The organism is Burkholderia sp. S171, from assembly GCF_009766085.1.
In the GTDB taxonomy this organism is placed as follows: Bacteria; Pseudomonadota; Gammaproteobacteria; order Burkholderiales; family Burkholderiaceae; genus Caballeronia.
Map to the genome: position 1 here is coordinate 57,672 of NZ_LMUF01000062.1, position 51,732 is coordinate 109,403.

Below are 51,732 nucleotides of genomic sequence, written 5' to 3' on the forward strand. Positions count from 1 at the left end.
TGATCCATGAATATGGATGGGCGTTTCGGGGAACTCTTCCGATGGATGTGAGGGCCGAACGTCCTAGAATGCAGATCCTGGAAGGGTGTACGCTAATTGCTGCCTTGAGGTAGTAGCCTGGTGGCAAGTAACTGGCCTTCTCGTGCAGTGACGGAGTCACCATAACTCGGTATTGTTCAGTCATATCCGGTTTGAAGAGTAGTGGTACGAATGGTGAATGTCCCTCGTTTGTCGAGTCTCCAAAAACTTGCTAACCACCAAGCGTAACGAATTTCCGGAAGCGCAAACACCGTTGACGCTGTTGTTGGAGCGGTCAACATTGGCCGCCGAATCGATAAAAAGTTCATCATGGCGTTAACCTTGCTAATTGCTGTCGTAGGCACCTTGATTGTCGCCGGTAGCTTCTAGATGGTTTCAAACCAAATCGAGGATGAGAAGGCTAGGTGTGCCGAGCGGGATAACGAGGCAGTCCAATCGGGCTCGAAAACTCAATACCCGAGTTCTTGGTAAATGTGCGCGCCTCAACCTTGCCCTTGCGCAGCGCCTCGAGCAGACTGACATCCCCTAGGTAGCTGGCGGCGTCGTGAAAAGTCGCACTTAGTCCACCTGTCAGTTGTCCCGGCACCTTCAGACAATTTCGAAGCCGCTCCCGCAGGCGACTCCCGACCTTCCGTTTGAAGACGTCCCCGAGCTCCGCATCCGGCACACGCATAGCCGGGAGACAACACAAGCTTTCCTAGGTCACTGAACACGTCCGCCTCGCTCCGAGACTTTCGATTCCCCGCTGAGCCCCGCCCGCTCTAGCGTGACAGACTATATTCCACAGTCACTTTCGAAGTTCCTTAGTTCTGCGTGTCATGACAGACTTTGGAAGAGTCTATTTGATAAAAAATTTATCTGTCGAATCAATGGCTTAAAAAATCACCGCGTGACAGACTTTATTCTCTTGGATCACTGGGACAGTTGAAAGTCAGATATCCTCGTCGAGATTGTCGCGATACCCGCGGAACCCAGCTTTAATGCAGTCTGCAATGGTGTTATGAAATTGAAATTGATAGCCGCGCGAAAGGGATGGCGGGCTCGTCCGAAGTGCCCACGAGCAGGGCCCTCGACAAAGGCAAACAATTAAGGCCGGTGCATCGTTCTCGTTTTTCGACGCAACCTGTCCGTCAGCATGCGGCCCGAGCGTCATTGTAATGGCGGCCCACATGCAATTCACCCGCCCTAACCCCATGACGGAGGCTCAAATGCAATATCTATTGATGATCTACTCGGAAGAAAACGGCTGGAACCAGATGACCGACAGCGAGCGGCAGCAAGGAGTTGCCGCTTATCAGGCGTACACCGAATCGTTGAAAAAGGCGGAGGTGCTCCTGGGTGTCAACCGGCTGCAGCACACGAACACGGCCACCACGGTGCGGCTCATCGACGGCAAGCCGCAGGTGCTCGACGGGCCGTATTCCGATTCGAAGGAGCAACTCGGCGGTTACTACCTGATCGACGCGCCCAACCTGGACGCAGCGATCGCGTGGGCGGCGCGTTGTCCCGGCGCAGCGCACGGCCTCATGGAAGTGCGCCCGGTCTGGACTGCCCCCTACGACGCGCCATCTGCTGCATGAGTCCGTCCGGCGACGAACGCGACGCTGACAGGGCCGCGCATTCGATTGCCGAGGCGGTCGCTCGCCGCAGCTACGGCAAGCTCGTCGCGCTGCTGGCGATGCGCACCCGCGACGTCGCCGCGGCCGAGGACGCGCTGGCCGACGCGTTTGCAGCCGCGCTCGCCGAGTGGCCGAAGCGTGGCTGCCCAGCGAATCCTGAAGCGTGGCTGATGACGGTTGCGCGCCGCCGGGCGATCGACGGCGCGCGTCATCGCCGTGTAGGCGACGAAGTGACGAACCAGCTCGCGATCCTCGCCGGCGAGATCGACGAGCGTGAAGCAGGCATGTTGCCGGACCGGCGACTTGCGCTACTGTTTGCATGCACGCACCCTGCGCTCGAGGCCGCGATCCGCACTCCGCTGATGCTGCAGGTGGTCCTCGGGCTCGAAGCAAAGACGATTGCGTCCGCGTTCCTGATGTCGCCCGCAGCAATGAGCAAGCGCCTCGTGCGGGCGAAGAACAAGATCCGCGAAGCGGGAATTCCATTCAGCGTACCTGAGCGCGAGGAGTTGCCCGGGCGGCTTGCTGCGGTGCTGGAAGCGGTCTATGCGGCGTATGCGGAGGGGTGGGCCGATCCGGTCGGCGGCGATACCGTGCGGCGCGATCTCGCCGGCGAGGCGCTGTTCCTTGCACACCTGCTGGTCGAGCTACTGCCCGAGGAGCCAGAGACGCTTGGTCTGCTCGCGCTGATGCTGTATGCGCAGGCGCGGCGCGATGCCCGACGCGATGCCGCCGGCGAGTACGTGCCGCTATCGGCTCAGGATCCGGAAACATGGAACACGCCCATGATCGACGCCGCTAACGCGCTGCTGCGGCGCGCAAGCGCGTGCAACGCAATCGGACGCTTTCAGCTTGAGGCCGCGCTGCAGTCGGCACACGTGCATCGCTGCCGGACGCATTGCCCGAACTGGGACGAGATCGTGCAGCTCTACGATGCGCTGTTCGCGATTGCAGCGTCGCCCGTGGTCGCCGTGAACCGCGCTCTCGCGCTGGCGGAACGGGACGGCCCGCAAGCGGCGCTGGACGCGCTCGCGCCATATGCCGACGATCCGCAACTGTCCGACTACCAGCCGTACTGGGCCGCGCGCGCCAATCTGCTCGCGCGTGCTGGCGTGACGGCCGAAGCCTTGTGCGCGTACGATCTCGCGATAGGACTTGAGCGCGATCCGGCCGTGCGCCGGTTCCTGCAGCGCAAGCGCATGGCGCTGTCATCGGCGAGCAGCTAGAAAGGCGCCTTGCGTTTGCCACGCGAGGTTGTTAGCCGCGACGCTGGCGCTTTGCCGCACCGCACCGCTACTCTCGAATCGAGATCGGGCTGTCTAGCCGTGTGTTTCGCGTAGGTGCCACGGCGTGTGCTTTGAAAACGGGCAATTGCACGTCCTTGTAGCTGCCCACTTCTTACGACATCAAGCGAGCATGCGTCGCCTGTCGGCGGTGCTATTCCTGCTAACCAAGGAGCGGTGACTAGCTCGAAAAGCCGCCACAAGCCCAAGACATGCAGGCATGTCCTGGGCGATGAGTCGAGAGCGTGATTCCTCCGCTAGCGTACAGCGGATAGCGCGACCATTACGCGCCGAATGACACATCGCTTCTCGCGACAAAAGGCGATTGCTCACGCGTAAGGCGTGCCTGCCATTGCAGCATTTAGGCCGAGGGTTCCCTTATCAACAATCGCGAGAAAGACGACTTTCGCTTCTTCCGTATCTCGACTCTGTCGAAAGGTCCGGTGAGCCTGGATTAAGGCCACAGTCCACGTCGCCAAGAGCAGATCGGCCGCCAGATGGGCGTCGGGATCGCCAGGTTCTCGCCCTACGCATTCACCTAGGGCAACCGCGATGACTTGCGCGAGTTCATCACGTATCGCCCTGGCCCGAGCCTTGAGGGTTTCGCTGCGCTCGATTGTCTCAATGAAGCCTTGGCTCTCAACAGTAAATTCGATAAGAGGACTCTGTTCCGCCACCAGCCGATGAGCGAGCAGTCGTAACGTCTCGATCGGAGCGACGCGGGGATCGCGCTGCCGCAAAGCCTCGCGCAGGATCTCGCGACCTTCTTCGTCACGATCAAAAAACATGTCCTCCTTGCGCGGAAAGTGATTGAACACGGTCATCCGTCCGACGTCCGCAGCTTCTGCAATCTCGTCCACCGTGACCTGATCGAAGCCGCGCTCCAGGAACAGGCGCGTGGCGGCATTGGAGATGCCTTCTCGCGTGGCGAGGCGTTTGCGAGATCGGCGGTCGGTTGGCATTGACATGGTGCTCCTAATAGAACAGTATATCTATACTGAGTACACATTTGGATGCAGTATATTATGAAGCACGTTGATGTAATAATCGTGGGCGCCGGACCGGTCGGACTTTTGACCGCCATCGAGCTGACTTTGGGTGGCGTCCGCGTCCTCGTGCTGGAGCGCCTGGCCGCCGCAAGCATGGCCATGAAGGCAATGTCGATCGGCCCTCTTGCCAGTGAAGCGTTACAGCGTCGCGGAATGGCCGCGGCCATTGTCGCCGAAGAGGCGCGCAGCATCGCGACGATGCAGAAGTTCGCAGAGCAGACGGGAGCGGACCTGCGCGGTCGAGCGGCCAAGTTCAGTGGCCATTTTGCTGGCCTGCTTATCCGGAAGGGCGCGCAGAAAGAACCGGAACGGCGTGCCCGCACAGTGGATCAGCCGGGCCTCGAAAGCATGCTGGCCGACCGCGCACGCGCTCTTGGAATCGAGGTGCGCCGCGAGTGTGAGGTCACTCGTTTCGTGCAGCAGGTAGATGGTATCGACGTAGAGTGGGCCTCTCCGGCAGGCGAAGACGGTATCCGCTGCTCCTACCTTGTTGGTTGCGACGGGGGACGCAGCCTCATCCGCAAGATGGCCGGCTTTGATTTTCCCGGCACGGCACCCACGTCGACGTTCTATCAAGTTATCGCCGAGATCGACCATCCGGAACATCTGTCGCCCGTTGGATGGCGTCGCACATCGGGCGGTGTGTTTTCCTATGGGCCTGTCCCCGGTCGATTGTTCATGCTGGACTTCACCGGTCCGCCTGAAGATCGGCAGGCTCCTGTCACACGTGAAGAAGTCGAAGCCGTACTGCGCCGCATCAGCGGCGCGGACGTGCGTGTGACCACGCTGACACACGGTAGCCGATGGGGAGACAACACGCGGCTTGTCGATACCTACCGCCAAGGCCGCGTGCTGCTTGCCGGTGATGCGGCGCATGTTCATTCGCCGTTCGGTGGTCAGGGCCTGAGCCTCGGGCTCGTGGACGCTGCGAACCTCGGTTGGAAGCTTGCTGCGGTCGTTCGCGGCGAGATGCCCGAGAGTTTGCTCGACACCTACACGGCGGAGCGGCGACCCGTGGCCGAAGGCGTTCTGGCGAACACCCTTGCCCAAGCCGCCATCCTCCGGCCAGATCCGCAATCGGGTGCGATGCGGGACCTCTTGGCAAACCTCATGCAAATCGATGACGTCAACCGGCTCATCAGCGAGATCATGCGCGGCCTTTCCACCCGTTACGATCTCGGGTCGGATCTGGATGACGTCGGACGGCTGATTGGCGACAAGCCGGTCAGCCACGGCAACGTCGACGCCTCGCTCTACGATGTCATGCAAGATGGCACGGGTGTTCTTCTCGACGCCTCGACGGATGGAAAGCCTTCCAAACTCGTTGCGACCAGCACGCAGAAGATACGTTGCGTCGCAATCGAGACAGGGCCTTCAATGCTGATCCGTCCCGATGCCTGCATTGCCTGGGCCGGTGAGGAGAACAGCACAGACGGATTGGAGGAAGCACTTCGTCGCTGGTTCAATCCAACATCTGATGACAGGTCTAGGGTGCGATCCGAACGGTAATTACGTGTGCCTCGGCCCGCGGTTCGAGCCGGGCAAATTGCCGGCTGCCTTCTGAACCAGACCAACCTACCCCGGCGACAAAAGTATTTCGCGGCGGTGAATCTCAGCCCAATGAGGAACGTGGTCGCGGCCGGTTATCGATTGACGCATTGAGTGCCGCATCGTCGACAGTTTCAATAAGCTCTACTGCTTGGTTTCCGCTGCGCCAGCGCCCGGCTTCACGCTGCCGTCGGGCTGCGGAACTGCAATTGGCTTGACTTCAACGGGAGCCGTGCCATTTTCTTTCAATCCGAGCTTATCGGCGGTCGTCGGTGACACATCGACAATTCGACCCTTGACGTAGGGGCCGCGATCTCTGATGTCGACCACTGCGTTATTGCCGTTTTCCAGATTCGTGACCCGGGCCTTGGTGCCAAGCGGCAGCGTTTTACTCGCGGCGACATTCGACTGCGGATTCATGGGCGTACCGTCGGCCATCTTTTTTGAGTAAAACTCGCGACCGTAGTAAGAGGCTTTGCCCTTGCGTGGCTTACCGGAGCGGTCAAGACCGGTGTGCGGAGCCGCCTGTGCGCTCGCCTGGGTGGCATCGGTGGATGCCGGCTTCTGCTCCGCAAGCGCCGTGCTCACGCAGCACGACAAAGCCAGGAGCAGAAGTGGTCGAAGCCCACGTCTTTTATGCGTTTTCCGGCGCACCCGTTCCAATCCGGGGAGAAGGGCCGGCAGCCGATTCTCCGTGGTATGAAGATCATCTTTCATTGACCACTCCTCTTCAGCCTGTCAAACGCAGTCGGCACCTGATTCAGCAACAGTAACACCTGAATGACGGGTGCATGCGAGTGGTGAAAAGACTCTCACGCCACGCCGGGATGTCTGTACGGTATCGAACCCAGCGCCATCACCTGACCCCTGACAGCTATCGCCCTTACGCTGCTACCGCCTCCTCCTTGCGATAGAACGGATAGTCCGTATACCCGATGTTCGTACCGCCAAAGAACGTGGGGCGGTCATACGGATTCAGTGGCAACTGGCGGCGCAGGCGTTCAGGCAGATCCGGATTCGCGATGAAGTCGCGGCCAAATGCAACCAGGTCGGCATCGCCCGCCTGCAAGATCGCTTCGGCTGTGTGGCCCTTGAAGCCGCCAGCGGCAATGATCGTCCCCTTGTAGTGCTTGCGAATCAGTTGCGCGGCAACCGGGTTCTGGTCCTTGCTGTCGTCATCGACATTGCCAAGTACACGCGGCTCGATCAGGTGCAGATAGGCCAGATTCAATTTCTCCAGCGCTTGCGCTACGTAAGCGAAAAGACCTTCCGGATTGCTGTCCGACATATCACCCCAGGTGCCGCTCGGGCCGAGGCGTACAGCCACACGTTCGCTGCCCCACACCGAGATGACCGCTTGCGTCGCTTCAATCAGGAAGCGCGCACGGTTTTCGAACGAGCCGCCGTAGATGTCGGTGCGCCTGTTGCTGCCGTCCTGCAGGAACTGGTCGAACAGGTAACCGTTGGCGGCGTGCAGTTCAACGCCGTCGAAGCCGGCTTCCTTGCCGCGAATGGCGGCTGTGCGGAAGCTTTCGACCAGATCGGCAATCTCAGGAATAGTCAACACACGGCTCGGTGTGTTCGGGACCCAACCCGCTTCGGTGTAGGCAACGCCGCCATGCGGCACGGCGGAAGGTGCCACTGGCTGGGCGCCATCCGGCTGCAACTGGCTGTTGGACTGACGTCCGGCGTGATACAGCTGCAGGAAGATGCGGCCACCCTTGGCGTGCACGGCTTCCGTTACCTGCTTCCAACCCGCAATCTGACTGTCGTTATACAGGCCGGGCGCACCCAGGTAGCCGTTGCCGTTGGGCGCAGCGATGGTGGCTTCGCCGATCAGGAAGCCGCCTTCTGACGCGCGTTGTGCGTAGTACTCGGCCATCAACGGGCCGGGCCGGTCGCCTTCTTCGGCGCGCATGCGGGTGAGCGGCGCGAGCACCACCCGATGGGAAAATTCGTAGGGACCGACTTTGACGCTGGAATGAAGTGTGGACATGATTTCCTCAAATTTCGGTGGCTGGTGAATGTGTATCAACAGCGGGTTTTTGACCTTGAATACAGTGTATGGAGAGAACGAGAAAAGAAAAATAGGCTAAGGTTCCGAATATATCGGACACATAAGTCCTTAATCGATTCCGGGACGCGCCAATGGATAGCCTCAGCGGTATTTCAATCTTCGTGCAGGTCGCAGAGACCCGCAGCTTTACTGAGGCGGGACGGTTGCTCGGTGTTTCGTCTTCGGCGGTCGGCAAAAGCATCGCGCGCATTGAGGATCGCCTGGGCGTGCGGCTCTTTCACCGCAGCACGCGGAGCATCACGCTAACGGCCGAAGGTGCCTTGTTTCTCGAACGGTGCCGGCGCATCCTGGGCGAGGTTGAAGCGGCGGAAGCCGAACTATCCGGTGCCGTCGGCAGCCCTCGCGGAAGGTTGCGGATCAGTACGCCGCAACTGTCCGGGCTGATCATGCCGGCGCTGGACAGCTTCATGACGCAATACCCGGAGATCGAAATTGATGTCGACTTTTCCGATCGCATGGTGGACATCATCGAGGAAGGTTTCGATGCAGTCATTCGCACCGGCGAGCAGCACGATTCACGGCTGGTATCGCGACGCCTGGGTTCTTGCGGGCAAGTCCTGGTCGCCTCAAGCGGATATCTCAAGCAACAAGGTGTTCCTACGCATCCTTCCGAACTCGTTCAGCACGCCTGCCTGCTGCATAAGTTTCCCGTCACCGGCAAGCTGGAACGTTGGCCGTTCAAGCTTGCTGCATCGGAGGCGGAGCCGGAGTTGCCGCAAACCTTCGTTAGCAACACGGTTGAAGTCCTGGCCTATCTCGCGCTTCACGATAAAGGCCTTGCCCTCCTGCCAACCTTCCTCGTGCGGGATGCCCTGAAGAGCGGTGCGTTGCAGACCGTCCTGGATGACTTCCTCGACCAGACCGTCACCTTCTGGATCTTGTGGCCGGCAAGCCGTTATGCCTCGCCCAAGCTGCGTGTTTTCATCGACTATGTCAGCGAGCACCTGAAAATCTAGATCGAGCAAGGTGTAGTGCAGTGGGACGCATGGCTGCCCAAACGATAAAGTCCGATCAGGATGACGATAAGGATACCTACCCTTAAACAACACCGGGCATTCTTCGTTCAGGTTCACTTTGGCCGCGAGAATCAACCTCCAAACATTGCCTTCGCCTGCGTATTGAAACTATTGACGAAGTCGTGCTCGCCCGGCCCGGGGTTCGCGCGCATCGGCTTGGCGGCTTCGACCAGAATCTCGTTCGCATCCGTGCCCAGGACCTTGAGCGTTTCGTCGATGAACTGCTCGAGCGGCATCGCCATTTCGGCTTCCTCGCTGTTCATCAGTTCCGTACGTACCCATGGCGGTGCGATCTCAAGCACGCGAACGGTTGTGTCCTGCAGCATGAAACGCTGTGACAATGCGTAGGAGTGCAGCGCTGCCTTCGTCGATGAGTAGACAGCCGTCACCGCCATTGGCACGAAGCCTAAGACCGACGTGGTGTAAGCCACGACGGCGCCTCTCCTGGTCTTGAGATGGTCGATCAGCGCGGATGTCATCCGGATCGGACCCAGCAGGTTGGTCGTTACATGGGCCGCCATCAGTGCGTCGTCGATCCTTCCGTCAACTGCATCAGGTTGCATGATGCCCGCGTTATTGATCAACACATTGAGCTCAGGATGATCGGCGATCAGCTTCGCTGCGACTCGTTCAATACTCGCGGGGTCTGAGATGTCGAGTTCGACCGCCTCCATCCCCTGGTTGGCCGCGATTACCGCGTCGAGATGACTGCGCCGCCGGCCCGCAATGATGACCTTGTTGCCAAGCTTGTGCAGCGCCTCGGCGAGGCCTCGGCCAATGCCCGAACCGCCGCCTGTGATGAAGATAGTATTGCCTGTGAGTTTCATGGAACGTGTCCTCGATTAACTGCGTGATGGAGCGTTCAGGCGGGAAATTGGTCGCCGAACATGGGCAGGCCGCTGACCGAACTGGCTTGAGTGGCTTCGTCCTCTATAACGTCCCAGTGCTCGGCCAATTTGCCGTCCTTGAAGCGGATGATGTCGGCGACGATCCAGGCGGCGGGAAGACCGTGGCCGGAGAAGCGGCCGTGAGCGATGACATAGTCGCCATCGGCCACGATCACGTGGTTTTCATAACGCAGCGTCTCGGGAAGCGAGCGGATCAGGTCGAACAGGCCATCGCGCCCCGCTGCAATATGAGCGCTGTGCTGGATGTAGGTATCCGACCAAAAACGCTTGGCGGCATCGTAGTCACGCTGGTTGAAAAGCGCGTCGAACGCTTCGAGAACGGTCTCTTTGTTCTGCTGAGGGGTGGTCGTGGTCATGTCGATCTCCTTGGGAGAGTGATTCGGTTCATGAACGCAAAGGTAGACCGTTACCGCACAGGGCGGTAGCCCCTGATTCCCGCTATCTTTTATGTATCGAATGCATTAATTGGCAGTGACATGACCCGTTGCAGGTCAAATTGGCAGGCCATTCGAGTTTTCCTGAGTGCTGGCCAAGCGGTGAGGGCATGCGGAAAACCGCTTCAGCGCAGCAGTATTTCTCATGACACGCACGGATAGGGCAATGCGCTAAGCGTTGGATCAACGATCAGACTAATGCGAAAAATACATAGCGCGAGCAAAAGAAACCAGCACGCGAAAAAGTGACGAAACGAAGCAATCAACGAAGCCGGCAACACGGCGGTTCGTCGACAGCTTCGTTCCTCTTGCCGCCTTTGATACTACGATGCGTAGCGCACTTGTTCGAGATCGGCGATGAGTTCCGGACCCGTTGGTTGCCATCCCAATCGTTCCCGTGTCAGCGCACTGGATGCGGACATGTCAGTGCAGACGAATGCGCCGAGCCAACCGAAGTGCGCGGCTGCATCCGCAGCGGCAATGCTCTTTACCGGTACGTTCAGACCGCGACCGATAACTTCGGCAATGGTGCGCAACGCTATGCCCTCTTCGGCAACCGCATGGTATCGGCTGCCCGCCACGCCCTTCTCTAACGCGAGCACGTAGACACGGGCTGCGTCACTGAGATGCACGGCGGCCCAGCGGTTAAGTCCATCGTCGATATAGGCAGAAACGCCTTTCTCCCGAGCCAGTTCAATCAGGGGAGTGATGAGCCCCTGCTTAACAGGACTATGGACTTGCGGAAGGCGCACCACCGAGACATTGACACCACGCTGCACTAAGGCAGCACCGGCCAATTCCGCGGCATTGCGCGGGTTCGGGTGGTCGGGATTGTAGTGGTCTTCCGTCGCGGGCTTGCCGCGTGCAGGGGTACCCAACACGGCAACGGAAGTAATGATGAAAGGACGGTCCGACCCCTGCAGCGCGGAACCCATTGCTTCAATGGCTTGCCGGTCTGCTTGGCTGTTCGCCACGAACTTCGAAAAGTCGTGATTGAAGGCCGTGTGGATGACGCCGTCCACCAGGCTCGCGCCAAGACGCAGGCCTTCGAGATCCGAAAGTTCGCCACGATGCACGTCGGCTCCCATGGCGGCGAGAGATTGAGCGCCCGCCTCGGACCGTGTCAGCCCGAGTACCTGATGGCCGGTATTGATAAGTTCTTGAACAATTTCCGTACCGATAAAACCGGTCGCGCCAGTAACAAAAATACGCATAGTGAACTTCCCTTTTGATGGGCTAACGTTGAGCAACGTTGATTGAGGTGGGCCGTGAGGGTGAGAGGGTATGAGCCCAGTCGAAGACCCGTGGCACCCATGGTAGATTCCGTTGACGATACGATCAATGCTATATAGTCCGTATTTTTGGCTCAATCGTCCGGGAATTTTATGGACCTACTCTCAGATGTGTTGTCTCTACTGAAGCCTCGGATCCTTGTATCGGGCGGGGTCGGGATGAGTCGCGACATGGCGATTCAATGGCCCCAGCATGACGGCATCAAATGCTATGCCGTGGTCTCCGGTCAATGCTGGCTATCGGTGGAAGGCATTGCCGATCCCGTGCTTCTCACGGCTGGCGACTGCTATTTGTTGCCGCCAGGGCCGCCGTTTTGCCTGGCCGTTGACCTGTCGATAAAGCCTGTTGACTTCAGGCCGTTGCGTATAGCGGGCGGATTGGGTACTGATCTCGCCGGCAGCGAAGACGGTGGTTGTTATCTCGTCGGCGGCCACTTTCTACTTACCGGTGGCCACGCCGACATGCTGTTGGGCGCGCTGCCGCCCATCGTGCATATTCGCAAGGAGTCCGATAAGGCTGCGATGCGTTGGTCACTCGAGCGCATGACCGTAGAGGTGCGCAACCCGCAACCGGGAGGGTCTTTGATCACACAGCAACTCGCCTACATGTTGCTGGTTCAAGCACTGCGACTGCACTTGGCCGATGCAGCGAGTGCAAGCGTGGGTTGGCTCTTCGCATTGGCAGATAAACAGCTAAGCGCAGCGCTCACGTGCATGCACGATGACCCGGGACATGCGTGGACGCTACAGAAACTGGCCGTGCGCATTGGCATGTCACGCTCAACGTTCGCCCTTCGTTTCAAGCAGACGGTTGGAACTACACCCATGGAATACCTGACGCGCTGGCGGATGCTGTTGGCATGCGATCGGCTAAAAAATTCAGGCGACACAATTCCGGGTATTGCCACGTCGTTGGGCTACGAGTCCGAAAGCGCATTCAGCAAGGCGTTCAAACGTGTCATAGGCTGTTCGCCGAGGCAGCATAGTCGGCAGGCCACGCCCGCTGCGTCGCTGCCAGCAGTCAAGGCTGGATCTGAAGCAAGTGAGGCAAGAGTTCCAGTTCTTGTCACTCTGGAAGGTTCGATCCGCTGAACGGCTTTGGGCATGACCGCCGAAGTCAGCTTAGCAGGAGGCTTTTCAGCAAACACACCAGGCGTGTCACTAGTTTCAAGCTGGAAATGACGCTCATTTTGCGGTGAGTTGCTGGATTGCATCGACCCAGTTTTCCAGATGATAAGAGCGGACCATCTTTCCATCCTTGATCGTGTGGATATCGATCGACATGATCCTGAAGCTTTTGCCGGTTGGCTTGACACCCGCGAATACCTCGCTGGGTGTGCCGGTAAACTCGCCGCGAACCACAACGTCATTGCCCGAAACAATCACGTCTTGAAGCTGCCACTTCAGATCCGGAACAGATCGGCCTAACTGCGAGAAACTGGCGATCGTCTTCTCCTGTCCGCGACAGTCTTCCGGACCTCCGCACGAAATCCAGTCCTTGGCAGTCGCCTTCCTCACCAGCGCGCGGGTATCTTTTTTTGCTGGATCATTGAGGGCGTCGTAGAACGGCGCGATAACTAGCTTCGCCTGATCGACCGTCATTGCCGATTGAGCACTCGCGGTGCCGCACAATCCGACGCAAGCTACGAAGACAAAGGCCACAAGCGACTTGCCGAATTGATCGATCTTCATGGTTGACTCATAAGTTAAATTAAAATTTTTGAACGGGAAAGTGCGATTTTTTTCAATATCTATAAAACTATGGATACCGAATTAAATGCCAACCACTGCAACTAAACGCGTAAGGCAGTGAACGCCCTTTCAAGGAGTCGTCCCAATCAGGCGGACAGGCGCGCCAGTGTCAGCGTGACGAACAACCGTACCCCGAGCGGCAAGACGTCGTCGTTGAAATCGAATTCGGGGTGGTGGATACACACACCGCCCTGCCCCAGCAGCATGTAGGCTCCCGGGCATCGCAGCAAAAACTCCGAGAAATCTTCCGAGACGTTCAGCGGAGGGAACTCGCGCAAGACATTGCTTGCACCAAACACCTCGACGGCCGCTTCCGCCGCTGCTTCGGCCTGCTCGCGATGGTTGACCGTTGCCGGCGAGCTACTGAAATAGCCCACCGACATAGCGCACTCCGTGGCGAGCGCGACACCGGCGCAAATTGTTTCGATCCGCGCTTTCGCAAGCGATCGTACGTTCTCGTCGAAGGTCCGCAACGTCCCGGTCAACTCAGCGTGGCTTGGAATGACGTTCGACGCCGTTCCTGCATGGATGCTGCCAATGCTCAGCACCGCCATCGAACTCGGATCGGTTGAGCGACTGACGACAGTTTGCAGCGCGCAGACCAGTTGCGCCGCCGCGACGATCGGATCCTTTGTTTTGTCCGGTGTCGAACCGTGTCCGCCGACGCCGGCAATCGAGATCCGAAACTCATCACAGGAAGCGAGCATCGCGCCGTCGCGCACGCCGAATGTGCCTGGCGGAAATTGCGGCGCATTGTGTATCGCGTAGATCTCGTCAAATTGAAAACGAGTGTCGATGCCGTCCGCGAGCATCGCATTCGCGCCATCGCCGGATTCTTCGGCAGGCTGAAACACCAGCACAACGGTTCCTGCAAAATCGCGGTTGTTGCAGAAGTGACGCGCTGCGCCAAGAAGCATTGCCGTGTGTCCATCGTGTCCGCAGCCGTGAAACACGCCTTGCCGCAACGAGCGATGAAACGGCCGGCCCTCCTCTTCCATTGGCAACGCGTCCATGTCGGCGCGTAAGGCAATGGTGCGACCCGCACCGCGCTGCCCCCGGATTACGCCGACCACCCCGGTCCTGCCAATACCGGTATGTGTTTCGATGTCCCACGCCCTTAGCTTGGCGGCGACGAGTTCACTTGTCCGCACCTCTTCGAAGGCGATTTCCGGGTTTGCATGAATGTCGCGCCGAAGCGCGATGAGTTCATCCATGTCATCTGCAATAAACTTCGTGTCCAATTTCGCTCCTTGTATACTTCAACGGGCCAGTTGGCGTCGAGGTACCCATGCTAGCCAAGGTAGCGGCGAGTCAATTTCCAATTTCTCATGCTCATAGCGAGCGCTTATGCCCAACGCATGAAAACGACTCAATTGCGAACTCTCGTGGCTATCGCCGAGCACGGCACGCTGATGGCCGCTGCGGAAGCGCTCAGCCTGTCGCAGCCGGCGGTGTCGAAAGGGATCAAGGAACTCGAGGCGCGCCTGGGCGTTCAGCTATTGGTGCGCAGTGGCGCAGGCGTACGCCTGACGCCCTACGGCGAAGCGTTGCTTCGGCGGGCGCGAACGGTCGTGGCGGAAATCGCGCGCGCGGAGCAGGAATTGAAGGAGATGAAGTCTTCGTCCGATCGCAAGCTGTCTGTGGGCGTGTCGCGTCTCGCTGCGTTGCTCGCCATGCCGGATGCGATCCGTGCGTTCCGCCGCAGATTGCCTGATGTGCAACTGAGCGTGGAGGAATATCAGGCGAGGCAGCTCATCGACGGTCTGCGCGACGGCACCTTTGAACTTTGTGTCGCCGTGATCGCCGACAGTGACGTGATGGCTGAACTTTGCGTTGTGCCGTTGCGCGTTGCATCGCAGTCTTTGGCGGTCAAGCGAGGCGATCCGCTCGAAGCAGAGCACCGGCTGGCGCGTCTGCGCGATGCGCATTGGCTGTACAACTACACGCGTGAGAGCGTGCCGGCGTTCTGGTCCGAACTAACCGCAAAGGAGTCGATGGATTGCCCAGAACACGTGAGCGTCTGTACTTCGCCGCGGCTCTATGTAGAACTCGCGCAGGAACCGGGCACGGTGAGCGTATGGCCGGACTTTCTGCTCAACGAGCAGGTGGAACGCGGAATCCTGACGCGCATCGAAACTGATGCCAAGCTGCCTCAACTCACGCTGGGTCTCATGTACCGGAAGGATCTCGTGTTCGGTTCAGCGGCGGAGTATTTCGTTGAATGCGTCAGGAACACATCGTCGGACAAAGCCATTGCCTCGTCCATGGATGCGTTTTGAAACGATCACGGCATTCTCCCCGAAGAACAAACAAGCCATCACGAGAAGAAGCGCTTCCCCTTAGCAGACTTCCTCAGCCTGGCGCACGCGCGGCAGCATGCGGTCGAACTCGCGCTTGACGATGCCGTAGCATTCGCACGCACGCGCTTCCAGACCGGCGCGATCGAGCACCTTGATGCAACCACGGCTGTGATGGATCAGACCGGCGTCATGCAGCTTTCCTGCCGCTTCCGTGACCCCTTCACGACGCACGCCCAGCATGTCGGCGATCATCTGTTGCGTCACCTGGAATTCATTCGACGGCGTACGGTCAATCTCGATCAGCAACCAACGGCACAACTGCTTGCTCAGCGAATGGTGACGGTTGCATGCAGCGGTCTGCGCAATCTGCGTCAGCAGCGCTTGCATATACAGCATCATCAGGCGGCGCAGGAAATCCGAACGATTGAACCCCTCACGCAAGGCAGAAGCGCTCATGCGATAAGCAAAGCCCGGGCATTGAACCTGAACGCGCGTTGGCATGGTGTCGCCGCCGGTCAGGATAGGAACACCGGTCATGCCTTCACGTCCGATGGCGGCGATTTCCGCCGAGCTGCCGTCTTCCATCGAGTGAAGCAAAGAGATGATGGCGGTCGTCGGAAAATACACGTGATGAATGCGTTGTCCTGAATCGCAAAGCAATTGGCCTGTACGAAGCTGAACGAGTTCCAGGTGAGGTGTAAGCGCTTGCCATTCGTGCGCCGGAAGTGCGCCCAACAGATGATTGCCGTGCAGGTCTGATTGAAGATTCAACATGATGTTTTTCTCTCGTGTGCGCTGTGCGCCTTACTTTTTTATTCCGGCCACTCCGCGTCTCGTGATGCATCTGATGGCATCTATCTAAGACACGGAGTGAGCGGCCCCGTAAGCAGCGCTGTCCAAAGTCGTTTGCTTGATATCGAATGGCGACCTTGGCTAGTGCTGCACCCCACATATAGCGAGGACCGTGCCAGCGGGCGCAAACCCAATACCATCATGGAACGTCAGAGGATATGCAGTAGCGCACACTGGGGATGAAAACGTTTTTGATTCACTCTTGAACACTGCACGATCAAATCAGCCCTATCCGTCCGATTAATCGCGCAAACGCTTTCGTCCTCCCAATCCCTTGCTGGTGCAGCATCCGAGTTTTTGTAACACCACTTCAAACCACTGTTTTGCGAGCGCCAAACCCGGGTTGCATAAGCGTTTGTCGGCCGTTTTAAAAGTGATACAGAAATGTTCTGTCGATTTGGTAAGGCCAGGGTGAGGTTTGCCTCTTGCATGGTCTGGAAGTAGCCGAGGAGCGGTGCCGACTCATGACTCTATGACCGCTTTACGCTTACCAGACGACCGTATCATTCGACGCGGCGCCGGTATGTTCGGCGGGCGATTGCCGCCACCGGGCGTCAGATCGAGCGCCCGCGCGCAAACAACTTCATTCGCCACCTCAGGTTTCGCGCCACCGCGGCGTGCGTTTCTGAATGAACGCCTCCGTCCCCTCGAGCGCAGCGTCATCCATCATGTTGCGCGCCATCGTGTCGCCGGCCAGTTGATACGCCGTCGCAATGCCGGCCTCCAGTTGCCGATAGAAGAGGCTCTTGCCCGCGGTTATCGCTGCACGCGGCTTTTCACTGATACTCGCCACGAGTGCACGAATCGCATCGTCCAGCCGTTCAGGCGTAGCGACTCGATTCACAAGGCCGCGGTCGCACGCAGTTTGTGCATCGATATAGTCGCCGGTCACAAGCATTTCGAATGCCGCCTTGCGAGACAGATTGCGCGATAGCGGCACGCTGGGCGTCGAGCAGAACAATCCCAAGTTGACCCCGGACACCGCGAAGCGCGCATCGCTTGCGGCCACCGCCAGATCGCACATCGCGACCAGTTGGCAGCCCGCCGCAGTCGCGACTCCGTGCACGCGCGCAATCACGGGCTGCGGCATACGCTGGATGGTCAACATCATCTGAGAGCAGCGCGCGAACAACGCCTGGTAGTACTCGATCGATGGTTGGGCGCGCATCTCCTTCAGATCATGGCCCGCGCAAAACGCCCGGCCCGCGCCCGCCAGCACAACGACGCGCGCATCCGACGCGGCCACTTCATCCAGGCTGCGTTGCAGCGCATCGATCAATGCTTCGGATAACGCATTAAATGCGCCGGGCCGGTTTAGCGTTATCCGCACCGCACCGGATATTCCGTAGACGTCTTGATCGATGACCACCAGCGGCTCTGGACTTGCGCTTTCGTTCATGTTCGTCTCCGTCATACGTCGATAGCCGCGACCGACCCGGCGCGCTTACGCAGCTCGAACTTTTGTATCTTGCCGGTCGATGTCTTCGGCAGTTCGCAGAACTCGATTGAGCGCGGCACCTTGAAACCCGCGAGATGGGCTTTGCAATGCGCGACTAATTCCGCGGCGCTTACCGTTGCACCTACCTTCAACTCGACGAAAGCGCAAGGTGTCTCACCCCAACGAGGGTCCGGCTTCGCAACAACAGCGGCCGCGAGGACCGCCGGATGTCGATACAGCACATCCTCAATTTCGATGCTCGAAATATTCTCGCCGCCCGAAATGATGATGTCCTTGCTGCGGTCCTTGATCCGGACATAACCGTCCGAACTAACAACTCCCAGGTCGCCAGTGTGAAACCAGCCATCGCGCAACGCCTCCTGTGTGGCGGCCGGGTTCTTAAGGTAACCCTTCATCATGATGTTGCCGCGAAACATGATCTCGCCGATTGTCTCTCCATCTGCCGGCACTTCCTGCATTGTCTGAGGATCGCGTACCGTCACAGCATCCTGCAAGTGATAGCGCACGCCCTGCCGCGCATTCAGGCGCGCGCGTTCACCGATGTCGAGCGTGCTCCATTGAGCTTGCTGCGCACAGACGGTCGCGGGGCCATAGACCTCAGTCAAGCCGTACACATGCGTTAACTCGAAGCCGAGCCGCTCCATTCCTTCGATCATTGCCGCGGGCGGCGCCGCACCGGCGACCATTGCGTGAACACGGTGCGCAATGCCGGCCTTCATCTCGTCGGGAGCATTGACCAGCAGGTTCTGTACGATCGGCGCGCCGCAATAGTGCGTCACTCGCTCTCGGCGAATCAGATCGAAGATCGTTTTCGCATCGACCTTGCGCAAGCATACGTTGACGCCCGCTCGCGCGGCCACAGTCCAGGGAAAGCACCAGCCGTTGCAGTGGAACATCGGCAGCGTCCACAGGTAGACGGCGTGCTTTGGCATATCCCATTCGAGGATGTTGCTGACCGCATTGGTGTACGCCCCGCGATGGTGGTAGACGACGCCCTTCGGATACCCCGTTGTCCCCGATGTGTAGTTCAGGCAGATTGCATTCCACTCATCGGATGGAGGTGCCCATTCGAATGCAGGATCGCCGCTTGCCAGCAGCGCTTCATAATCGAGTTCACCCATACACTCGCCCGGTCCGGCATATTCGGAATCGTCGACGTCGATGACGAGAATCGGGTGGTCTACATTCGCGAGCGCCTCGCGCATCACGGCGGAGAATTCGCGGTCGACCAGCACCACCTTTGCCTCGCCATGATTCAGCATGAACGCCAGCGTGTTTGCATCGAGTCGCGTGTTGAGCGTATTGAGGACTGCGCCAATCATTGGGACACCGAAATGTGCTTCTATCATCTCGGGAATATTGGGCAACATTACAGCGACCGTATCGCCCACGCCGATACCTCTGGCGCTCAACGCGGAGGCCAGACGCCGTGTGCGCGCATAGGTCTGCGCCCAATCGCGTTGCACCGCGCCGTGTGAAATGGCGAGCATCGTCGGATAGACCGACGCCGCTCGTTCGATGAACGTCAACGGTGTCAGGGCTGCGAAGTTGGCAGCGGTTTTGTTCAATCCCTCTTCGTACATGTCGTTGCTCATCGCGTCTCCCTTATCCTTTTTTATCCTTCGGTTTTCATCTTCTCGCAGGGCTGTTCGAATGGCGAAGTTCTCCCCCCACCTTTAGCACTCGATATTACGCGCGATTGACGCAGACATTAGCACAGCCGTCCCTTGCTATGAGGGAGGTCGAAACCCTATTGCGCGGCCCCTGAACCTCGCGAACCTTCAAACCATCGGGCGATGCTCGAGGCGCATGATTTCGTCTGCGACCCGTTGCGCCTCGATTCCGATATCGTGCAACATGCCGGTCGGCGAGACGATAAACCCACAGTAATGCAGCCCGGATTTTGTCGCCCCGACACCCGGCGGCCGCGGTTGCCGTTGCGGTTGCTCCACGTCGGGGATATCGCTCTGCAGCTCCAGGAAACAATCGGTTCGTGGGCGAAACCCTGTCGCGGCAACGATTGCGTCAAAGTCCCGCGAATGCCCATCCTCAAAGGTCACGTCGCCCTCGCCCATCTCGCGGATGTCTCCGAGCACCGCAATGTGGCCCTCGCGGACCAGTTTGACTGTACCGATGTCGATGAGCGGGATTCGTGTCCTCGCCTTGATTTGCGTGAAGGGACCCATCGGGAGCTTGCGGAAACCCAGCCTGGTGATGTCTCCGATAGTGAGCCGCACGAGGGGTGCCGCCAGCGCGTCTGCGAATCGAGCGGGAAGGCGGCTCAACGCAATAGAGATAGCGAGTACGGGGATGCCGAGGATCTCGCGAGGAATAATATTCACCGGCCCGCGCACCGACATTGCCACGCGCGCACCGTGTTCGTGGAGATCGATCGCAATCTCCCCGCCGCTGTTGCCCAAGCCGACGACCAGAACCCTCTGGCCTCGGAATGACTCGCCATTACGGTACTCGCTGCTGTGCAGGACGCGGCCGCCGAAGCGCTCCTGGCCGGGCCACCGTGGCAAGTAGGGAACGGCGTTGTGGCCGGTGGCCACGACCACCTGCCGCGCATGATAGACACGGGCTGTGGTGGTCGCAATCCATCCCGGGTTGCGTGGCCGTACAGTCCTGAGCTCCTCGTTGAAATGCGGTACCAGTTCGAAATGCCGTGCATATAGGTCGAGATACGCAATCATCTGCTCGCGCGACGGATAACGTGGCGTTCCAGCGGGAAAGGAAAGATAAGGCAGGGCCGAACGGTTCCGGTCGGAGTGAAGGTGCAGCCGGTCATAGTGACGGCGCCAGCTGGAACCGACCTCGGTCGCCCGGTCCACTATGATGCAAGATGCTCCCCGCTTCTTCAGACACGCAGCAACCGCGAGGCCTGCAGGCCCAGCACCTATCACGAGCGTATCTACCTGCTGTTCCATCTGCGCCCCACGCGGTCTGATGTTCGCAACGCAATGAACCGGACGTACGAAACCAAGCGTATCAGCGCGCAGACGAAAACGAAAACGAGGGCGCACTGCGCGAGCCAGGGCTCGTTGCTGTCAAGCGCCCGCCTTGAATGGGGGGACGTCCTTCAGCCAGTCCACGAGTTCAGCGCGTACCGTATAACGAGGTGCAGCCATCCACGCAATCAAATCCGCATACAGTCGATTGAATGTTCGCTCGTCGAAGTCGAAATCTCCGTCTAGCCGGACACTTTCGTCTTGCCGCAAGTGCATGCCCCTGACCTCGTAGCCATCCCAGTATGCAACCGTCTGCTTGTTAATGTCGGCGGTCGTACCGGGCGGCCGATTGCGCAGCAAGGTGGTCAATGCGGGTTGCATCGATGCGTAGTCCATTTCCATATTCCGTTCGCTACACCTTAGAGGTGTGCAGCGCGGAAAAATTCTCATCAGATGATTGTGTGGCTAATAGAAAATTCCGCCGGGCGTGAGATGAGCGAAGCATTTATCAGAATCTACGCTTTCGATCAAAAAACGCTAGCGAGGGTCAGAGCCAATGCGCTCGCTTCTTCGGTGGACCTGACGTTGGTGAATCCAGTCAACAGTCCGCGTTGTGATGTTGCTCCGGCATACCAGGCCGACAGCGCCTGCACCGATAATCCAACGCTTCGCGCGCGCAACGCAATCGCAACATCGTCCGATCCCTCTTCGAGCATCGCAAGAAGATGCATGCCGCCGGCTTGCAGACGAATTTGTGCGCGCGTACCCAATGCGGCACCTAATGCATCCGCAAGCATCGCGCGGCGATCCGCGTAGACGCTTCGCATCTTGGTGATATGCCGCGCGAAATATCCGTCTTCTATGAACCTTGTCAGCGTCGCCTGAAGCAACCGCGGACACTGATTCTGCATCCGATCAGCGGTTTCAACGAACCGGGCTACCTGCTCCTGCGGCACCACCAAATACGATAAACGCAATCCCGGCGCAAGCACCTTGCTAAAGGTGCCCGTGTACAGCACTCTTCCTGACCCGCCTGTATCAAGGCTTTTCAACGCAGGAAGCGGCCGCCCTCGATACCGGTATTCACTGTCGTAATCGTCTTCAATGATCCAGCGGTCGCCCGCTCTTGCCCAATCCAGCAACGCGTATCTGCGAGAAAGGGATAACGACACGCCCAGCGGACTTTGGTGACTCGGGGTGACCAGCGCAAAACGCGCATTGGCGTCCAACTTGATCCCTGCTTCGACATCCAGGCCGTCTTGATCGACTGGAACCGCCAGCAATTTCATTCCCGCATTGCTCAGGAAGCGCCGCGCCATCAGATAGCCCGGATCTTCAAACCAGCATGCGTCTCCGCTGCGCAATACGCTGCGACAAATCAGATCCAGACTGGCGCGATATCCTGCAGAAATGAAAACCTGATCCGGCGAGCAGGCAACGCCGCGCGATACGCCCAGGTACCCGGCAATGGCCGCCCGCAGCGGCGCATGCCCCTGGGGATCGGGGTAAATCAGATCCTGAAGACCACTTTGGCGCATCTCACGCGCCGCCAGGCGATTCCAGACCTTGCTTGGGAAAGCGTCCAGCGCAGGAAGGCCCATCTGGAAAGGCAGCGGTATTGAGCCGGTATGTTCCGACCACGCCGAGGCCGCCGGCACCGCGCTGGCCTGCCCGGCCGACTCGCACGGTTTGATCTGTGGTGAGACCACCGTTCCGGCCGGACCACGGGCAATCAGATAGCCCTCGCCGATCAAAAGCTGATAAGCCAATTCAACAGTACCCCGCGCCAGATTCAATTCCGACGCCAGTCCCCGTACCGATGGCACGCGGTCTCCCGGCCGCAACACCCCGTCCGCAATGGATTGGCGAATACGCAGGTAAATCTGCCGATAAATCGGGCCGTCCGTTGCGGCATGGATGGGGCTGAATGGCAGCGTCATGTCTTGCTCGTCATGTCCTAGTCGAATTTACATTTCTTGGCTCTGTAGTGTATGACATCAATCGCTTAAAGTTCGTCAACGATGACAAACCAAGAGGTAGAGCGATGGCGCCGACCATAAAACTTCGGGAATTGAACAACCCTGTGCTGCAGCGGGCAGGCTTCGCGCTGATGCGCGAACTGCGCCCCCACCTGACCGACGAGACCGCGTTCTCCGAACAGATCACGCGCCAGTACACGCACGGATATCGGCTGCTTGGCGCCCATATGGGTGAGCGGATCGTGGGCCTGATCGGTTATCGCCAAACGGAAAATACGCTGTACGGCCGCTTTGTCTATGTCGACGATCTGGTCGTCGACGCAGGCGAGCGTCAACATGGTCTGGGTGCAATCCTGATCACGGCGGTGCGCGACGAAGCAACGCGCCTGGGATGTCAGCATCTTGTCCTGGATACCGGCCTGCATATGGCATTGGCACAGCGCTTTTATTTCCGTCAGGGCTTATTGGCGCGTGGCATGCATTTCGTCCAACCGTTGACCCAACACCAACCGGATGCAAGATGAACGACTTTTTATTCCTGAGCGCGAGCCCGAACCAACAAGCTTCGCACGCGTACCGGTTTGCCGACGCGCTGCTCAAAACGCTTGGCGAACGAGATCCGGCAATGAGCGTGAATCGACGCGACCTCTCGGCGAACCCGCTGCCGCCACTGAGTCCCGCATACGGGATGGCGCTGACCAAACGCACTCCCGCCGATGACCCCGCGTTTCGGCAATCGGAGCAGTTGATTAATGAATTGGAGCGCAGTCGCCACCTGCTGATCGCCACGCCGATGCATAACTTCAGTGTGCCGGCAGCGCTGAAGTTGTGGATCGATCACGTGCTTCGGATTGGACGCTCTTTTTCGTCAGGGCCCGAAGGCAAAGTTGGCCTCTTAGCCGACCGCCCTACCTACATCGTCGTAAGCTCTGGCGGATTTCACCAAGGGCCGCAAGCGCGACAACCCGACTTCCTGTCCGACTACTTGAGACTTGTACTGCGGACAATCGGCATCAGTAACAGTCACTTCATTTATCTGCAGGGAATGGTCGGAGGTGAAGAAGCGGTGAGCGCCGCATTCTCCAGCGCGCGCCAGCAGTTATCGCAAACACCGCTCTTTGCCAGTATCGAAACAGAGTCGACCAACTCTGTGCCGTCAGCATGAATTTTTCTAACGCTTTTTCTACTTTCTTCAACTGTTCAGGAGTCCGATCATGAGCCAACTTCGCCTGCCTTTCTCGACATTATCTCCCGCCGCTTACCACGGTCTTCTCGCTACAAACAAGGCACTGTCCGACAGTAGCCTCGGCCTGCCCATGGTCGAATTGATCTATCTCCGCATCTCGCAGATCAATGGTTGCGCATTTTGTCTCGACAAACATTCGTCGACACTCCGTGATTCCGGTGTCGCGCAACGCAAGCTCGATCAACTCGCGGGTTGGCGTGTCAGCGAGCTGTTTGACGCACGGGAACGCGCCGCACTCGCATGGGCAGAAACGTTGACGCACGTCGATGAGCAAGGTGCACCCGACGAACGCTACGCCCCGCTGAAAGCGCTTTTCTCCGATACGGAAATCTCGGATCTGACCATGGCCATCGCGCTGATGAATGCGTTCAATCGTCTCGCTATCGGCATGCTGCTGTAGGCATTGCGATTGTTCCCGTAGCAGTTTCGAACGGCTCCGCTGGGCAAATGTGCCGCGGAGCCACTGCGCCTCACTCCTCCTGGGCGGTCAACTTGTCCTGTGTCCGGGTTTCGAAATCGGCGGCATCATGGCGTTCGTGGAGTTGACTGGAAAGGTCGCCAAAAGCCCGGTTGACCATCCGGCCGCGCCGCACGGCCGGGCGTTCGCCAATCGCATCGGCCCAGCGTTGAACATGCTTATAGTCCTGTACGGCCAGGAACTCGGCGCCCTCATATAGCCAACCCTTTACCAAACCGCCATACCAAGGCCAGATCGCCATGTCGGCTATCGTGTACTCGCTGCCAGCGATGAATTCGTTGCCCGCGAGCTGCTTGTCGAGCACATCGAGCTGACGCTTCGTTTCCATCGCGAACCGGTCGATTGCATATTCGATCTTCGTCGGCGCGTAGGCATAGAAATGGCCGAAGCCTCCTCCCAGATAAGGCGCGCTTCCCATTTGCCAGAATAGCCATGACAGGCATTCGGCGCGCGCGCTCGCTTGCGTCGGCAGGAACGCTCCGAATTTTTCGGCGAGGTACAGCAAAATCGCACCGGATTCGAACACCCGGATTGGCTTCGGGCCGCTTCGATCCACCAGCGCGGGGATCTTGGAGTTCGGATTCGCTTCCACAAAGCCGCTACCGAACTGATCACCTTCGCCAATCTTGATTAGCCAGGCGTCGTATTCCGCACCGCTATGGCCCAGCGCCAACAATTCCTCCAGCATCGTCGTGACCTTTACGCCGTTCGGTGTCGCCAGTGAGTAGAGCTGGAGAGGATGGCGGCCGACCGGCAGATCCTTGTCGTGGGTCGCTCCCGATATCGGGCGGTTGATGTTCGCGAAGCGGCCACCGCTGGATTTATTCCAGGTCCAAACCTTCGGCGGCACGTAATCAACAGAATCGGTCATGCTCAAAGCTCCTTGTGTTTCATGGAATAGGCATCACGAAGCGAGAGTAACAAATCGACGCAAAGCATGCTGGGACGGCCCTCTTCCGCGAGGTTCTGTCGCGACAAGGGTTGTCGCTGCGAAAATTCAACGGGTTGTTTATGGCAGCTTCCGCACGTGCCGCGTGACGGACTTTCCTCTTTCGAACACGCGATAAAAGCGCATGACACGTGTGTGTCACTGCAACTGTGCTAAGCGCCAAGGCTAAGGTTAGGACCGAAGCCGAGGCTATCCGCTAAGAAAAATCCACTCCGCGATTAGGGTCGGTCTTTACAGCAACATTATTCAATTACGCCGCGTCACAAGCTGCCATGGAAATCAGCACTTATCGTACAATTCGCCGCCACCAGATCGTTTATCAAACTCCGGAATCGCAATGATTAACCTGAGATTGCAATCTCGGGCCGGGGAAGCCCTGTCCGCTGTATGCGCAGTGCTGTTATTCGTGGGGATGTTCGACCATATGACAGCTATCAAATACATTGGCATCGGCCTTCTGATCGCGATTGTCATTTCATTTGCTATTAAGTCTCTACTAACCCGCGCCCCCGATCACGCATTTCCCGCATCTTCCTTGCTAATAGCGCTTGGCGTCTGGTCCCTTTGGACCTTGATGTCCGCAACATGGTCAGTCAACCCAGGCGCGACCTTGCATGCATGGCTTGACGAAGTGGCTTATCCGCTAGCGGCGTTCTATGCGTTCTGGCTCGTGGGGCAATCACCGGCTAAGCAACAGCGCCTGTTGCAGAACGTGGCGTGGGTCACTTGCCTGATCCTGGCGGTGATTAGTGTCGTCTACTTCAACTATCTTGACCCGGCCGAACCCAAGCCGGGGCTGATGCATTTCTATGCGCGGGTTGGGCATTCCAGCACCCTCGCGCTCATGGTCATCCCCCTCTTCGCGACCATGGCCGCCAAGACTGAAACAAGACTACGTGGCCTGACGGGCGCGCTATTTTGCGTGGTGATTGGTGGCGCCACGTTGAACCGCTTCTTCTGGATTGCGCTAGCGGTGGTTGCCGTGGTGCTGTTATGGCCCCGCTCGTCACGCGAGCGCGTGCGGGCATGGACCGCGCTGGGTGCATTGCTTCTAGTGACGCTGGTGGCCGTGGGGTCCAGCAACAAGCTGAGGCTCATGAGCCGCGCCGCTAGCAGTGTGACCGTTCCAGTCGCGCAAGCGGCCAGCGCAGCACCAGGCATTTTACGTGTCGTTGCTCACGGAGCCGATACCCCTGATACCTCCGATACGCAACTTGCCGCGATAGAAAGTGCACCGGCGCCCAGGCCCGCAACATTGATTGAGCGGCTACGCGTGATCAGCGGCGTGAGCCACGCAATGAGCTCGGATGCGCGGCCAAGAATTTGGGCCTTCTATGGAAGCCAGGTCGCCAAGCATCCCTGGATAGGCATTGGCTTTGGCAAACCTTTACCCTCGCTGGCTTACGGAAGCCTTGTTCCAGATGACTTGGTCAAGCTGGACGGTAATGTGCGCACGCATGCGCACAACCTCTTTCTCAATACCCTGCTGCAGGTCGGGAGTGTTGGGCTGATCCTTCAGCTTGCCGCGTTGAGTTGCCTCGCTTATCAGTTTTTCGCGATGCGCCTGATTTATCCACAGTTGTGTCGCGCAGGCATTGCGTTGATCCTGGGCATGCTCGCCAAGAATCTGACCGATGACTTCATGTGGCAGTCGACCATGCTGATGTTCTGGTCTTATTGCGGCTGGTTGTTAGGTCAATCCGCCATGCGCTTGAATACGCTAGGCGCGGCTACGGGTGGATATCGCGCGGCCTCGCATTCTGTCGATAGCAAGCCGGCAGAGCGCGAGTTGGAAACTATCGGCTAGCGGTCAGCGGTTAGGCTGTGTTCGCAGCTTGGGGAATGTGATGCTCTCCGAGGCGCCCTGAACGTATCGATCCAGTCCTTCAGCCAAGGCTGCAAATGCGACCTTGCAACTCGGGTTGTCGCGCAGGTCTTCATGCATGGCGAGCCAGGTATCCAATCGAAGCGATATCTTTCCAGGGAAAAGCCGGATCAGGTCAGGGTCGCGGCGAGCAAGCCCCACCTGACACATCCCAATACCAAAACCCGCTCGTAACATCGCAAGTGAAGCGAGGTCGCTGTCGGTACGTAGCGCCATCAGCTCCCGGCGCAGTTCGGGTAGCTGAGACTTCACGCTGCGAATAAAAGCGGTTTCCTTGTCGAAGCCTATGAGCGCATGGTTAGCCAATTCGTCGATATTCGCCGGCTTGCCGCGACGCTCCAAATAACGCTTATGCGCATGGAGTCCAAGCTCGACATTTCCAATCCGGCGCGCTATTAACACGCCTTGGCTTGGTCTCTGCATCCGCACTGCGATGTCCGCTTCGCGCTGCAAGAGGTCTTCAATCCGGTTGGACGGCATCAGTTCGATGATCAGATCGGGGTAAGCGGCGTGCAGCGCAGTGATGATAGGCGGCAACACTTCCACGCTAATAACGTCGCTGGCAGTAATACGGATCGTGCCGCGCACTCCCACGCCTTGACTCGACGCGGCCCGCAACAGCGCAGCACTATTCGATTCCAGCGCTTCGGCAAAAGGTTTTAGTGCCAGCGCTTCCTGCGTAGCGCTAAGTCCCTGTTGCGTGCGGATAAAGAGCGCATAGCCCATGACTTGTTCAAGCGCATCCACATGACGTCCCACCGTAGGCTGCGTCAGTCCTAGCGCACGTGCCGCTCCCGAGAGCGAACCCTCGCGCAAGACGCCCAAGAAAGTCCGGTAGAGATCCCAACTGGGTTCAGTGTCAGTCATACAAAAATGTATATCAGCTCTATTGATATCAATAATTCCATTTAACTGTCGCGTGCGCAAGAATAATCATCATTACTTCAGGAGGCAGGGATGACAAACACTCGCACGGCATTGGTTCTGGGGGCGACCGGCAGCATTGGTGGCGAAGTGGCGCGGCAACTTATTGCGCGTGGCTGGAAGGTGCGCGCATTGCAACGGGACCCCGCTGCGTTGACTGATCGCGACGATCGATTCGAATGGATCAAGGGCGACGCAATGAACCGACAGGACGTGATTGCAGCTGCAAACGGCGCCCAGATCATTCTCCATGCGGTCAATCCACCCGGATATCGCAACTGGGCCGGACTGGTGCTTCCCATGATCGAGAACACCATTGCCGCGGCACGCGCTTCAGGCGCACGGATCGTGCTGCCCGGCACCGTCTATAACTACGGCCCGAACGCGTTCCCTGTCTTGCGCGAATCATCGTCTCAAGAACCGCTCACGCATAAAGGTGCGATTCGCGTCGAGTTGGAGCGCCGCCTGCAAGCGGCAAGCGCGGACGGCGTACGCAGTCTTGTCGTTCGGGCAGGTGATTTCTTCGGCCCCGGCGGGACCGGCAACAACTGGTTTTCAGGCGGCCTCGTCAAACCGGGCAAACCTGTTCGCGCCATGTTTTATCCGGGCAAAGCGGGTATTGGGCATCAGTGGGCTTATGTGCCGGACGTAGCCCAAACCATGGTGCGTCTGATCGAACAGGAACGTGTGCTCCCCGTGTTCGCGACCTTTCACATGAGAGGCCACTGGGACGCCGACGGCACGCAAATGATTGATGCAATCAAACGCTCGGTCGACCAACCCACAGTCAAGGTGCGAGCGTTCCCGTGGTGGGTGCTTCCGCTGATGTCGCCATTCTCCGAGATGTTCCGTGAGATGCGGGAGATGCGCTATTTGTGGAAGAAGCCCATCCGCATGGAGAATGCTCCGTTGCTGGCTACGCTGGGCGAAGAGCCGCATACGCCTTGGGATGAGGCGGTAAAGACTACGTTGAGTTCAATGCGTTGCATCTGAGCGTCAAGGGTTCACCGGGAACAAGCGGCAGTGTTTCCGCAACTTACGCAGCGGTCTGTATTGCAAACGAAAAACAACCGATTGTGGTTGATCGAGCCTATGAACACCACGGTCAATATCATCACGCTGACCACGGAAAGCAGCCCGGCCATGAAAGAGCGCGGCAAGGCCGTCGGCGTCGAGGGTTGGATCGTCAAGCCCTTCAAAGGCGACGTAGTACTGGAAACCTTCAGGAAGCTGGCAAGCTAGGCCAGCCTTAAAACTCGGCATCCAGCTCGTCGATCTCCTCAACCTCCTGCTGCGCATCCGCAATCCACTGCTGCATCTCCGGCAACGCAAGAATGCGCTGCGCATACTCGACAATCTCCGGCTCGAGCTTGACGTCGTACGTGACAAAGCGCGTGACGACCGGTGCGAACATTGCATCGGCAGCGCTCAGGGTGCCGAACAGGTATGGGCCATCGTATTGCTTGAGGCATTCGAGCCAGATCGCCGTTACTCGCTCGATGTCCGTCTGTGCGCGTGCCCAGATCGTGAAGTTCGGGAAGTGCGCTTTTATATTCATGGGCAATGCCGAGCGCAACGAAGCGAAACCCGAATGCATTTCTCCGCAAATAGAGCGACAGTGCGCGCGCAAGCGCCGGTCAGCGGGCAACAACCCTGCTTTCGGCCGCACCTCGTTCAGGTACTCCGCAATCGCGAGCGTGTCCCATACCTTGATGCCATCATGGACCAGACACGGGACGAGAATGGACGGCGAGAGCAGCAGCAGTTCGGCACGCGCGCCGGGATCGTCTACCGGCATCACGAACTCGTCGAACGGCAGCCCACTGAACTTGGTCAGCAACCAGCCTCGCAACGACCACGACGAATAGTTCTTGCTGCTGATAGTGAGCGTGGCGTTCGTCATCTGAAGCTCCTCGGCGATTCAAGCGAAACACGCACGCCCAAGTGCGCGGCGCAGTGCACATACGCACCAAAAGACAGCATATTCAGTGCGCGTTCAGGAATGCTGCAAGGGATGTGCCACTTTGAACCGCCCTTATGCTGTCGCTATACGCCCGCATTCGGTTGGCATACGTATTGCGTTGTTTTGCATTACTCGACAATACGCGCTCAAGCGAAAGGCGATGAACCCATTCGCATACTCCGGCTATCAGGCGATGGCAGACCTCTCGCTGCCGGTGCGCCACGGCGCGGCACTGGTCAATCACGCGCTGGACGCCTGGCCTTTTCTCGCCGATACACCTCAAGGCCGGTCACTGCGAGCCACATGCGATCTGGTCGCGCTGTCAGCACTCACGCATAGCCGGCGTCCATTTGCTATCGACTCGGTGGCGATGGACGGCAAAAGCGTCCCCGTGGTCGAGGAGATAACGCTCGCCACGCCGTTCTGTTCGTTGCTGCATTTGGCGAAGGAAGGCGGACCTAAACAGCCGCGCGTGCTGGTGATCGCGCCCATGTCCGGCCACTTCGCCACGCTCCTGCGCGGCACGGTGCGCACCCTGCTTCCTGACCACGACGTCTACATCACCGACTGGATCAACCCGCGCGACGTTTCGCTGTCGCAAGGCCGTTTCGGTTTCGATGAATACGTCCAGCATGTCATCGATTTTATCGTTGCGCTGGGACCGAATACGCACTTGCTGGCGGTCTGCCAGCCGACCGTCGCCGCCCTTGCAGCCGTGTCCCTGATGGCCGCAGACGATCATCCCCTGCAACCCGCCAGCATGACGCTAATGGCCGGGCCTATCGACACGCGTATCAATCCGACGTCGGTGAACGTGCTGGCAAAGAGCAAGCCGATAGAATGGTTCGAGCGGAATTTGATCAGCGCCGTGCCGTGGGGTTTCGCGGGCGCAGGCCGTCGCGTTTATCCGGGCCACACACAACTGATGGCATTCATGTCGATGAATCCGGCACGTCATTTCGATGCGTTCGAAGACATGGTGTATCAGCGCGCCAAGGGTGACCCTGCGAAGGCCGAGGCCATTCGCGTATTCTATGAAGAATACTTCGCGACGATGGATTTAACCGCTGAGTTTTATCTCGAGACCATCGACACGGTCTTTCAACAACACGCGTTGCCGCTGCATGAACTCGAAGTACGCGGACGCAGGGTGGATCCGTCATTGATCCGGCGAACCGCGCTGCTGACCGTTGAAGGCGAGCGCGACGACATCTGCGCGGTCGGCCAGACGCTTGCCGCGCAGGAACTGTGCAGCAAATTGCGCCCCTACATGAAGACCCACCATGTGCAAACAGGGGTCGGCCATTATGGTGTGTTCAATGGCAAGCGCTGGGAGCGCCATATTTATCCGCGCGTGCGCGCAATGATCCACGACAACGAGCCAAGCCCGATTGTCATCAACGCGCGCGCCCAGCCTTTGCAATCATTGGCGCCGCTCGCACGCCCTGCCGCACCGCGCATGGATGTGAATGTGCAGTCCGAAGGGCCTTGATACGCTTTGCTAAGAACGCCGTCTCAAGTTCGTTTCAAGCAGGTTGCTGGCTCTTCCATGGCGTGAAAGCAGGAACGTCGCACGGCCCCTTTGCGTCGATGGAAGTGAAGTCGGCAGGGCCGACTATCTCCAGATACTCCATGTCCTCGGAATAATCGAAGAGGTAGTGCACGATTCCTGGCGCTTGATGAACGCAGTCGCCCGTTGCCACCAGTGTCTCCTTGTCGCCATACATGAAACGCGCCCAGCCCTTGAGCATGATCACAATGTGGAATTCGGCTTCATGACGGTGCCAACCTGTGCCTTGCTCTGGTGCATTGTTAGCTTTGACGAGTTGCGCGATCACCTTGCCGCCGGTCGCGTCTGCAATGCCTAAATCACGATAAAGAAAAAAATCGCGCAACCCTTGATCCTCATAAGGGGTGTCTTGTGGCCGGATATGCGAAAAGCGAGTGGCAAGTTCGAACGTTTCAGATGACATGGGCACGCTCCGGTTAGGCAGCAAAACTGTCGAATGAAAAGGGCTAGCCACTTTGCTATGCATCAAGCGTTCCAACTTGAATGGCCTTAACGGAAAAGTAATTGGTCGGCTGCTTGCAGTCGCCCTTGGACAAAAGTTAGGGCATGCGGTCGATTAAAAGTGGCATTTTAAAAACACGTTCACTCGTTGACGTTTTGCGCTCAAACTCCGCTAAAGACATTGCACACGAACGAGCGTGTGCTGCTAAATCAGGTTATAGCGCGAGCGCGAGCCATCCCGGGTACGTTCACTGGAGAGATCGACACCATGTCCTACATCAGCGTCGAGATCAGAGCCTACGATGAAACGCGAAAAGTCGTGACCGTCGCGTTCAGTGAAAAATGGCCCGTCAAACTGTCCTCCGCCGTCATAGCGGAGCTGACCCTGGACGACTGCGACACCATTGGGCGCGATGGGGAATTGATCGAAGCAGGCCTGACCGATGACGAAGCATGCGTCCTCAAGATGCTGTTCGAGGACGAGGGCACCATTGAAGACTTCCTCGCTGATCCTTCCAGGCTAATTGGTTGCATGAGCGAGCTCGACGATTAAGCCGACTAAGCCGGCCAAGCCGCCAGCGCTGACGAAGAGCAAGCCTTATTTCATCACACGCAATTTACCTTACCCATCCTCCACTACGTTTTGCACGTTCAGGCAAGAACGCGCGAGGATCGGTCTATCGTGCGGGCATCGCATCATGGTTCCATAAAGGCTCAATCAGCAAAGGAGCCAATGATGCAGAAAACATGGTTTATCACGGGTGCAAGCCGTGGCCTAGGCGCGCTTATCGCTAAGGCCGCGATCCAGGCAGGTGATCGAGTCGTCGCCACGGGACGCAAGCGGGAAGATATCGCCAAGAACCTGGGGCCAGACAGCGACCAACTGCTTGGTGTCGCGCTGGACGTGACCGACGCGGCTCAGGCGCACGCCGCGGTTGAAGCCGCCGTGTCACGATTCGGTGGGATCGATGTACTCGTGAACAACGCGGGATACGGCCATCTGGGTTTCTTCGAAGAGAACACCAGCGAGGACGTGCAGGCTCAGTTCGCCACTAATCTGTTCGGTGTTTTCAACGTGACGTGGGCTGCATTGCCTGTCATGCGCTCCGCTCGCCACGGACGCATCTTCAACCTCTCGTCGCTTGCCGGCATCCTCGGCGTGGAAGTGTGCTCGCTTTACAGCGCAAGCAAGTTTGCGCTTGAAGGTTTCTCCGAGTCCCTGGCCAAGGAAATTGCACCGTTCGGTCTCTTCGTCACGATTGTCGAGCCCGGTCCTTTCCGCACCGACTTCCTTACCAGCGGATCGCTTCGCTTCGGGCAAACCACGGTGGCCGACTACGATGACCGGCGCGAGCGGCTGCGTGCGTCGTTCGAACAACGCAACGGTCAGCAACCGGGTGATCCAGTGAAGCTCGCCAAAGCACTCGTGGAGTTGGCAAACGAGGCCGCGCCGCCGATGCGTTTTATCGCTGGATCGGTTGCAGTGAATGCCGCCGACGCGAAACTCGCTGGCATGCAGGCCGAGCTCAATCGCTGGCGCGCCCGTTCGGTCGCCACTGACGGTGACTACGCCGCCTAACGGTTTTGTCTGGTTTCATCTGCCTTGATCACGTAGGCGCCCATCGAGCGGGCGCTGACGGCGTCGCCTTCGGGTAAATTCGGAAATACCAGCCGGGAAACCGGCACTGCCGCACACCTCTGCAGGCCCTTCTCCAACCTGCGTCAAACATGCGATCAACCGCCGCGCACAAAATCGTGGTCTCCTGTGAATTCGCGTTGCACGCGCTTGGCGTGTGCGTCGAACACGCCCGTCGCGGCTTTTTTCCTGCCAGCCACAATATTCCCGATCGTGAAACGTCTTCACCTGTATGGAACAGCCGCCGCCCACGAACCCGATGATCGATAGAGACAGCGACATCACCGCGACCGTCTTGCGTGAGCGTACGAAACTCGGAAACTTCATCCGGCGTCGCGTGCGTGATCCAAGCGACGCCGAAGACATCCTGCAAGACGTGCTTCACGAGTTCGTGCAGGCGTACCGGCTTCCCGAACCTATTGAACAAGTCAGCGCATGGCTGTTTCGCGTGGCGCGTAATCGCATCATCGACCGCTTTCGCAAGAAGAAAGAGCAGCCTCTGAGCGAGACAGCCGGGACCGGCGACAACGCGGATACCGCCGACGACGAATACCGGCTGGATCTGGCGCTTCCTGCCCACGATGCCGGGCCGGAAGCCGCCTATGCCCGGTCGGTGCTCCTGGCGGCCCTGCAACACGCGCTCGATGAACTGCCGGAAAACCAGCGCGATATTTTCGTGGCCCACGAGATCGAGGGCCGCAGCTTCAAGGAACTGGCTTCAGAGAGTGGCGTGGCGCTGAACACCCTGCTGGCACGCAAGCGTTATGCGGTGCTGCATCTGCGCGTCCGCTTGCAAACCGTCTATGACGAACTGGATATTTAAAGGAGAAGTTAGATGAGATTCAGAATGAGATTCCTCGGCAAAGCGCTGCTGGTGATCGTGGGCATTGCGGTGCTGGGATGGATGGTGATGACCTTATGGAACTGGGTGGCGCCGGCGCTGTTCGTCGGGGCTCGCGCGATCGATTTTGCGCATGCGCTGGGCCTCTTGATTCTGAGCCGGATCTTGTTCGGCGGATTCCGGGGCCATGGGGGCTGGCGTGGACGCCAGCAGTGGCGCCGGTGGGAACAGATGACACCGGAGGAGCGCGAGAAGTTTCAGAAGGGCATGCGCTGCGGCCGCGGCAAGCCGCAAGAGGATGCGGTATGAGCAATATGTCGGCATCCGCGTGCAAACAGGCACCGGGCGTGATCGTGCCCGTTGTGAACTTCAACCGGTGCGAGGGCAAGGCTGATTGCGCCGTCGTGTGTCCCGAGAACGTCTTCGATATCCGCCGGATCGACACCGTCGACTATCAACGCCTGGGTACGTTGCAGAAATTCAAGCTGCGTGTGCACGGCATGAAGGTCGCCTACACGCCAAATGCTGATGCGTGCCGGGCATGCGGCTTATGCGTAACCGCGTGTCCCGAACGCGCTATTACCTTGGCCCGGATGAGTTGACATCACGCCGCTGAAGCGGTTTAAACCAACAGCTTGATACGGTCCGTGAGAAGCTCGTATTTCTGCGCAGAGGTATCTGCCAGCGCAACCATGCGAGAGGAAGGAGTATCGTCATACGGGATGGGTTCAGCGAACTGGCTAACGGTCAGATCCCACTTCTTTCCGTCGATTAGATTGTAGAAGTGCGTTCCCCCCGACGTCCTGGTGGAAAGAATCTCTCCGCCAAAATGATCCTGCACAACGAGCGCGGTAATGCTGCAATGATTCTGCGCCGGATTGGACGAAGACCAGGCGTCGGTCGGGCTTGAAGTGTCTCCCGACCACACGCGCGAAATCGCCCTGTATAAGTCGAGCGGAGTCGCAAAAATTTTCGACGCAGACGGCATCTGATCTTCTCGGTTCATTGCACTCATCCCCTATTTCGGTGCCGGTAAAGACGCTTGAAATCTACGGTCAGTCGTTACTATGCAAGCTCGTATTCAGCCCGCCCCAGCGGGAAGAATTGGTCGGTAGAACTTCGACTGCACCGGTCTGACTGTTTCGACGAAACAGCAGGCCAGATTGACCCGACAGCTCTCTTGCTGAAACGACCTTACCGTCGGGCATCTTCACCTTCGTACCCGCCGTGACGTAAAGACCCGCTTCGACAATGCACTCGTCTCCGAGTGAAATGCCGATGCCAGCGTTCGCTCCAAGCAGGCTGCGCTCGCCAATGGCGTTCTTGGTTTTACCGCCGCCCGACAGCGTTCCCATGATGGATGAGCCCGCGCCGACATCGGAGTTTTTGCCGACGGTCACACCCGGCGTCACGCGGCCTTCGACCATCGACTCGCCGAGCGTACCCGCGTTGAAGTTCACGAAACCCTCATGCATGACGGTTGTGCCGGCAGCTAGATGAGCGCCCAGTCTGACGCGATCCGCATCGGCAACCCGTACGCCGTCGGGCACGATGTAGTCCGTCATGCGGGGAAATTTATCGACCGACGACACCGTGAGATGGTGGTACTCAGACGCTACCCGCTCGCGCAGATCATCGACATTGCCGGGCAGCACGGGACCAGCGGATGTCCACGCAACATTGGGCAACAAGCCAAAAATTCCGTCGAGATTGAGTTCGTTGGGCTTGACGGTTCTGTCGGAAAGCAGATGCAAGCGCAGATAGGCATCTTCCGTCGAAACGGGAGGGGCCTCGAGCGATTCCAGCACGACGTCAACGAAATCACCGGAAATGAGGCCCACTTTCTCGGCGAGGCAACTGCGCTTTTTGCTGGCACCCGAAGCCGGAAACCAGACGTCAATCGTCTTGCCTGTACCGGTGTCACGGTACCTGTGACCGGTTCGTTGAATAGCCATCGAATGCTCCTCTCTCTAATGCGACGATTGATCTAAACACGCCGGTGTGAAGGCAATAGCGTGGAACGGGTGGCTCGGGGAATCATAGCGGAACGTCTGCCGATGCCGGTAGCGGACGCAGTGCGAAAGCGTGTTTTGGCTCGCCCTGTCGGTCCGTATCGAGTCCCTTGGACGGTATGAAGCCATGGTCAGGGACGTTGATCCGAGTTAAGTAATCCGCCGGTTCAGCCTTAAATAAACATCGGTAAGCGCCGAGCATTTTCCGGCCGGGCGGACTTGTCACCCAGGCGGCCCCACGTTTTTCGCTGTTTTCGTCGCGCGTGCCGCCATTAGCGGGTTAAGGCAACGCAAACGGCAGCTCAAGGAATCCGCGTAGCAATTTAGTCTTTAAATTTAGGCGCTTACGCGCATTAGCGGTCGACCCGGAACGCCCCGCAGCCGCTCGCGAAAGCAATAAAAACCCTCGATTTGCGGGTTGTAATGCGAAACGCCGGACCGGTTCAGCCCTCTTGAAAGCAAAATCAGGCAAAATTCGATGGTTAACCCCGGTCGTTGACGCAGCCGGCGGCGTCCCCAACCCATTTTTCTTGAGATAAGCGATGAGTACCGAGCAACCTACGATCATCTACACCCTCACCGACGAGGCCCCGCTGCTGGCGACCAGCGCCTTCCTGCCCATCATCCGCACGTTCACCGCGCCGGCCGGAATCCGCGTCACCACCAGCGACATTTCGGTCGCTGGCCGTATCCTGGGCGAATTCCCGGAATTCCTGACTGAAGAGCAACGGGTGCCGGACAACCTGGCCGAACTCGGCCGCCTGACGCTGCTGCCTGAAACCAACATCATCAAGCTGCCCAACATCAGCGCATCCCAGCACCAGTTGATCGGCGCGATCAAGGAACTGCAGGGCAAGGGCTACAAGGTCCCGGATTTCCCTGAGGAACCGAAGACCGACGCCGAGAAGGCAATCCGCCAGCGTTATTCCAAGTGCCTGGGCAGCGCCGTGAACCCGGTGCTCCGCGAAGGCAACTCGGATCGCCGCGCGCCCGCAGCCGTCAAGAACTACGCTCGCAAGAACCCGCATAGCATGGGCGAGTGGAGCATGGCTTCGCGCACGCACGTGGCCCACATGAAGCATGGCGACTTCTATCATGGCGAAAAGTCCATGACCGTTGCGAAGGCTCGCGACGTGAAGATGGAACTGGTCACGCAAAGCGGCAAGACCATCGTGCTGAAACCGAAGGTGTCGCTGCTGGACGGCGAGATTATCGACAGCATGTTCATGAGCAAGAAGGCGCTGTGCGACTTCTACGAAGAACAGATGGAAGACGCGCGCAAGACCGGCGTGATGTTCTCGTTGCACGTGAAGGCAACGATGATGAAGGTCTCGCACCCTATCGTCTTCGGTCATGCCGTGAAGATCTTCTACAAGGAAGCCTTCGAGAAGCACGGCAAGCTGTTCGATGAGTTGGGCGTGAACGTCAACAACGGCCTCGTCAACCTGTACGACAAGCTGGAAAGCCTGCCCACTTCCAAGCACGAAGAAATTATCCGCGACATGCATGCGTGCCACGAGCATCGTCCTGAATTGGCGATGGTGGATTCGGCCAAGGGTATCTCGAACCTGCATGCGCCTAATGACATCATCGTCGATGCATCCATGCCGGCCATGATCCGTATTGGCGGCAAGATGTGGGGCGCCGACGGTCGTCCGAAGGACACGAAGGCCGTGATTCCGGAAAGCACGTTTGCGCGGATCTATCAGGAAATCATCAACTTCTGCAAGACCAACGGCAACTTCGACCCGGTCACCATGGGCACGGTGCCCAACGTCGGGTTGATGGCGCAGCAGGCCGAGGAATACGGCTCGCACGACAAGACCTTTGAAGTATTGGAAGCGGGCGAAGCGCGCATTGTCGACATCGCCACGGGTGAAGTGCTGCTGACGCAAAACGTGGAAGAAGGCGACATCTGGCGCATGTGCCAGGTCAAGGACGCGCCGATCCGCGACTGGGTGAAGCTGGCTGTCACGCGTGCCCGCAACTCCGGCATGCCTGCCATTTTCTGGCTGGACCCGTACCGTCCGCACGAAGCCGAAGTGATCAAGAAGGTCGAGACCTACTTGAAGGATCACGACACCCAGGGCCTGGACATCCAGATCATGTCGCAAGTACGCGCGATGCGTTACACGCTGGAGCGTGTCATCCGCGGCCTGGACACGATCTCGGTCACGGGCAACATCCTGCGTGACTACCTGACCGACCTGTTCCCGATCATGGAACTGGGCACCAGCGCCAAGATGCTTTCCATTGTCCCGCTGATGGCTGGCGGCGGCATGTACGAAACTGGCGCGGGCGGTTCGGCTCCGAAGCACGTCAAGCAACTGGTGGAAGAGAACCATTTGCGCTGGGATTCGCTGGGTGAATTCCTGGCGCTGGCGGTGTCGCTGGAAGACTTGGGGTTGAAGACCGGCAATACGCGCGCCAAGGTCCTGGCAAAGACGCTGGATGCCGCTACGGGTCAACTGCTTGAGAACAACAAGAACCCGTCGCCCAAGACCGGGCAACTGGACAACCGCGGCAGTCAGTTCTATCTCGCGATGTACTGGGCGCAGGAACTGTCAGCACAAACGGAAGATGCAGACTTGGCGGCTCAGTTCGCGCCATTGGCGAAGCAACTGACGGCGGACGAGAAGACCATCGTGGCTGAGTTGTCGGCGGTCCAGGGTGAGGCAGCGGATATCGGCGGCTACTACCTGCCTGACTTCGCGAAGCTGGAGTCGGTCATGCGTCCGAGCAAGACGCTGAATGCTGCGCTGGCGGCAGCCCAGGCCTGAGACGTTTCATTGCCTTGTAGCTTTTGATCGCTTTCTTCCGGCTTCGGCCGGAAGAAAGCGTGAACGGCGTAGTTTCTTGCAGGCACAGGCGCGGATAGTTCGACAGGATTTTCCGCGCCGGCTTTTCATCCCATTTGATTGGTATAACTACCTATTATTGGGCGACCCGGAAACACTTCATTCCGGGCCAATCTCTCCACTACAACGCCAGACTACCCATTTCCCCATAGGCCCGATTCAACCACACCTTGACGCGCTGTCGTTCCAGCAAACCGAGGCCGGAAGCGGCTCGATCCGGATGATTAACGGCAGCCCAAAAACTGACACCGTGCTGATCGATTTTCTGCATCGTGGTATCGGGCAAGCGCCGCAGCCTGATCACACTGGCACCCAGCGCTTCGGCCCGGGCAAGTTCCCCTGATGTTTCCAGAATCTCGAACCGGTCACCCCGAACCTCATTCAGGACGATGACCAGCTTGATTCGTCCGCCGAATTGATCGAGCCACTGCCGCAGCAGGTCGACCGAATCGCGCCCGGCGTCCGTCACGTGCCACCAGGTCAGCGTCAGTCCATGCTCTTGCGCGAGACCGATCACGTCCGCCTCGTCGAGCCATTTCCCGAGAGAGTGCTGCGTCTGCGCCGCAAGATCAACCAGGATGCGCCGCTGGGGATCCTCAAGCGCATGTTCAATGATGGGGTCCAGGCTATCGTGACGATCAAGCACGGCCGGTGCAGCAAAATCCGCATAGAAGCGCAACAACGCGCCGTGCGATTTGTCGGTGTCGAAACCCGTGAACGGGATGCTCCGATCAACAAAATACTGGGCTAATACGCGGGCGACGAGCGATTTGCCGACGCCTCCTTTTTCGCCACCGATGAAGTGGATGTAGCTCATTTCTGCGGATCCTTTCTCGAGGAGCGGGCTGGGTGGAGACAAGAATATCGCGTTTCGATGACGTAACAGCGACTTGGGTAACAGCGGCTCAGGCTACACGGAAAAGAAATGCGTGACAGCAGCATGCTGTGTTCTCGCATGGATTTGTTAAATCGGACGGAAGCCGGCCGAAGCGGCAAGACCCAAAATAAACCTCTCCCCGCGCTTGCTAAATAAAGCGGCTAACGTGTCGTTAACTAAGGGAAATCATCCACGATTACATTTTCCTCGACATCCGCTCAACGGTTCCAAGTAGATAAGCTGCCGGTTTTTTTAAAAGAAAACGGTTTAACGATGGTGTTTTGTCCGGGTAGACGATTCCGGCGGGCTGCGGTATGTTGAATCACCGGCTGCAATAAGTCGCCCTGTTTTAAGAATGTGTCTGGCAAGCGACCTGCTGCGAATTAACAAAAATGCCCTCAACCCGGATCCTGCTTGCCAAGCGACTCAAGCTGACAATGGCCGCTCTGTGCGTGCTGGTCTTGAGCTTTGCGACGCCCTTGCTCGTGCATCAATCACGCACCTATTCGTTAGCGGAGAATGGGGTTCAATCACTAGACCGTTTTCGTGCTGCTTTGCTTGCCATGGAAAGCGTATCGGCGGAGCGCGGTCCTGCTAACGGCGCGCTTGGCGCAGATGCCCGGCATGCGCCGTCTCTGCGACTTCCCTTAATCAACGCGCGCGCCGAAAGTGATCGCCGTTTAGCCGTGCTGCGCTCGCTGATTGCAAGTGAGGTGTGCCCCGCCTGCACAATTGAACGCGCGTCCGTAGATACAGTACAAACACAGCTTGTTGCTGCCCGCGAGCAAGTCGACCACCTGATCGCTCAGCCCATAGAACAACGTGATCATGATGCCGTCCTAAGCGCGGTCAATCAGATGGTCGCCGTCATTCCGAACTTCGGACCACTGGCAAATGCGAGCGCAGCGGGCGTTGTGCGGGGCGACCCCAGCGCACTGAATTGCATCTTGACCGCTCGGTTGACCGCTCAACTTCGTGAACAGGCGGGGCTTCTGGGGTCGACCTTCACTGCGGCGCTAACGGCTCATCGCCCCTTGAGTGAAACCGAATTATTTGCGCAAGAACGGGCTAAGGGACGTATAGATGAATTGCGCGGCCTGATCGCTGCCCGTGTAGAACATACGCCGATCAGCGCAACCACCTATCAGCGCCTCACCAGCGTCTATTACGATAATGGCCTCAGCTACATCGCGCGTGTCCGCGTCATGGCAACGCGTCCCGAAGGTGCCGGCCTCACGGCTGCCCAACTGGCCGCGGACTATGTGCCGACCATGCAGCCTATCGTGCAATTTCGCGACTACGTACTGGATTTGGCGGAGACCGAAGTCAAAGGACATCGTAATGATTCGCTGATGCTGCTGGTTGCAAGCGCCGTCGGCACCGCGGGTGTTCTTTACCTTTTGCTGATTGCATCGGTGTATTTCAGGCGACGGTTCGTCCAACCGTTTATAGAGGCCGCAGACATCATCATGGCGATCGCCGATGGAAAACTCGAAACGCCTATCCCTCACGGTGAACACCGGCTTGAGATCCGCAGCCTGTTTCACGCGATCCTTGTGTTGAAGGAAAACAGCATCGAAAAAATGCGGCTGGAGCACGAGCGCACTATCCTGCTGCGCGAACTCGAGACCGTTGCCGACACCGACTTCCTGACGCGCTTGCTCAACCGCCGGGCGTTCGAACGCAAGGCAACCGCGTCGCTCAGCAGGCGCGGGCCGACGGAAGCCAAGCAGGTCCTCATCATGTTCGACGCGGATCGCTTCAAGCAGATCAACGACACCCTGGGCCATGCCGCCGGCGATCTGGCGCTGCAGACGATCGGCAGACTATGCAGCGAGATTTGGCGTCAGCCGGATATCGTGGCACGCCTCGGCGGCGAGGAGTTCGCTGTGCTGACAAAGGTCGATAACGCCAGCGAAGCCATTGGCACCGCCAATGAACTGCGACGGCGGCTCGCGTCCACCGCGCTGGAACTCGATGGCGTTCGCTTTACCGTGACGTTGAGCTTCGGGATCTCGCTGGCTTCGCAGACCGGGCGTGAGACGCTGGACGCCCTTCTGCTCCGTGCCGACAAACTGCTTTACAGCGCGAAGCTGGGCGGGCGTAACTGCATTGTGTCGGACATCGAAAACTCGACAAGCCACTAGCATCCGCTGCCGATCATTCCGCCATGGGCGTTTGCACGCGTGCAGCGAGAAACTGCACGAAGGTGCGCACCTTGCTCGAATGGCGGCGATTCGGCAGGTAAGCAGCGTAGATCACCGCGTCGCCCGCATGCGGATTGACCTCGATGTTTTCGAAGAGGCGCAGCAGACGACCGGCACCAATTTCCGGCGCCACCAGCCACTCCGGCATGAGTCCGATGCCCCTGCCCGCAAGAACGGCCTCGAACAGCACGTCAGCGTTATTGGCAATCAGGTGGCCGCGCACTTCGACCCGTTCTTCCGTGGCTCCCTGGCGGAACGTCCACACCTGCCTTGTCGCGCGATGCGGTCCGCCGTACGCGAAGCGCATGCATTCGTGATTTGCCAGCGCCTGCGGTTCAGCAGGCGAGCCGTGCCGCTCCAGGTACTCATGGCTCGCCACGACAAACCGCTTGTTGTCGGCCAGCTTCCTGGTGATGAGGCTTTCATCGCGTGAGGGCAAGCCGATTCGAATCGCGACATCGATTCGCTCCGCTGCGAGGTCGATGTAGTGGTCGGCGACCACTACATCGAGCACCACACGGGGATATTCGCTCAGGAAGGTGGCAAGATGCGGCGCCAGGCACAGCCGACTATATGCCGTAGGCACAGAGATGCGCAGCGCGCCAACGGGCGCCGCACCGCTGTCAAAGATGCTGTCGTCGGCTTCAGCCAGGTCGTCCAGCACCTTGCTGATTTGCTCGACGTACGCAGTGCCGGCATCGGTGAGGCTGACCCGCCGCGTGGTGCGCGTCAGCAAGGCTGTGCCAAGCGATGCTTCGAGCGCATCCATCAGCCGCGTCACCGACGACGTGGCCACCCCAAGGCGCTGCGCAGCCTTGGAAAAGCCACCGGCCTCGGCCACTTCCAGCAAGGTCGTCAATGCAACCAGTTTGTCCAATTTGATCGCTCCGCGGTCTTAGCGTTGCGTGGCACGCAACGCGAGATTGCTCTGCGAACGTATTCTACTAACGAATTGCAATCGATATCCTGTGGGTAATCTTCCTCAGGAGCGCGCCGTGCGAGCCATCGAAATCTCAGTCAACTACGACTTCATTTGTCCCTGGTGCTGGATCGGCCACCTGAATCTTGCATCGGGAATTCGCGCAGCCAACCTGCCGGTGCCCGTTTCAATCCAGTATGTGCCGTTCGAACTGAACCCCACGATGCCTGCGGACGGGATGGACCGGCGCGAATACCGGACGGCCAAGTTCGGCAGTTGGGTACGCTCGCAAGGCATGGACGCGCAGGTCGCGGCTACAGCCCTCGCTGCCGGCGCGCAATTCAACTACGACAAGGTCAGCAGAACGCCGAACACACGCCTCGCTCATCAATTGATGCAGTACGCGTTGAGCATGGGCGACGCGCAAAAGACCGAAGCCCTCTATCAGTCGATATTCACCGCGTACTTTTCAGAGGGTCGCGATATTGGCCGGCTCGGCACGTTGGTTGAGATTGCCGCGACAAATGGTTTCGACGCTGCCGCGGCAGAGGACTACCTGACGCAGGATCGAGGTCTTGCAAAAGTCGGCGAAGCGCAGCGGCTGGCGCAACAGCAAGGCATTCGGTCGGTGCCGACCGTGTTCATCGCGGGCGAAGCGATCAGCGGTGCGCAACCGCCGGCGGTATTCGCCAGCGCATTGCGGTCAGCGCTTGAACGGAGCGCCGCATGACCGACCTTGATGAACATCGAACATTAAAAACAATCTTGACTACTGAAGGATCCATCACATGACGCCTAACGCACCTGCGGCCGGCCAGAACGGCGGCACAGTCAAGCTAACCCAGGGCATGATCGCGCTATTTGCGTTCTGCTGCGGCGCGATCGTCGCCAACCTCTACTACGCGCAACCGATCACCGAGCTCATCGCGCCGGACATTCACATGTCAGGCGGTACGGCGAGCCTGATCGTCTCGCTGACACAGATCGGTTACGCATTCGGTTTGTTCTTCCTGGTTCCGCTCGGCGATCTGCTGGAGAACCGCAAGCTGATGATCACGACAGCCATTGTCTCCATCTTCAGCCTGGCGCTGGCAGCCGTCACGCATCAGCCGAACGCGTTCCTGGCGGTATCGCTGCTGGTCGGTTTCAGTTCGGTCGCGGTGCAGATCCTGATTCCGCTGGCCGCACACCTTGCACCCGATGAATCGCGTGGCCGCGTGGTCGGCAACATCATGAGCGGGCTCCTGCTTGGCATCTTGTTGTCACGGCCGATCTCAAGCGTGGTGGCCGGTCATTTCGGCTGGCGTGCGGTGTTCGGCTCGGCGGCGGTATTGATGGCCATCGTGACAACGGTTCTTGCTTTGACCATTCCGCGCCGCCAGCCCACGCATCAGGCGACCTACTTTCAGTTGATCCATTCGCTTGGCGAGCTGGTTGTAACCCTGCCGGTACTGCGTCATCGTGCGTTGTATCAAGGGTTGATGTTTGCCACGTTCAGTCTCTTCTGGACCGCTGTGCCGATCGAGTTGACGCGTCATTACGGTCTGTCGCAGAACGGGATCGCGGTGTTCGCGCTGGTAGGCGCGATAGGCGCCACGTCCGCGCCCATCTCAGGGCGGCTCGCTGACGCCGGGCACTCGGTCCGCGCTACGTTGATTGCGCTCGTGGTCGGTGCCCTGGCGTTCACACCGGCGTTGATTCATCCGGCGTGGGGCGTGGGCGGGCTGGTCGTGACCGGCGTTGTGCTGGACTTCGCTGTGCAGATGAACATGGTGCTCGGCCAGCGCGAAATCTATGCGTTGCATGCGGCCAGCCGGAATCGTCTGAATGCGCTTTATATGACCAGCATTTTCATTGGCGGCGCGATTGGGTCCGCGCTCGCCAGCAGCTTGTATGACCATGGTGGATGGACGTTGACCGCTACCGTTGCGAGCGTGTTTCCGATCATCGCCCTGATTCATTACCTGGCGGTCGGCAAGTCGGTTGCAGCGGCAACGGCTTGAACGGAGTTGAGCGCTCCTTGGGTATCGAAACGAAACTGGTGCCACCGAACTGCAACAGCATTTGCCCGATCAAGCCGGGCAGACGCACCCTGCATCGAGCAGCGCAGGACAACTGACCGCTGCGTCGGTCGCAGAGTTCTCCACGCTTGCGCTTGCGAGTGAGCGTTTGCCTGCTGTGCTTTTGCAGTTTGGTACTGGAGCCCCCCTCGTGCAGGCAATCTTCAACGCGTTCAGCCCCGGCTTCGCCGAGGGCCGAAGCAGAATATTGCGTTTATCGTGAGCCTGACTTTCTCGATTGCAGCCAGCTCCAACTTCCCGGTCATCCTGCTTTCCATCTACTGGCGCGGTTTGACAACACGTGGTGCAGTGATCGGCGGCTCGCTCGGCCTCATCACCGCAGTGGTCCTAACCATCCTCAGTCCGACTGTCTGGGTCCAGGTGCTCGGACATGCGCATGCGGTCTACTCGTATGAGTACCCGGCCCTTTTCTCGATGATCGTCGCATTCGCCGGTATTTTCTTTTTCTCCGTCACCGACCGGTCGACACAAGCGATGCGAGAGCGCGCGTTGTATGGCAATCAACTTGTGGACTGCGAGCTTGGAATGATGAACCGAGGCTAAGCACTATTCGCGCTTATATAAAAGAGGATCGACGGATTGGGCTCGTTGTGTGGCGGCTCGATTCGTCTCATTGACATGCGCTGCGCGTGTGCGATCGCCGGTCCTGCCGGCGGTCTCATCGCGCAGCCACAGCGGTGCCGCTAAACCGTTGCTTCGCTTAGTTCAACAATGCAGTTTGAATTGCCTCAAGCAGGCGCGGATCATCTGCCGTGACATCCGGCGAGAAACGGCCCGCCACGCGGCCATCCCTGCCAATCAGGAATTTCTCGAAGTTCCACAACACATCAGGCGCGGGGTTTGGCTCAATGCCGTAGCCTTTGAGCCGCTCGCGAAACGGGCCGTCGCCAGTTGTGTCCGGCTGCGTGGTCGTGAGCGTCTGGTACAGCGGGTGCTGGTCGGCGCCGACCACTGAAACCTTTGAGAACATGGGGAATTTAACGTCGTAGGTCAGGCTGCAAAATTCCTTGATCTCGGCGTCACTGCCTGGCTCCTGACCTTTGAAGTTGTTCGCCGGAAAGCCCAGAACTTCCAGGCCGTCGGCCCGCTTGTCCTCGTAAAGCTTCTCCAGTGCTTCATATTGCGGCGTGAGCCCGCACTTGGAGGCTACGTTCACGATCAGCAAGACTTTGCCCTTAAACGGCTCAAGCGTAAGCACCGCGCCGTCGATGGATGTCAGGGGAATATCGTAGATTGTCTGGCTCATAGTTTGGCTCGATGGAATTAAGGATCAGGCGCTGCCGGGAATTTCACTAAGCGCCGTCTATCCTACTCCGGAACCGTTAACCGTTGCACAGGTCGTCCATTCCCTTCAATGGCGCGACCTTCGTGGCAGACTGACCTGCCAACAGCGATGCCGCAATATGCTCACGCAAGAACGTGATCCACGTAGCAATTTTCGCATCCAGATACTCGCGCGATGCATAGAGCGCATAAACGGTCGAGCTCTGTAATTCATAGGTCGGCATCACCCGGACAAGCTCACCGTTCCTTAGAAACGAAAGCGCTGTCAACAAAGGTAGCGGTGCAATGCCCATGCCTTCTCGCAGCGCGATTGCCAGCGCCTCTGCCGAACTTACGCGCAGCTTCGGCAGTGGCACATCGAACACCTCCGTGCCTTGGTCAGAGCTAAAAGTCCACTTGTCCGACGCAAAGAATGAGGTCAGCAGTTGCAGGCAACTGTGCTTGCGCAGATCGGCAAGGGTTTTCGGCGAGCCGGTGCTAGCCAGATAAGAGGGTGCCGCGCACAGCACCGTGGGCACGCTGCATAGCTGGGCCGCGACCATCGCCGAGTCAGGCAACGGGGAGTGCGTCACGTGCAACGATACATCGAAGCCGCCCTCCAGAATATCGGGGGCATGCTGAGAAAGCGTCAGGTCGACACGCACATCCGGATACTTCTCACAGTACTTCGCGAGCGCCGGAATCACGTAGTACTGGCCGAAAGCGGACGGCGCGTGAAGCCGCAACACGCCTTTCGGCAGCGCCTTCGCATTGCCCGCCTGTGCCTCGGCTATGTCGACGCGATCCAGGATTTCCCGGCATTGCTCAAGATAGCGGGCACCCGCTTCGGTCAACGCAACGCGTCGCGTAGAACGGTTGAGTAAGCGACTGCGCAGATGGGTTTCCAGGTCGGAGACTGCTCGCGACGCTTGCGCGGTGGTGCTGCCCAAAAGCTGCCCGGCAGCGGTGAAGCTGCCTGTATCTGCAACCGCCATGTACATCCGCATTTTTCCAAGCTTGTCCATCATTCATCCGATCAAGTACGACAGGTTTGCGACATACGCGACCGCCGATCCTCACTGGCATTGGACAGTTCGCCAGCGCCCGGCAACGCGCCACCGGAGGACGGTGGTTGGGGAAACCTCGTTCAGGCCAGCGGCTCAGCGTTGTCGTACAGCCGGTCGAGCAAGTTACGCAGCATCTTCACTTCGGCTTTAGTAAAACAGTTCACTGCAACGGCTTCATAGTGCTTCGCCAACGGCACGATTTCCCGCGTGAGATTCGCTCCTTCTACAGTGAGTGAAAGCTGAACCGCACGGGCGTCTTCCTCGCTCTTCTCGCGGCAAACGTAGCCCTGAGCGATCAGGCGATCGACGATACGAGACAGCGCCGACACGTCGACACACGCACGAACCACCAGCTCCGATAACCGTTGATGAGGTGTCTGTCCCAGTGACGCGCATACCCGCCACTCTGTCAGGCTGAGCCCGTAGGGTTTGAGTGCCTTGGCGAACGCGTTTCCCATCCTGCTGCCCGCTCTCGCCACCAGATACGGAACCGCCCCCTCCAGATCGTGCTCAACCGTGATGGAACCCTCCTGCCGCTTTCCCATGTGCTGCAATCCTCTTCACAGTGCAATAACTATTTGATTGATTTGTCAAGTATACCCCGCCTCTCCTCCGGCTGTGAATCTTGCGAAAGTCTTTTCCCTATTCATCGAACGGTTCTAGGGTATTCCCGAATTAGTATTTGATAAATCAAGCATATACTTCATTCACATTATTTGATTTTTCAATTAATGTGCTACGCGATGCGATCGCGTCGCTGCCGTGTTGATGTCATCAGCCCATCTCAATTGCCCCTTTTCTCCTTCGCCGCCCTGCCATCATGAAAGATAAAATTGCGTTAGAAGAGCATTTCGCCATCGATCTGACTATCGGTGACTCTCAGGCTTATGCGCGCCCCGAGATGTGGACGCAACTCAAGCAAAACCTTCTGGATTTTGAACAACAGCGGCTCGAGCAGATGGACGAATGGGGCACGGCGTTGTCGATCCTGTCGCTCAACTCGCCAGCAGTCCAGTCGATCCCCGATCCGCAAACAGCCGTAGAGGTTGCCAAGCGCGCCAACGACATTCTCGCCGAGCAGATTCAACGTCATCCCACACGCTTTGGCGGCTTCGCTGCGTTACCGATGCAGGACCCGGACGCAGCCGCGCTCGAACTCGAGCGTTGCGTGTTGCAACTTGGTTTCCACGGTTTCCTCGTGAACGGCTTTTCCCAAGTGGGTGACGAGCAGACCGTTGCTTACTACGATGCCCCGCAGTTCGCCGACTTCTGGGATCACGCCGCCGCACTGGGTAAGCCCTTTTATATGCATCCGCGCGACCCGCTGCCGAGCCGCGAACCTATCTACGAAGGCAGCCCCTGGCTGACCGGACCGACCTGGGCATTCGCTGCGGAAACGAGCGTGCATGCGTTGCGGCTGATGTCGAGCGGCCTGTTCGATCGGTACCCGACATTGCAGATGATCCTTGGTCACTTCGGCGAGGGCATTCCCGTCAACGTCTGGCGTATCGATCACATTTTGCGCAAGGGACGTCGTGGCATGCCCTGCGAACGCGAGATTGGCGACTACCTGCGCGAGAACGTGTACATCACCACCAGCGGCAATTTCCGCACACCAACGCTGCTGTCGACCCTGCTCGAAGTGGGTAGCGACCGCATCATGTATTCGGTCGATTACCCGTTCGAAAAGCATGAAAACGCCGCGCGGTGGTTCGACAACTGCGAGATCAGCGAGAACGACCGCCGCAAGATCGGACGCGACAATGCGCAACGGCTCTTCGGCCTGAAGTAAAAAATGCCGCAGAAGCCCGGAGCCACGATGAACACAAAATCGGCTGCACTATCCGATCGCATCAATCGTACGCCAACCGGTGAGACAAGCGACGTAATCGATATCGCCGCACTGATCGACAGCCATCCCCTCAGCCGCTTCCAGAAATGGGTGATGGTGCTCGTGGGCTTCTCGGTGGTGATGGATGGTTTTGACGTTCAGGCGATGGGCTTCGTTGCACCGTCGATCATCCACGAATGGGGAGTTTCCCGCGCGGCGATGGGGCCGGTATTCGGCACGAGCCTGATCGGCATGATGCTTGGGTCGCTGATCCTCGGTCCCGTCGCCGACCGGATCGGCCGGCGGCCTGTGTTGATCGGCGCGACACTTTGTCTCTCCATCTGCATGTTTGCGACGTCGTTCGCTTCGACGCTGCCGCAACTCCTGGTGTTACGTTTTATCACTGGCCTGGGGCTTGGCGGCATCATGGGCAACGCGATTGCACTGGTCAGCGAGTACAGCCCGACGCGCAAACGGGCAACACTGATGATGTGGGTCTCATGCGGCTTTACGGGCGGTGCGGTACTCGGCGGTTTAGCGTCGGCGGCGCTGATCCCTGCGGCGGGATGGCGGTCGGTGTTCCTGTTTGGCGCCGCCGTTCCTCTGGCCATTGCAGTCGCAATGTTCGCCTATTTGCCTGAATCGATGCAGTTCCTCGTACTGCGCCAGCGTAGTCTCGCTCGCGTGAGTCACTGGCTTAGCAAGATTTCCCCGCTGGTTGAGAGCGGTGCGCCGCATCGCTATCTCGTGCGTGAACAAGCGTTGACGGGCAGACCGGTCAGCGCGCTATTCGCATCCGGCCGAGCGCGCGTGACGCTGCTGCTGTGGGCCGTCAACTTCATGAACTTGCTGAATCTGTTTTTCCTGGCGAACTGGTTGCCGACCATTGCAGCCGATGCCGGATACAGCGTGTCTCGCGCGGCGCTTGTCGGCACCACGCTTCAAGTAGGCGGGGTAATTGGAACGATTGCGATGGGGCCGCTTATCGACCGTTGGGGATTTTTCCGTATCCTGGCGCCGGGGTATCTGATCGCGGCATTGGCGATAGCAGGGATCGGTCAGATAGCGCACGCCTCGTTTGCGCTGATGATGGTGTTTGTTGTCGTGAGCGGGTTCGGAATTGTCGGGGCGCAACCGGCGAACAATACGCTTGCGGCAACTGTTTATCCTACCGCGTTGCGTGCTACGGGGGTGGGCTGGAGTTTGGGTATCGGTCGCGCCGGATCGATTGTCGGTCCTATTGTTGCGGGTAATTTGATGGAGTTGCATTGGTCGTCGGTGCATCTTTTTATGGCGGCTGCCATTCCCGCGGTGTTGTCGTGTGTGATGATTGCTGTGCTTTCGCGTGATAGGTTGTTTAGGTCATCGTCTGCTGCTGGAGAGGTGGAAGTCGTGTGAGAGGAACTTGGCGTGGGAAGTGTCGTTGGGCGCGAGGTTTGGGGGTTGGTGGTCGGGGTCTATGCTGGGTTGGTGCTTTCGGCGTTAGTGGTCTGCGTAAGTCGGATTTTCTCTTTATCACTGTTAGCCACTGTGCGTGCCGCCCGTCATTTCTTTGTCCAAAGCGACAAAGAAACGAAGCAAAGAAAACGCTTTCAACCGCTCTACCCTAAGTGTCCACAGCGTGCAGTTTTGATTCATAGGTGCCCCAAAAGCACGGTGCTCGCCAGAGCGCAGGATGTTTGAACCCCTCCTTCTCCCGAATCCTGACATAGACACGCTTCGCCACCCGTGCTCTCGGGCAAGCACGAGTGTTCCACGGACCGGCACGGCCTCACGCGTATTTGAGGCCTCGTCTCTTAGCAGGTTGGCTGAACCGTCTGCGTGGTCTGCGTGGTCTGCGTGGTCTGCGTGGTCTGCGTGGTCTGCGTGGTCATCTTAGTGAGCCATATGGCTGAACATATATTTACGGCTTAATTTTTTGGTGAATTGGCGGCGTGGGGTGCACGGTCGTTTTCGTGGAATATGGCTCACGCATGCTTGCGGCCTCGTTGCTTGGTCGTGTAGTGGGTTGGCGATGTGGTTCGTCATGCGTACTGATTTGGTGGTTGGTTCACGCGGATAGCGCGGGGTGAACCATGGGCGGGTTCAGTCACTGGTGGCGAAGCGTGTCAGAACCTGTGTTCGGA

General features: G+C 58.5%; 48 protein-coding genes and 2 pseudogenes. 25 read left to right on the plus strand and 25 right to left on the minus strand.

What is annotated here, in order from left to right; translation table 11 throughout:
* The first annotated feature begins 1,247 nt into the window (after window positions 1-1,247).
* Window positions 1,248-1,619, plus strand: coding sequence for a YciI family protein (locus GSQ93_RS34600; protein WP_158940427.1), 372 nt, complete (start codon window positions 1,248-1,250; stop codon window positions 1,617-1,619).
* Window positions 1,616-2,884: an RNA polymerase sigma factor gene (locus GSQ93_RS34605; protein WP_158940428.1), complete on the plus strand. Its 1,269-nt coding sequence runs from the start codon at window positions 1,616-1,618 to the stop codon at window positions 2,882-2,884. Before GSQ93_RS34600 ends, GSQ93_RS34605 begins: the two co-directional genes overlap by 4 nt.
* A 386-nt stretch (window positions 2,885-3,270) precedes the next feature.
* On the opposite strand, the gene GSQ93_RS34610 is transcribed toward GSQ93_RS34605, so the two are convergent.
* Window positions 3,271-3,909 carry a TetR/AcrR family transcriptional regulator gene (locus tag GSQ93_RS34610; protein WP_158940429.1) on the minus strand — a complete coding sequence of 213 codons (639 nt, stop codon included), beginning with the start codon at window positions 3,907-3,909 and terminating at the stop codon, window positions 3,271-3,273.
* Between the two features lie 57 nt (window positions 3,910-3,966).
* On the opposite strand from GSQ93_RS34610, the gene GSQ93_RS34615 reads away from it, so the two are divergent.
* Window positions 3,967-5,499, plus strand: a complete 1,533-nt coding sequence (locus GSQ93_RS34615; RefSeq protein ID WP_301952111.1) for an FAD-dependent monooxygenase — start codon at window positions 3,967-3,969, stop codon at window positions 5,497-5,499.
* A gap of 183 nt (window positions 5,500-5,682) precedes the next feature.
* On the opposite strand, the gene GSQ93_RS34620 is transcribed toward GSQ93_RS34615, so the two are convergent.
* Window positions 5,683-6,255, minus strand: a complete 573-nt coding sequence (locus GSQ93_RS34620; protein WP_254074220.1) for a septal ring lytic transglycosylase RlpA family protein — start codon at window positions 6,253-6,255, stop codon at window positions 5,683-5,685.
* A gap of 166 nt (window positions 6,256-6,421) precedes the next feature.
* Window positions 6,422-7,534: an alkene reductase gene (locus GSQ93_RS34625; protein WP_158940430.1), complete on the minus strand. Its 1,113-nt coding sequence runs from the start codon at window positions 7,532-7,534 to the stop codon at window positions 6,422-6,424.
* Window positions 7,535-7,686: 152 nt separating this feature from the next.
* Between GSQ93_RS34625 and GSQ93_RS34630 the strand changes: the two genes are divergently transcribed.
* The gene (locus GSQ93_RS34630; protein ID WP_158940431.1) at window positions 7,687-8,571 is read left to right on the plus strand and encodes a LysR family transcriptional regulator; all 885 of its coding nucleotides are present in this window, start codon (window positions 7,687-7,689) and stop codon (window positions 8,569-8,571) included.
* Between the two features lie 131 nt (window positions 8,572-8,702).
* Here the strand turns inward: GSQ93_RS34630 and GSQ93_RS34635 are convergent, their stop codons facing one another.
* The 3 genes from GSQ93_RS34635 to GSQ93_RS34645 all read right to left on the minus strand — a co-directional run bounded on the left by GSQ93_RS34635 (window position 8,703) and on the right by GSQ93_RS34645 (window position 11,187).
* Complete coding sequence (locus GSQ93_RS34635; RefSeq protein ID WP_158940432.1) at window positions 8,703-9,458, minus strand: SDR family oxidoreductase; 756 nt, start codon at window positions 9,456-9,458, stop codon at window positions 8,703-8,705.
* Between the two features lie 35 nt (window positions 9,459-9,493).
* Entirely contained in the window at window positions 9,494-9,895 is a 402-nt protein-coding gene (locus GSQ93_RS34640) for a nuclear transport factor 2 family protein (protein WP_158940433.1), read from the minus strand.
* 401 nt (window positions 9,896-10,296) lie between these two features.
* Window positions 10,297-11,187: an SDR family oxidoreductase gene (locus GSQ93_RS34645; protein WP_158940434.1), complete on the minus strand. Its 891-nt coding sequence runs from the start codon at window positions 11,185-11,187 to the stop codon at window positions 10,297-10,299.
* Between the two features lie 171 nt (window positions 11,188-11,358).
* Between GSQ93_RS34645 and GSQ93_RS34650 the strand changes: the two genes are divergently transcribed.
* Window positions 11,359-12,357, plus strand: a complete 999-nt coding sequence (locus tag GSQ93_RS34650; RefSeq protein WP_158940435.1) for an AraC family transcriptional regulator — start codon at window positions 11,359-11,361, stop codon at window positions 12,355-12,357.
* Window positions 12,358-12,450: 93 nt separating this feature from the next.
* On the opposite strand, the gene GSQ93_RS34655 is transcribed toward GSQ93_RS34650, so the two are convergent.
* Together GSQ93_RS34655 and GSQ93_RS34660 are read right to left on the minus strand one after the other, a co-directional pair.
* Window positions 12,451-12,957 (minus strand): ester cyclase, encoded by a 507-nt coding sequence (locus GSQ93_RS34655; RefSeq protein ID WP_158940436.1) that lies wholly within the window; start codon window positions 12,955-12,957, stop codon window positions 12,451-12,453.
* A gap of 146 nt (window positions 12,958-13,103) precedes the next feature.
* Window positions 13,104-14,231: an amidohydrolase gene (locus GSQ93_RS34660; RefSeq protein WP_158940476.1), complete on the minus strand. Its 1,128-nt coding sequence runs from the start codon at window positions 14,229-14,231 to the stop codon at window positions 13,104-13,106.
* A 144-nt stretch (window positions 14,232-14,375) separates the two neighbouring features.
* On the opposite strand from GSQ93_RS34660, the gene GSQ93_RS34665 reads away from it, so the two are divergent.
* Window positions 14,376-15,296, plus strand: coding sequence for a LysR family transcriptional regulator (locus tag GSQ93_RS34665; protein ID WP_158940437.1), 921 nt, complete (start codon window positions 14,376-14,378; stop codon window positions 15,294-15,296).
* A 60-nt stretch (window positions 15,297-15,356) separates the two neighbouring features.
* Here GSQ93_RS34665 and GSQ93_RS34670 read toward each other — a convergent pair whose 3' ends face one another.
* The 6 genes from GSQ93_RS34670 to GSQ93_RS34695 all read right to left on the minus strand — a co-directional run bounded on the left by GSQ93_RS34670 (window position 15,357) and on the right by GSQ93_RS34695 (window position 22,519).
* Complete coding sequence (locus GSQ93_RS34670) at window positions 15,357-16,091, minus strand: Crp/Fnr family transcriptional regulator (RefSeq protein ID WP_158940438.1); 735 nt, start codon at window positions 16,089-16,091, stop codon at window positions 15,357-15,359.
* A gap of 673 nt (window positions 16,092-16,764) precedes the next feature.
* Complete coding sequence (locus GSQ93_RS34675; RefSeq protein ID WP_158940439.1) at window positions 16,765-17,568, minus strand: enoyl-CoA hydratase; 804 nt, start codon at window positions 17,566-17,568, stop codon at window positions 16,765-16,767.
* Window positions 17,569-17,579: 11 nt separating this feature from the next.
* Window positions 17,580-19,223, minus strand: a complete 1,644-nt coding sequence (locus GSQ93_RS34680) for an acyl-CoA synthetase (RefSeq protein WP_158940440.1) — start codon at window positions 19,221-19,223, stop codon at window positions 17,580-17,582.
* A 186-nt stretch (window positions 19,224-19,409) separates the two neighbouring features.
* Window positions 19,410-20,558, minus strand: a complete 1,149-nt coding sequence (locus tag GSQ93_RS34685; protein WP_158940441.1) for an NAD(P)/FAD-dependent oxidoreductase — start codon at window positions 20,556-20,558, stop codon at window positions 19,410-19,412.
* 120 nt (window positions 20,559-20,678) lie between these two features.
* A complete protein-coding gene (locus GSQ93_RS34690) occupies window positions 20,679-20,975 on the minus strand; it encodes a hypothetical protein (RefSeq protein WP_158940442.1) in 297 nt (98 codons plus the stop codon).
* Between the two features lie 131 nt (window positions 20,976-21,106).
* The gene (locus GSQ93_RS34695) at window positions 21,107-22,519 is read right to left on the minus strand and encodes a PLP-dependent aminotransferase family protein (RefSeq protein ID WP_158940443.1); all 1,413 of its coding nucleotides are present in this window, start codon (window positions 22,517-22,519) and stop codon (window positions 21,107-21,109) included.
* Window positions 22,520-22,623: 104 nt separating this feature from the next.
* Here GSQ93_RS34695 and GSQ93_RS34700 point away from each other — a divergent pair, with 104 nt between their 5' ends.
* From GSQ93_RS34700 to GSQ93_RS34710, 3 genes are read left to right on the plus strand one after another with little or no spacing between them, the layout of a single operon-like run.
* Window positions 22,624-23,082 carry a GNAT family N-acetyltransferase gene (locus GSQ93_RS34700; protein WP_158940444.1) on the plus strand — a complete coding sequence of 153 codons (459 nt, stop codon included), beginning with the start codon at window positions 22,624-22,626 and terminating at the stop codon, window positions 23,080-23,082.
* Window positions 23,079-23,723, plus strand: coding sequence for an FMN-dependent NADH-azoreductase (locus tag GSQ93_RS34705; protein WP_158940445.1), 645 nt, complete (start codon window positions 23,079-23,081; stop codon window positions 23,721-23,723). The genes GSQ93_RS34700 and GSQ93_RS34705 overlap by 4 nt, the downstream gene beginning before the upstream one ends.
* A 49-nt stretch (window positions 23,724-23,772) precedes the next feature.
* Window positions 23,773-24,204, plus strand: coding sequence for a carboxymuconolactone decarboxylase family protein (locus tag GSQ93_RS34710; RefSeq protein WP_158940446.1), 432 nt, complete (start codon window positions 23,773-23,775; stop codon window positions 24,202-24,204).
* A gap of 70 nt (window positions 24,205-24,274) precedes the next feature.
* On the opposite strand, the gene yghU is transcribed toward GSQ93_RS34710, so the two are convergent.
* Entirely contained in the window at window positions 24,275-25,153 is an 879-nt protein-coding gene (gene yghU, locus GSQ93_RS34715) for a glutathione-dependent disulfide-bond oxidoreductase (protein WP_158940447.1), read from the minus strand.
* 652 nt (window positions 25,154-25,805) lie between these two features.
* Between yghU and GSQ93_RS34720 the strand changes: the two genes are divergently transcribed.
* Window positions 25,806-27,038: an O-antigen ligase gene (locus GSQ93_RS34720; RefSeq protein WP_158940448.1), complete on the plus strand. Its 1,233-nt coding sequence runs from the start codon at window positions 25,806-25,808 to the stop codon at window positions 27,036-27,038.
* 3 nt (window positions 27,039-27,041) lie between these two features.
* Here GSQ93_RS34720 and GSQ93_RS34725 read toward each other — a convergent pair whose 3' ends face one another.
* Complete coding sequence (locus tag GSQ93_RS34725) at window positions 27,042-27,983, minus strand: LysR family transcriptional regulator (RefSeq protein ID WP_158940449.1); 942 nt, start codon at window positions 27,981-27,983, stop codon at window positions 27,042-27,044.
* 90 nt (window positions 27,984-28,073) lie between these two features.
* Here GSQ93_RS34725 and GSQ93_RS34730 point away from each other — a divergent pair, with 90 nt between their 5' ends.
* The gene (locus tag GSQ93_RS34730; protein WP_158940450.1) at window positions 28,074-29,033 is read left to right on the plus strand and encodes an SDR family oxidoreductase; all 960 of its coding nucleotides are present in this window, start codon (window positions 28,074-28,076) and stop codon (window positions 29,031-29,033) included.
* A gap of 102 nt (window positions 29,034-29,135) precedes the next feature.
* Window positions 29,136-29,282 (plus strand): annotated as a pseudogene (locus GSQ93_RS34735) (response regulator); the annotation flags it as partial.
* A 7-nt stretch (window positions 29,283-29,289) separates the two neighbouring features.
* Here the strand turns inward: GSQ93_RS34735 and GSQ93_RS34740 are convergent.
* A complete protein-coding gene (locus tag GSQ93_RS34740) occupies window positions 29,290-29,943 on the minus strand; it encodes a glutathione S-transferase family protein (RefSeq protein ID WP_158940451.1) in 654 nt (217 codons plus the stop codon).
* A gap of 220 nt (window positions 29,944-30,163) precedes the next feature.
* Between GSQ93_RS34740 and GSQ93_RS34745 the strand changes: the two genes are divergently transcribed.
* Entirely contained in the window at window positions 30,164-31,495 is a 1,332-nt protein-coding gene (locus GSQ93_RS34745; RefSeq protein WP_158940452.1) for a polyhydroxyalkanoate depolymerase, read from the plus strand.
* Window positions 31,496-31,529: 34 nt separating this feature from the next.
* On the opposite strand, the gene GSQ93_RS34750 is transcribed toward GSQ93_RS34745, so the two are convergent.
* Window positions 31,530-31,976 (minus strand): cupin domain-containing protein, encoded by a 447-nt coding sequence (locus tag GSQ93_RS34750; RefSeq protein WP_158940453.1) that lies wholly within the window; start codon window positions 31,974-31,976, stop codon window positions 31,530-31,532.
* Between the two features lie 306 nt (window positions 31,977-32,282).
* Between GSQ93_RS34750 and GSQ93_RS34755 the strand changes: the two genes are divergently transcribed.
* The 5 genes from GSQ93_RS34755 (at window position 32,283) to GSQ93_RS34775 (ending at window position 35,093) form a co-directional block, all read left to right on the plus strand.
* Window positions 32,283-32,567: a hypothetical protein gene (locus tag GSQ93_RS34755; RefSeq protein WP_158940454.1), complete on the plus strand. Its 285-nt coding sequence runs from the start codon at window positions 32,283-32,285 to the stop codon at window positions 32,565-32,567.
* Window positions 32,568-32,747: 180 nt separating this feature from the next.
* The gene (locus tag GSQ93_RS34760) at window positions 32,748-33,593 is read left to right on the plus strand and encodes an oxidoreductase (RefSeq protein WP_367889800.1); all 846 of its coding nucleotides are present in this window, start codon (window positions 32,748-32,750) and stop codon (window positions 33,591-33,593) included.
* Window positions 33,594-33,909: 316 nt separating this feature from the next.
* Window positions 33,910-34,473, plus strand: coding sequence for an RNA polymerase sigma factor (locus GSQ93_RS34765; RefSeq protein WP_158940455.1), 564 nt, complete (start codon window positions 33,910-33,912; stop codon window positions 34,471-34,473).
* 12 nt (window positions 34,474-34,485) lie between these two features.
* Window positions 34,486-34,800, plus strand: a complete 315-nt coding sequence (locus tag GSQ93_RS34770) for a hypothetical protein (RefSeq protein WP_158940456.1) — start codon at window positions 34,486-34,488, stop codon at window positions 34,798-34,800.
* On the plus strand, window positions 34,797-35,093 hold the full coding sequence (locus GSQ93_RS34775; protein WP_158940457.1) for a 4Fe-4S binding protein: 297 nt from the start codon (window positions 34,797-34,799) through the stop codon (window positions 35,091-35,093). The genes GSQ93_RS34770 and GSQ93_RS34775 overlap by 4 nt, the downstream gene beginning before the upstream one ends.
* A gap of 20 nt (window positions 35,094-35,113) precedes the next feature.
* On the opposite strand, the gene GSQ93_RS34780 is transcribed toward GSQ93_RS34775, so the two are convergent.
* Both GSQ93_RS34780 and GSQ93_RS34785 read right to left on the minus strand, forming a co-directional pair.
* Window positions 35,114-35,497, minus strand: a complete 384-nt coding sequence (locus GSQ93_RS34780; RefSeq protein ID WP_158940478.1) for a hypothetical protein — start codon at window positions 35,495-35,497, stop codon at window positions 35,114-35,116.
* Between the two features lie 49 nt (window positions 35,498-35,546).
* Window positions 35,547-36,446 carry a DapH/DapD/GlmU-related protein gene (locus tag GSQ93_RS34785; protein ID WP_158940458.1) on the minus strand — a complete coding sequence of 300 codons (900 nt, stop codon included), beginning with the start codon at window positions 36,444-36,446 and terminating at the stop codon, window positions 35,547-35,549.
* A 599-nt stretch (window positions 36,447-37,045) separates the two neighbouring features.
* Between GSQ93_RS34785 and GSQ93_RS34790 the strand changes: the two genes are divergently transcribed.
* Entirely contained in the window at window positions 37,046-39,283 is a 2,238-nt protein-coding gene (locus GSQ93_RS34790) for an NADP-dependent isocitrate dehydrogenase (RefSeq protein ID WP_158940459.1), read from the plus strand.
* Between the two features lie 199 nt (window positions 39,284-39,482).
* Here the strand turns inward: GSQ93_RS34790 and GSQ93_RS34795 are convergent, their stop codons facing one another.
* Window positions 39,483-40,178 carry a mobilization protein gene (locus tag GSQ93_RS34795; protein ID WP_158940460.1) on the minus strand — a complete coding sequence of 232 codons (696 nt, stop codon included), beginning with the start codon at window positions 40,176-40,178 and terminating at the stop codon, window positions 39,483-39,485.
* 452 nt (window positions 40,179-40,630) lie between these two features.
* Here GSQ93_RS34795 and GSQ93_RS34800 point away from each other — a divergent pair, with 452 nt between their 5' ends.
* A complete protein-coding gene (locus GSQ93_RS34800; RefSeq protein ID WP_158940461.1) occupies window positions 40,631-42,385 on the plus strand; it encodes a diguanylate cyclase in 1,755 nt (584 codons plus the stop codon).
* A gap of 13 nt (window positions 42,386-42,398) precedes the next feature.
* Here GSQ93_RS34800 and GSQ93_RS34805 read toward each other — a convergent pair whose 3' ends face one another.
* A complete protein-coding gene (locus tag GSQ93_RS34805) occupies window positions 42,399-43,322 on the minus strand; it encodes a LysR family transcriptional regulator (protein WP_158940462.1) in 924 nt (307 codons plus the stop codon).
* A gap of 118 nt (window positions 43,323-43,440) precedes the next feature.
* Between GSQ93_RS34805 and GSQ93_RS34810 the strand changes: the two genes are divergently transcribed.
* From GSQ93_RS34810 to actP, 3 genes and pseudogenes are all read left to right on the plus strand, one after another.
* Window positions 43,441-44,094: a DsbA family oxidoreductase gene (locus tag GSQ93_RS34810; RefSeq protein WP_158940463.1), complete on the plus strand. Its 654-nt coding sequence runs from the start codon at window positions 43,441-43,443 to the stop codon at window positions 44,092-44,094.
* A 58-nt stretch (window positions 44,095-44,152) separates the two neighbouring features.
* Window positions 44,153-45,367 carry an MFS transporter gene (locus GSQ93_RS34815; protein ID WP_158940464.1) on the plus strand — a complete coding sequence of 405 codons (1,215 nt, stop codon included), beginning with the start codon at window positions 44,153-44,155 and terminating at the stop codon, window positions 45,365-45,367.
* Window positions 45,368-45,622: 255 nt separating this feature from the next.
* Window positions 45,623-45,988: pseudogene (actP, locus tag GSQ93_RS34820) on the plus strand (cation acetate symporter); the annotation flags it as partial.
* A gap of 157 nt (window positions 45,989-46,145) precedes the next feature.
* Here actP and GSQ93_RS34825 read toward each other — a convergent pair.
* The 3 genes from GSQ93_RS34825 to GSQ93_RS34835 all read right to left on the minus strand — a co-directional run bounded on the left by GSQ93_RS34825 (window position 46,146) and on the right by GSQ93_RS34835 (window position 48,320).
* Window positions 46,146-46,691: a glutathione peroxidase gene (locus tag GSQ93_RS34825; protein WP_158940465.1), complete on the minus strand. Its 546-nt coding sequence runs from the start codon at window positions 46,689-46,691 to the stop codon at window positions 46,146-46,148.
* 76 nt (window positions 46,692-46,767) lie between these two features.
* Window positions 46,768-47,736 carry a LysR family transcriptional regulator gene (locus GSQ93_RS34830; RefSeq protein ID WP_367889801.1) on the minus strand — a complete coding sequence of 323 codons (969 nt, stop codon included), beginning with the start codon at window positions 47,734-47,736 and terminating at the stop codon, window positions 46,768-46,770.
* A 119-nt stretch (window positions 47,737-47,855) separates the two neighbouring features.
* Window positions 47,856-48,320, minus strand: a complete 465-nt coding sequence (locus GSQ93_RS34835) for a MarR family winged helix-turn-helix transcriptional regulator (RefSeq protein ID WP_158940466.1) — start codon at window positions 48,318-48,320, stop codon at window positions 47,856-47,858.
* A 275-nt stretch (window positions 48,321-48,595) separates the two neighbouring features.
* On the opposite strand from GSQ93_RS34835, the gene GSQ93_RS34840 reads away from it, so the two are divergent.
* Together GSQ93_RS34840 and GSQ93_RS34845 are read left to right on the plus strand one after the other, a co-directional pair.
* On the plus strand, window positions 48,596-49,567 hold the full coding sequence (locus GSQ93_RS34840) for an amidohydrolase family protein (protein ID WP_158940467.1): 972 nt from the start codon (window positions 48,596-48,598) through the stop codon (window positions 49,565-49,567).
* Between the two features lie 27 nt (window positions 49,568-49,594).
* Entirely contained in the window at window positions 49,595-51,004 is a 1,410-nt protein-coding gene (locus tag GSQ93_RS34845; protein ID WP_158940468.1) for an MFS transporter, read from the plus strand.
* Window positions 51,005-51,732 lie beyond the last annotated feature (728 nt).

Excerpts from the sequence above, each read along its gene's own strand:
- GSQ93_RS34600 (WP_158940427.1), top strand. The coding sequence starts at position 1,248 with ATGCAATATCTATTGATGATCTACTCGGAAGAAAACGGCTGGAACCAG.
- GSQ93_RS34605 (WP_158940428.1), top strand. The coding sequence starts at position 1,616 with ATGAGTCCGTCCGGCGACGAACGCGACGCTGACAGGGCCGCGCATTCG.
- GSQ93_RS34610 (WP_158940429.1), bottom strand. The coding sequence starts at position 3,909 with ATGTCAATGCCAACCGACCGCCGATCTCGCAAACGCCTCGCCACGCGA.
- GSQ93_RS34615 (WP_301952111.1), top strand. The coding sequence starts at position 3,967 with ATGAAGCACGTTGATGTAATAATCGTGGGCGCCGGACCGGTCGGACTT.
- GSQ93_RS34620 (WP_254074220.1), bottom strand. The coding sequence starts at position 6,255 with ATGAAAGATGATCTTCATACCACGGAGAATCGGCTGCCGGCCCTTCTC.
- GSQ93_RS34625 (WP_158940430.1), bottom strand. The coding sequence starts at position 7,534 with ATGTCCACACTTCATTCCAGCGTCAAAGTCGGTCCCTACGAATTTTCC.
- GSQ93_RS34630 (WP_158940431.1), top strand. The coding sequence starts at position 7,687 with ATGGATAGCCTCAGCGGTATTTCAATCTTCGTGCAGGTCGCAGAGACC.
- GSQ93_RS34635 (WP_158940432.1), bottom strand. The coding sequence starts at position 9,458 with ATGAAACTCACAGGCAATACTATCTTCATCACAGGCGGCGGTTCGGGC.
- GSQ93_RS34640 (WP_158940433.1), bottom strand. The coding sequence starts at position 9,895 with ATGACCACGACCACCCCTCAGCAGAACAAAGAGACCGTTCTCGAAGCG.
- GSQ93_RS34645 (WP_158940434.1), bottom strand. The coding sequence starts at position 11,187 with ATGCGTATTTTTGTTACTGGCGCGACCGGTTTTATCGGTACGGAAATT.
- GSQ93_RS34650 (WP_158940435.1), top strand. The coding sequence starts at position 11,359 with ATGGACCTACTCTCAGATGTGTTGTCTCTACTGAAGCCTCGGATCCTT.
- GSQ93_RS34655 (WP_158940436.1), bottom strand. The coding sequence starts at position 12,957 with ATGAAGATCGATCAATTCGGCAAGTCGCTTGTGGCCTTTGTCTTCGTA.
- GSQ93_RS34660 (WP_158940476.1), bottom strand. The coding sequence starts at position 14,231 with ATGGATGAACTCATCGCGCTTCGGCGCGACATTCATGCAAACCCGGAA.
- GSQ93_RS34665 (WP_158940437.1), top strand. The coding sequence starts at position 14,376 with ATGAAAACGACTCAATTGCGAACTCTCGTGGCTATCGCCGAGCACGGC.
- GSQ93_RS34670 (WP_158940438.1), bottom strand. The coding sequence starts at position 16,091 with ATGTTGAATCTTCAATCAGACCTGCACGGCAATCATCTGTTGGGCGCA.
- GSQ93_RS34675 (WP_158940439.1), bottom strand. The coding sequence starts at position 17,568 with ATGAACGAAAGCGCAAGTCCAGAGCCGCTGGTGGTCATCGATCAAGAC.
- GSQ93_RS34680 (WP_158940440.1), bottom strand. The coding sequence starts at position 19,223 with ATGAGCAACGACATGTACGAAGAGGGATTGAACAAAACCGCTGCCAAC.
- GSQ93_RS34685 (WP_158940441.1), bottom strand. The coding sequence starts at position 20,558 with ATGGAACAGCAGGTAGATACGCTCGTGATAGGTGCTGGGCCTGCAGGC.
- GSQ93_RS34690 (WP_158940442.1), bottom strand. The coding sequence starts at position 20,975 with ATGGACTACGCATCGATGCAACCCGCATTGACCACCTTGCTGCGCAAT.
- GSQ93_RS34695 (WP_158940443.1), bottom strand. The coding sequence starts at position 22,519 with ATGACGCTGCCATTCAGCCCCATCCATGCCGCAACGGACGGCCCGATT.
- GSQ93_RS34700 (WP_158940444.1), top strand. The coding sequence starts at position 22,624 with ATGGCGCCGACCATAAAACTTCGGGAATTGAACAACCCTGTGCTGCAG.
- GSQ93_RS34705 (WP_158940445.1), top strand. The coding sequence starts at position 23,079 with ATGAACGACTTTTTATTCCTGAGCGCGAGCCCGAACCAACAAGCTTCG.
- GSQ93_RS34710 (WP_158940446.1), top strand. The coding sequence starts at position 23,773 with ATGAGCCAACTTCGCCTGCCTTTCTCGACATTATCTCCCGCCGCTTAC.
- yghU (WP_158940447.1), bottom strand. The coding sequence starts at position 25,153 with ATGACCGATTCTGTTGATTACGTGCCGCCGAAGGTTTGGACCTGGAAT.
- GSQ93_RS34720 (WP_158940448.1), top strand. The coding sequence starts at position 25,806 with ATGTCCGCAACATGGTCAGTCAACCCAGGCGCGACCTTGCATGCATGG.
- GSQ93_RS34725 (WP_158940449.1), bottom strand. The coding sequence starts at position 27,983 with ATGACTGACACTGAACCCAGTTGGGATCTCTACCGGACTTTCTTGGGC.
- GSQ93_RS34730 (WP_158940450.1), top strand. The coding sequence starts at position 28,074 with ATGACAAACACTCGCACGGCATTGGTTCTGGGGGCGACCGGCAGCATT.
- GSQ93_RS34740 (WP_158940451.1), bottom strand. The coding sequence starts at position 29,943 with ATGACGAACGCCACGCTCACTATCAGCAGCAAGAACTATTCGTCGTGG.
- GSQ93_RS34745 (WP_158940452.1), top strand. The coding sequence starts at position 30,164 with ATGAACCCATTCGCATACTCCGGCTATCAGGCGATGGCAGACCTCTCG.
- GSQ93_RS34750 (WP_158940453.1), bottom strand. The coding sequence starts at position 31,976 with ATGTCATCTGAAACGTTCGAACTTGCCACTCGCTTTTCGCATATCCGG.
- GSQ93_RS34755 (WP_158940454.1), top strand. The coding sequence starts at position 32,283 with ATGTCCTACATCAGCGTCGAGATCAGAGCCTACGATGAAACGCGAAAA.
- GSQ93_RS34760 (WP_367889800.1), top strand. The coding sequence starts at position 32,748 with ATGATGCAGAAAACATGGTTTATCACGGGTGCAAGCCGTGGCCTAGGC.
- GSQ93_RS34765 (WP_158940455.1), top strand. The coding sequence starts at position 33,910 with ATGATCGATAGAGACAGCGACATCACCGCGACCGTCTTGCGTGAGCGT.
- GSQ93_RS34770 (WP_158940456.1), top strand. The coding sequence starts at position 34,486 with ATGAGATTCAGAATGAGATTCCTCGGCAAAGCGCTGCTGGTGATCGTG.
- GSQ93_RS34775 (WP_158940457.1), top strand. The coding sequence starts at position 34,797 with ATGAGCAATATGTCGGCATCCGCGTGCAAACAGGCACCGGGCGTGATC.
- GSQ93_RS34780 (WP_158940478.1), bottom strand. The coding sequence starts at position 35,497 with ATGAACCGAGAAGATCAGATGCCGTCTGCGTCGAAAATTTTTGCGACT.
- GSQ93_RS34785 (WP_158940458.1), bottom strand. The coding sequence starts at position 36,446 with ATGGCTATTCAACGAACCGGTCACAGGTACCGTGACACCGGTACAGGC.
- GSQ93_RS34790 (WP_158940459.1), top strand. The coding sequence starts at position 37,046 with ATGAGTACCGAGCAACCTACGATCATCTACACCCTCACCGACGAGGCC.
- GSQ93_RS34795 (WP_158940460.1), bottom strand. The coding sequence starts at position 40,178 with ATGAGCTACATCCACTTCATCGGTGGCGAAAAAGGAGGCGTCGGCAAA.
- GSQ93_RS34800 (WP_158940461.1), top strand. The coding sequence starts at position 40,631 with ATGCCCTCAACCCGGATCCTGCTTGCCAAGCGACTCAAGCTGACAATG.
- GSQ93_RS34815 (WP_158940464.1), top strand. The coding sequence starts at position 44,153 with ATGACGCCTAACGCACCTGCGGCCGGCCAGAACGGCGGCACAGTCAAG.
- GSQ93_RS34825 (WP_158940465.1), bottom strand. The coding sequence starts at position 46,691 with ATGAGCCAGACAATCTACGATATTCCCCTGACATCCATCGACGGCGCG.
- GSQ93_RS34830 (WP_367889801.1), bottom strand. The coding sequence starts at position 47,736 with ATGATGGACAAGCTTGGAAAAATGCGGATGTACATGGCGGTTGCAGAT.
- GSQ93_RS34835 (WP_158940466.1), bottom strand. The coding sequence starts at position 48,320 with ATGGGAAAGCGGCAGGAGGGTTCCATCACGGTTGAGCACGATCTGGAG.
- GSQ93_RS34840 (WP_158940467.1), top strand. The coding sequence starts at position 48,596 with ATGAAAGATAAAATTGCGTTAGAAGAGCATTTCGCCATCGATCTGACT.
- GSQ93_RS34845 (WP_158940468.1), top strand. The coding sequence starts at position 49,595 with ATGAACACAAAATCGGCTGCACTATCCGATCGCATCAATCGTACGCCA.